This is a genomic window from Desulfovibrio legallii, assembly GCF_004309735.1.
Classification (GTDB): Bacteria; Desulfobacterota; Desulfovibrionia; order Desulfovibrionales; family Desulfovibrionaceae; genus Desulfovibrio; species Desulfovibrio legallii.
On record NZ_SIXC01000015.1, the window covers coordinates 1 to 54,329 of the forward strand.

General features: G+C 63.3%; 49 protein-coding genes. 26 read left to right on the forward strand and 23 right to left on the reverse strand.

Annotated elements, in window-relative coordinates; genetic code table 11:
• Positions 1-173 precede the first annotated feature (173 nt).
• From EB812_RS10475 to EB812_RS10495, 5 genes are all read right to left on the reverse strand, one after another.
• Entirely contained in the window at positions 174-1,367 is a 1,194-nt protein-coding gene (locus tag EB812_RS10475; protein ID WP_130958270.1) for a sulfatase-like hydrolase/transferase, read from the reverse strand.
• Positions 1,337-1,867, reverse strand: a complete 531-nt coding sequence (locus tag EB812_RS10480; protein ID WP_165450938.1) for a diacylglycerol kinase — start codon at positions 1,865-1,867, stop codon at positions 1,337-1,339. The genes EB812_RS10475 and EB812_RS10480 overlap by 31 nt, the downstream gene beginning before the upstream one ends.
• A gap of 67 nt (positions 1,868-1,934) precedes the next feature.
• Complete coding sequence (locus EB812_RS10485; protein WP_130958272.1) at positions 1,935-2,852, reverse strand: bifunctional riboflavin kinase/FAD synthetase; 918 nt, start codon at positions 2,850-2,852, stop codon at positions 1,935-1,937.
• A gap of 29 nt (positions 2,853-2,881) precedes the next feature.
• On the reverse strand, positions 2,882-3,382 hold the full coding sequence (locus EB812_RS10490; RefSeq protein ID WP_242621277.1) for a hypothetical protein: 501 nt from the start codon (positions 3,380-3,382) through the stop codon (positions 2,882-2,884).
• Positions 3,383-3,387: 5 nt separating this feature from the next.
• Complete coding sequence (locus EB812_RS10495) at positions 3,388-5,019, reverse strand: DEAD/DEAH box helicase (protein WP_380059479.1); 1,632 nt, start codon at positions 5,017-5,019, stop codon at positions 3,388-3,390.
• A gap of 169 nt (positions 5,020-5,188) precedes the next feature.
• Between EB812_RS10495 and hisI the strand changes: the two genes are divergently transcribed.
• The 5 genes from hisI (at position 5,189) to sppA (ending at position 10,266) form a co-directional block, all read left to right on the forward strand.
• The gene (gene hisI / locus EB812_RS10500; RefSeq protein WP_118229288.1) at positions 5,189-5,584 is read left to right on the forward strand and encodes a phosphoribosyl-AMP cyclohydrolase; all 396 of its coding nucleotides are present in this window, start codon (positions 5,189-5,191) and stop codon (positions 5,582-5,584) included.
• A gap of 12 nt (positions 5,585-5,596) precedes the next feature.
• Positions 5,597-6,490 carry an ATP phosphoribosyltransferase gene (gene hisG, locus EB812_RS10505; protein WP_118229287.1) on the forward strand — a complete coding sequence of 298 codons (894 nt, stop codon included), beginning with the start codon at positions 5,597-5,599 and terminating at the stop codon, positions 6,488-6,490.
• A 78-nt stretch (positions 6,491-6,568) separates the two neighbouring features.
• Positions 6,569-7,363, forward strand: a complete 795-nt coding sequence (locus EB812_RS10510) for a YkgJ family cysteine cluster protein (protein WP_118229286.1) — start codon at positions 6,569-6,571, stop codon at positions 7,361-7,363.
• Positions 7,364-7,746: 383 nt separating this feature from the next.
• Entirely contained in the window at positions 7,747-9,162 is a 1,416-nt protein-coding gene (locus EB812_RS10515; protein ID WP_118229434.1) for a phospholipase D-like domain-containing protein, read from the forward strand.
• A gap of 27 nt (positions 9,163-9,189) precedes the next feature.
• Positions 9,190-10,266 carry a signal peptide peptidase SppA gene (gene sppA / locus EB812_RS10520; protein WP_242621278.1) on the forward strand — a complete coding sequence of 359 codons (1,077 nt, stop codon included), beginning with the start codon at positions 9,190-9,192 and terminating at the stop codon, positions 10,264-10,266.
• Between the two features lie 766 nt (positions 10,267-11,032).
• On the opposite strand, the gene EB812_RS10525 is transcribed toward sppA, so the two are convergent.
• Positions 11,033-12,295: a histidine phosphatase family protein gene (locus EB812_RS10525; protein WP_118229285.1), complete on the reverse strand. Its 1,263-nt coding sequence runs from the start codon at positions 12,293-12,295 to the stop codon at positions 11,033-11,035.
• A 182-nt stretch (positions 12,296-12,477) separates the two neighbouring features.
• Positions 12,478-12,918, reverse strand: coding sequence for a YbhB/YbcL family Raf kinase inhibitor-like protein (locus EB812_RS10530; protein WP_118229284.1), 441 nt, complete (start codon positions 12,916-12,918; stop codon positions 12,478-12,480).
• 128 nt (positions 12,919-13,046) lie between these two features.
• Between EB812_RS10530 and EB812_RS10535 the strand changes: the two genes are divergently transcribed.
• The 3 genes from EB812_RS10535 to EB812_RS10545 all read left to right on the forward strand — a co-directional run bounded on the left by EB812_RS10535 (position 13,047) and on the right by EB812_RS10545 (position 16,265).
• A complete protein-coding gene (locus EB812_RS10535) occupies positions 13,047-14,237 on the forward strand; it encodes a pyridoxal phosphate-dependent aminotransferase (RefSeq protein ID WP_130958273.1) in 1,191 nt (396 codons plus the stop codon).
• Positions 14,238-14,260: 23 nt separating this feature from the next.
• A complete protein-coding gene (locus EB812_RS10540) occupies positions 14,261-14,683 on the forward strand; it encodes a rhodanese-like domain-containing protein (RefSeq protein WP_118229282.1) in 423 nt (140 codons plus the stop codon).
• 82 nt (positions 14,684-14,765) lie between these two features.
• A complete protein-coding gene (locus EB812_RS10545) occupies positions 14,766-16,265 on the forward strand; it encodes a flagellar hook protein FlgE (RefSeq protein ID WP_118229281.1) in 1,500 nt (499 codons plus the stop codon).
• Positions 16,266-16,450: 185 nt separating this feature from the next.
• Here the strand turns inward: EB812_RS10545 and EB812_RS10550 are convergent, their stop codons facing one another.
• Complete coding sequence (locus EB812_RS10550) at positions 16,451-17,989, reverse strand: methyl-accepting chemotaxis protein (RefSeq protein WP_242621279.1); 1,539 nt, start codon at positions 17,987-17,989, stop codon at positions 16,451-16,453.
• 323 nt (positions 17,990-18,312) lie between these two features.
• Here EB812_RS10550 and EB812_RS10555 point away from each other — a divergent pair, with 323 nt between their 5' ends.
• The 13 genes from EB812_RS10555 to EB812_RS10615 all read left to right on the forward strand — a co-directional run bounded on the left by EB812_RS10555 (position 18,313) and on the right by EB812_RS10615 (position 33,989).
• The gene (locus EB812_RS10555; protein WP_130958274.1) at positions 18,313-19,152 is read left to right on the forward strand and encodes a ribosome maturation factor RimP; all 840 of its coding nucleotides are present in this window, start codon (positions 18,313-18,315) and stop codon (positions 19,150-19,152) included.
• Between the two features lie 83 nt (positions 19,153-19,235).
• Positions 19,236-20,636, forward strand: coding sequence for a transcription termination factor NusA (gene nusA, locus EB812_RS10560; RefSeq protein ID WP_118229279.1), 1,401 nt, complete (start codon positions 19,236-19,238; stop codon positions 20,634-20,636).
• A gap of 62 nt (positions 20,637-20,698) precedes the next feature.
• Positions 20,699-20,896, forward strand: coding sequence for a YlxR family protein (locus EB812_RS10565; protein ID WP_341273229.1), 198 nt, complete (start codon positions 20,699-20,701; stop codon positions 20,894-20,896).
• Entirely contained in the window at positions 20,889-23,882 is a 2,994-nt protein-coding gene (gene infB / locus EB812_RS10570) for a translation initiation factor IF-2 (RefSeq protein WP_130958275.1), read from the forward strand. Before EB812_RS10565 ends, infB begins: the two co-directional genes overlap by 8 nt.
• A gap of 413 nt (positions 23,883-24,295) precedes the next feature.
• Positions 24,296-24,586: a DUF503 domain-containing protein gene (locus tag EB812_RS10575; protein ID WP_092153518.1), complete on the forward strand. Its 291-nt coding sequence runs from the start codon at positions 24,296-24,298 to the stop codon at positions 24,584-24,586.
• Positions 24,573-25,655 carry a DHH family phosphoesterase gene (locus EB812_RS10580; protein ID WP_130958276.1) on the forward strand — a complete coding sequence of 361 codons (1,083 nt, stop codon included), beginning with the start codon at positions 24,573-24,575 and terminating at the stop codon, positions 25,653-25,655. Before EB812_RS10575 ends, EB812_RS10580 begins: the two co-directional genes overlap by 14 nt.
• A 136-nt stretch (positions 25,656-25,791) precedes the next feature.
• A complete protein-coding gene (gene truB / locus EB812_RS10585; protein WP_242621282.1) occupies positions 25,792-26,679 on the forward strand; it encodes a tRNA pseudouridine(55) synthase TruB in 888 nt (295 codons plus the stop codon).
• 24 nt (positions 26,680-26,703) lie between these two features.
• A complete protein-coding gene (gene rpsO, locus EB812_RS10590; protein WP_092153515.1) occupies positions 26,704-26,973 on the forward strand; it encodes a 30S ribosomal protein S15 in 270 nt (89 codons plus the stop codon).
• A 163-nt stretch (positions 26,974-27,136) separates the two neighbouring features.
• Entirely contained in the window at positions 27,137-29,371 is a 2,235-nt protein-coding gene (gene pnp, locus EB812_RS10595) for a polyribonucleotide nucleotidyltransferase (RefSeq protein ID WP_130958277.1), read from the forward strand.
• A gap of 269 nt (positions 29,372-29,640) precedes the next feature.
• The gene (locus tag EB812_RS10600) at positions 29,641-30,639 is read left to right on the forward strand and encodes a hypothetical protein (RefSeq protein ID WP_242621280.1); all 999 of its coding nucleotides are present in this window, start codon (positions 29,641-29,643) and stop codon (positions 30,637-30,639) included.
• Between the two features lie 92 nt (positions 30,640-30,731).
• Positions 30,732-31,247 (forward strand): NfeD family protein, encoded by a 516-nt coding sequence (locus EB812_RS10605; protein WP_118230848.1) that lies wholly within the window; start codon positions 30,732-30,734, stop codon positions 31,245-31,247.
• A gap of 184 nt (positions 31,248-31,431) precedes the next feature.
• The gene (locus EB812_RS10610) at positions 31,432-32,397 is read left to right on the forward strand and encodes an SPFH domain-containing protein (RefSeq protein WP_118230849.1); all 966 of its coding nucleotides are present in this window, start codon (positions 31,432-31,434) and stop codon (positions 32,395-32,397) included.
• Positions 32,394-33,989 (forward strand): sigma 54-interacting transcriptional regulator, encoded by a 1,596-nt coding sequence (locus tag EB812_RS10615; protein WP_242621281.1) that lies wholly within the window; start codon positions 32,394-32,396, stop codon positions 33,987-33,989. The genes EB812_RS10610 and EB812_RS10615 overlap by 4 nt, the downstream gene beginning before the upstream one ends.
• Before the next feature lie 587 nt (positions 33,990-34,576).
• Here the strand turns inward: EB812_RS10615 and EB812_RS10620 are convergent.
• The 12 genes from EB812_RS10620 to EB812_RS10675 all read right to left on the reverse strand — a co-directional run bounded on the left by EB812_RS10620 (position 34,577) and on the right by EB812_RS10675 (position 46,734).
• Positions 34,577-35,155: a nitroreductase family protein gene (locus EB812_RS10620; RefSeq protein ID WP_118230850.1), complete on the reverse strand. Its 579-nt coding sequence runs from the start codon at positions 35,153-35,155 to the stop codon at positions 34,577-34,579.
• A 23-nt stretch (positions 35,156-35,178) separates the two neighbouring features.
• Complete coding sequence (locus EB812_RS10625; protein WP_118230851.1) at positions 35,179-35,952, reverse strand: adenosylcobinamide-GDP ribazoletransferase; 774 nt, start codon at positions 35,950-35,952, stop codon at positions 35,179-35,181.
• 29 nt (positions 35,953-35,981) lie between these two features.
• Entirely contained in the window at positions 35,982-36,623 is a 642-nt protein-coding gene (locus tag EB812_RS10630) for a redox-sensing transcriptional repressor Rex (RefSeq protein ID WP_118230852.1), read from the reverse strand.
• A 315-nt stretch (positions 36,624-36,938) separates the two neighbouring features.
• Entirely contained in the window at positions 36,939-37,490 is a 552-nt protein-coding gene (locus tag EB812_RS10635) for a hypothetical protein (protein WP_118230853.1), read from the reverse strand.
• An 800-nt stretch (positions 37,491-38,290) separates the two neighbouring features.
• Positions 38,291-39,121 carry an FAD/NAD(P)-binding protein gene (locus tag EB812_RS10640; RefSeq protein ID WP_118230809.1) on the reverse strand — a complete coding sequence of 277 codons (831 nt, stop codon included), beginning with the start codon at positions 39,119-39,121 and terminating at the stop codon, positions 38,291-38,293.
• A 210-nt stretch (positions 39,122-39,331) separates the two neighbouring features.
• Positions 39,332-40,405: a 4Fe-4S dicluster domain-containing protein gene (locus EB812_RS10645; protein WP_118230796.1), complete on the reverse strand. Its 1,074-nt coding sequence runs from the start codon at positions 40,403-40,405 to the stop codon at positions 39,332-39,334.
• Positions 40,402-41,850, reverse strand: coding sequence for a hydrogenase iron-sulfur subunit (locus EB812_RS10650; RefSeq protein ID WP_118230797.1), 1,449 nt, complete (start codon positions 41,848-41,850; stop codon positions 40,402-40,404). Before EB812_RS10650 ends, EB812_RS10645 begins: the two co-directional genes overlap by 4 nt.
• Complete coding sequence (locus EB812_RS10655) at positions 41,838-43,799, reverse strand: CoB--CoM heterodisulfide reductase iron-sulfur subunit A family protein (protein WP_118230798.1); 1,962 nt, start codon at positions 43,797-43,799, stop codon at positions 41,838-41,840. Before EB812_RS10655 ends, EB812_RS10650 begins: the two co-directional genes overlap by 13 nt.
• Positions 43,796-44,701 (reverse strand): CoB--CoM heterodisulfide reductase iron-sulfur subunit B family protein, encoded by a 906-nt coding sequence (locus EB812_RS10660; RefSeq protein ID WP_118230799.1) that lies wholly within the window; start codon positions 44,699-44,701, stop codon positions 43,796-43,798. The genes EB812_RS10655 and EB812_RS10660 overlap by 4 nt, the downstream gene beginning before the upstream one ends.
• Positions 44,698-45,279, reverse strand: coding sequence for a 4Fe-4S dicluster domain-containing protein (locus EB812_RS10665; protein ID WP_118230800.1), 582 nt, complete (start codon positions 45,277-45,279; stop codon positions 44,698-44,700). The genes EB812_RS10660 and EB812_RS10665 overlap by 4 nt, the downstream gene beginning before the upstream one ends.
• A 124-nt stretch (positions 45,280-45,403) precedes the next feature.
• The gene (gene aroQ, locus EB812_RS10670; RefSeq protein ID WP_118230801.1) at positions 45,404-45,853 is read right to left on the reverse strand and encodes a type II 3-dehydroquinate dehydratase; all 450 of its coding nucleotides are present in this window, start codon (positions 45,851-45,853) and stop codon (positions 45,404-45,406) included.
• Positions 45,844-46,734, reverse strand: coding sequence for a shikimate dehydrogenase family protein (locus EB812_RS10675; RefSeq protein WP_118230802.1), 891 nt, complete (start codon positions 46,732-46,734; stop codon positions 45,844-45,846). The genes aroQ and EB812_RS10675 overlap by 10 nt, the downstream gene beginning before the upstream one ends.
• A gap of 284 nt (positions 46,735-47,018) precedes the next feature.
• Between EB812_RS10675 and EB812_RS10680 the strand changes: the two genes are divergently transcribed.
• Positions 47,019-47,816 carry a DODA-type extradiol aromatic ring-opening family dioxygenase gene (locus EB812_RS10680; RefSeq protein ID WP_118230803.1) on the forward strand — a complete coding sequence of 266 codons (798 nt, stop codon included), beginning with the start codon at positions 47,019-47,021 and terminating at the stop codon, positions 47,814-47,816.
• Between the two features lie 77 nt (positions 47,817-47,893).
• On the opposite strand, the gene EB812_RS10685 is transcribed toward EB812_RS10680, so the two are convergent.
• Positions 47,894-48,793, reverse strand: coding sequence for a M23 family metallopeptidase (locus tag EB812_RS10685; protein WP_118230804.1), 900 nt, complete (start codon positions 48,791-48,793; stop codon positions 47,894-47,896).
• Positions 48,794-48,828: 35 nt separating this feature from the next.
• Positions 48,829-49,644 carry a tRNA lysidine(34) synthetase gene (locus EB812_RS10690; RefSeq protein WP_130958278.1) on the reverse strand — a complete coding sequence of 272 codons (816 nt, stop codon included), beginning with the start codon at positions 49,642-49,644 and terminating at the stop codon, positions 48,829-48,831.
• 291 nt (positions 49,645-49,935) lie between these two features.
• Here EB812_RS10690 and rpoZ point away from each other — a divergent pair, with 291 nt between their 5' ends.
• Both rpoZ and dnaJ read left to right on the forward strand, forming a co-directional pair.
• Positions 49,936-50,172, forward strand: a complete 237-nt coding sequence (gene rpoZ, locus EB812_RS10695) for a DNA-directed RNA polymerase subunit omega (protein ID WP_118230806.1) — start codon at positions 49,936-49,938, stop codon at positions 50,170-50,172.
• Between the two features lie 45 nt (positions 50,173-50,217).
• Positions 50,218-51,324, forward strand: coding sequence for a molecular chaperone DnaJ (dnaJ, locus tag EB812_RS10700; RefSeq protein WP_118230807.1), 1,107 nt, complete (start codon positions 50,218-50,220; stop codon positions 51,322-51,324).
• A gap of 159 nt (positions 51,325-51,483) precedes the next feature.
• Here the strand turns inward: dnaJ and EB812_RS10705 are convergent, their stop codons facing one another.
• Entirely contained in the window at positions 51,484-51,978 is a 495-nt protein-coding gene (locus EB812_RS10705; RefSeq protein WP_130958279.1) for a hypothetical protein, read from the reverse strand.
• A 204-nt stretch (positions 51,979-52,182) separates the two neighbouring features.
• On the opposite strand from EB812_RS10705, the gene EB812_RS10710 reads away from it, so the two are divergent.
• Both EB812_RS10710 and EB812_RS10715 read left to right on the forward strand, forming a co-directional pair.
• On the forward strand, positions 52,183-52,860 hold the full coding sequence (locus EB812_RS10710; RefSeq protein WP_118230810.1) for a CBS and ACT domain-containing protein: 678 nt from the start codon (positions 52,183-52,185) through the stop codon (positions 52,858-52,860).
• A gap of 233 nt (positions 52,861-53,093) precedes the next feature.
• Positions 53,094-53,411, forward strand: a complete 318-nt coding sequence (locus tag EB812_RS10715; protein ID WP_008682206.1) for a TusE/DsrC/DsvC family sulfur relay protein — start codon at positions 53,094-53,096, stop codon at positions 53,409-53,411.
• Positions 53,412-54,329 lie beyond the last annotated feature (918 nt).

Sequence of the window (54,329 nt, forward strand, 5' to 3'; positions counted from 1 at the left end):
GGCGCACCATTTCTTCTCGACTACGAACCGTCAGTTTGGCATTCTTAGGCGCACCATTTCTTCTCGACTACGAACCGTCAGTTTGGCATTCTTATGGCTGTTCACCCTTTCCCCCTCTCGGTTTGCTGTTGTCTGTTAACTCCAGCTTTACCGATTTGGGGAGGGTGAACAACCTATTGAAACACTACACCTAGATGCTTGTCTGTCTCAACAAAGGCGTCACGAATATCATGATATATTTTGTGTTCTTCAGGACAATAGCCGTCTGGCGAATGGGTGTCGATTGTTTCAACGATGAGTACGAAGGGCTTTCCGGCCGCTTTTAAGCGTGCATATTCTTCGCTGGCGCGGGCAAGGGTAAAGCTGTCCCTGAATCCCCACCCCGTGCCAGCATAGTCCGCTAGATTCCAGCCTGCAGCCTTAAAGTAAGCCTTGTCAAGGATCCGAAATTTGCCGTGGTCTGAAAACAGTTTATCCTGTCCAGAAAAGTGCTTGTCTGACCCCAAGATGAGCACAGTCTCATAACCGTTATCACGAAAAATATCGAAAACGCTACGCGCATTGGGCAGAAAGCCCTTGGTGCTGATATAGCCGTTGCCGTTGATCCCCGCCGGGGGCTTTAAGGGGAGGCCAAAGAACCAACCTGTAAGGGCTGCGATGGTCCATCCTGTCCCGTGGACGTTGCGCATGTTGTCATTATGGGTTGAAAGCGCGCGAAACGTGTCTAGCTGTTTTGTGTAGGAGTGCCCGTTTGCGTGGGAAAAGGTATTTTCAAAGGATTCGGCTAGCACAATTACAAGGTTGTTTTTTTTCTCAAAAATGATGTCGGTATTTGTAGGAATAGAATAATACTTGCTGATAGCATCAAAGTTGTTCTTGGCGATGTTGTTGCTTATGAACGTATATACGTGAAGTTGTTTTTCAACTTTATATAGTGAAAATATACAAATGCATAGACTTGATAAAAAGAGTACGAGTGTAATCGTTCGGTGTGGATAGCTTTGTGGAGGCGCATAAGGTTTGCGGCGTATTTTTGCAATAAGTTTAGTTGTGTAAAGAAATAATTTTTTATTTAAAAAAATAGCTAGAAATAAGATGAAGAATAGAAATATGAAGAATACTATGAATTTTATCAGGCGAGTTGTGAAGTCGGTCGCCACGCCCAGGGCAACAAGGTCGGCATTCCCAAGATGCCAAAGGGCCTGCTCAATATTTATATCGCCAAACGTTTTCTGTACCCAGAGTGATGCACTCAGGAATAAAATAGCAATGGTCCCCAAAAGGATGGTCAACGATTTGATATATATTTCTAAATTACGACAATTTTTATTAGATTTTATTTTAAAAGCATCCAAAACCACAGACATATGTTTGCTCCTATGGCTATAAATACAGAGCCTGACCCACAGTCTTTGATGATTTTAATTATAGGATGGTATTCTATAGAGATTAAATTACAAATATTTTCAACCGCAGTGTTCAGCAACTCAGCAGCAAGAACCAGAAGCCAGCAGCCCAGCAGTAAAAAAATTTCCGCAGCGGGAATGGAGCACAGCGCGGCAAGCAGCGGCAGAGCTACAAGAACAAACAGCTCTTGGCGAAATGCGGTCCCCGTGCGCGCTGCGCTTGCAATGCCTTGCAGAGAGAATTTTGTCGCATCAAAGATGTGGATGATGGATGCGAACCGTTTGTGAGGAGTTCTTTCGCGCAACGAGTTATCTTCCCAGGATATACGAGGACAGGGGGCCGGTTGTTGGCGTGCTGCTATCGTCCTCTTTGTTAAAAATAACGGCAAAAATGTTAGCATGCCTTGTCGGTCAACACAAGTGCAACCATCTGTCAGGAGTCCGCAAATGGCGTGGGTCATGCTAGCGGGTAGCATGTGGCAAAGCCGTTTGTGGCGGTGACGGGTCGTTGCTGAATATAGAGGAAAGTCAGGCCGCCAGCGTGCGGCGGGCGGCGGCCACATCCGCATTGATCTGGGCTTTAAGCTCCTCTGCGTCGGCAAAGCGGCGTTCGTCGCGCAGGCGGTCCACAAAATCCAGGCGCAGGGTCCGGCCGTAGAGGTCGGGGCAGTTTTCCAATAAAAAAGCCTCCACCGTGAGCTCGTTGCGGCCAAAGGTGGGCTTGTGTCCCACGTTGGTCACCGAGGGCCAGACGCGGCCTTCCAGGGTTACGCGGGTGGCGTAGACGCCCCTGGCGGGCAGGACTACCTGCGGGTACTGGAGGTTGGCGGTGGGAAAGCCGAGCCCTTTGCCGCGGCCGTCGCCGTGAACCACGGGCCCGCTGAAGCCGTGGCAGCGGCCCAGCAGTACGGCGGCCTCGCGCACGTCGCCCCGGCCGATGAGCCTGCGCAGGGCGGTGGAGCTCACCACCGTGCCGTCCACAACCACAGGGGCGAGCTGCTCCACGCTGAAGCCTGCTTCCGCGCCCAGGTTGCGCAGCACGTCCACATGGCCGCCGCGGTTGCGGCCCAGGGAGAAATCATAGCCCACCACCAGACGGCGCAGATTCATGGGCAGCAGATAGCGGCGCACAAAGGCGGCCGCGTCCAGGGCGGCCAGGTCGCGGTCGAAAGGCAGCTCCAGCACCTGCGGCACGCCCAGTTGGGTCAGCCGGTCCAGGCGGTCCTGCCTGGTGCACAGGGGCATGTGCCCCTGGTCGGGAAAGAGCACCAGCCGGGGGTGGGGCCAGAAGGTCAGCACCACAGGGGTAAGCCCGTCCTGCCTGCAAACTTCCAGCGTGCGGCGGATAAGGGCCTGATGCCCCAGGTGCAGTCCATCAAAATTGCCGATGGTGACGCCCGTACCGGCGGGCGCGCCGAGAGACGCCACAGTATGTGCGATGTTCATGGGTCCGCGGATTCCCGGTCTTGGCCGGCTCAGATCAGCCGGGCGAAGATGAAATTGTAATGCTGGCGGATGTGCAGCACCAGCTTGAGGGTCATGTTTCTGGCCTGTTTTTCGTCCTGTGGGCTGAAGGAGCAGATGTGCCGGGCCACAGGACTGAAGTCCGCGTCGCCGCGGGGCTCCAGCATGCCCCAGTACTCGCGGGCGCGGGTCAGCAGGCCGGCGCACTGACGGTCTTTGCGCTTCTGGCGGTATTCGCGCTGAAATTGGGCGAACATGGCGTCCGCGTCCTGTGGAAAAGAGCGCCCCAAAGCCAGCCGCCACAGGGCCATATACAGGGCGCGCAGTTCAAAAAGCATCTGCCTGCGCCGCAGCACCTGCAGCCTTTTCACCTGTAAGAGCTCCAGCTCCGCCGTGAAGTCGGCGTCCGCCAGCAGGGCCGCAAAATTGTCCAGAGCCGTGCGCACCGCCTCGGCGGGGGCGGCGGAAACAAAAGCGATGGCGGGGCTGGACGCGACTTCGGTGGCGGTCATGGATTTCAGGCGGTTTCAGTACCGGGGGCGTCGCCCGGTTTGCGGCGGCGAGAGGAGCGCCGCCGGCGGCGGCCCGTGCCCGGTGCGGCGGCCTCGCCGGACCCGGCGTCTTCCTGACGTTGCGAAGGTTTGGGCGCATGCGGGCGCTGGCGGGAGCGGGACGGCGCATTTTGATCGGGAAAGCGGCTGTTGAGCAGGCTTTCCTGATGGCAGGCGTCCAGCAGCATGGCCAGGAGCAGCGCATTGTCTTCTTCGTCGTTCTGGGTGGCCAGTTCGTGGGCCAGGGGGGCGTAGCGGGCCACGCGCATGCGTTCCAGCCCGGTGAGGGCGCGGAAGCGGGCCTCCAGAATGGCTGTGAGGCGCGCGCCGGCCACCCGTGCCACGTCTTCATCCGTGGGCAGGGGCAACTCCATGAAGCCGATTTTATAGTGCTTGGCGATGCGGTCCAGCTCCATGCGCTGCATAACGTCCACCAGAGAGATGACCGTGCCCGCCGCGCCCGCACGGCCGGTGCGCCCGGCGCGGTGGATGTAGCTTTCATGGTCTTCGGGCGGCTCAAAAAGAAAAACGTGCGAGAGCTGGGGAATGTCGATGCCGCGCGCGGCTACGTCTGTGGCCACCAGGTACTGCAGGCGACCCTGGCGGATTTTTTCCAGCACTTCTTCGCGCCGTGCCTGGGCAAGGTCGGCCGAAAGCTCGTCGGCATTGTAGCCAAAGCCCTGCAGCACGCCGGCCACATAGTGCACGTTGGCCTTGGTATTGCAAAAAATAAGAGCTGAAGCGGGGTTTTCCGTTTCCAGCAGGCGGACCAGGGCGCGGTCTTTATCCATGGGCTTGACCTGACAGAACAGGTGCTGCACCGCGGCCACGTGCACTTCTTTTTGCGAGAGGGAAAGCATGGACGGCGCGGCCATAAATTCTTCCGCCAGTTTGAGCACATGCGGCGGATAGGTGGCCGAAAACAGGCAGGTGTGGATGCGTCGGCGGGGCAGGTAACGCTGGATTTCCTTCATGTCCGGGTAAAAGCCGATGGAGAGCATGCGGTCGGCCTCGTCAAAGACCAGTTCCCGCAGGGATTCCAGATCCAGAGTGCGACGCAGCAGATGGTCCAGCACACGGCCCGGCGTGCCCACAATGAGCTGTGCGCCTTCGCGCAGGGCGTCCATCTGCTTTTTGTAGCCCACGCCGCCGTAGACGGCCGCAGTGCGGATGCCCGTGCCTTCAAAAATGGTGGCGGCTTCGCGTTCTACCTGAACGGCCAGTTCCCTGGTGGGGGTCAGCACCAGGGCCTGCGGGGCCTTGAGCTCCGGCGCGAGCCGGGGCAGCATGGGCAGCAGGTAGCAGCCGGTTTTGCCGCTGCCCGTGCGGGATTGCACCATGATATCCCGACCTTCCAGCAGATAGGGCAGGGCCAGGCACTGCACGGGCATGAGGCTTTGCCAGCCGGCGCGGGCGCAGGCCGCGCGCACGGCCTCAGGCAGGTCGTCCAGGGTGACGCCGGGCAGAGCGTCTTCAGGCTCGCTGACGGCGATTTCTTCCATATTCTCAAGATGTTCTGTTGTTTTATGCGCGGCTTTGGGCTGTTCCGCCGCCGTGGTTTGCTGTACTTCGCTTGTGATGTCGTGAGGTTCGGACATGTATGTTCCCGGCGGCGAGTCCGCCTTATTCTGGAGTTTCTGTTAACACAGCAATGTGCCACAGTCTGCCGCGGCGCGCAAGGGCCGCCACAACCCCTTGCGTCTTGCGGGTGCAACGACTATAATAAAGCGTTTTACATTGACGCAAGGTTATAAGGAGAACGCCCCCATGCCCCAGTTGCCGCCCGACGCAGACTTTATCCCTGATTTCAGCAAGGGGCTGGTGCCCGCCATTGCCCAGGACTGTGCGAGCGGCGAAGTGCTTATGCTGGCCTACATGAATGAGGACGCCTGGCGCAAAACCCTTGAAACGGGCGAGGCCCATTACTGGAGCCGCAGCCGCCGGGAACTCTGGCACAAGGGCGGCACCTCCGGCAATGTGCAGAAAGTGCGCGCCCTGCGGCTGGATTGTGACAATGATACGGTACTTCTGCTGGTGGAGCAGCAGGGCGGCGCGGCCTGCCACACGGGGCGGCGCTCCTGCTTCTACCGGGAATGGAAGGACGGCCGCCTGCGGGAATGCGCTCCGCAGGTCTTTGACCCCAAAAAAGTCTATGGCGGATAAGGAAACAAGCCCATGAGCGCGGAAACTACCCCCATCATCAAGCTCGGCGTGCCCAAGGGCTCGCTGGAAGAAGCCACCATCAATCTTTTTGAACGCGCGGGCTGGAAAATCCGCAAGCACACGCGCAACTATTTCCCTGACATTAATGATCCCGAAATCGCCGCCTCTCTCTGCCGCGTGCAGGAAATCGGCAGCTATGTGGCCGCCGGCGTGCTGGACGCGGGCATCACCGGCCTGGACTGGCTGGTGGAGCGCGAGCACGAGGATAAGGTGGTGCGCGTGGCCGACCTCGTCTACTCCAAAACCTCCAACCGCCCCTGCCGTTGGGTGCTGGCCGTGGCCGGCGATTCCCCCTACCAGAAGCCTCAGGATCTGGCGGGCAAACGCATCGCCACTGAAGTGGAAGGCCTCACCCGCCGCTACTTCACCAAGGCCGGGGTGGACGTGGAAGTCTTCTATTCTTGGGGCGCCACCGAGGCCAAGGTGGTGGAAGGCCTGGCTGACGGCATTGTGGAGGTCACCGAAACCGGCACCACCATCCGCGCCCACGGCCTGCGCATCATTGATGAAGTCATGCGCTCCTACCCCGTGCTCATCGTCAACAAGGACGCCTGGCAGGACCCGCGCAAGCGCGCCAAGGTGGAGCAGCTCAACCTGCTGCTGCAGGGCGCTTTGCGGGCCGAAAACCTTGTGGCCCTCAAAATGAACGCGCCGGCCGCCAACCTGGACGCCATCCTTGAAATGCTGCCTTCCCTCAACTCCCCCACCGTGGCCCCCTTGCGCGATACGCGCTGGCTTTCTGTGGAAACCGTGGTACAGATCGACGTGGTGCGTGACCTCATCCCCCGCCTGCGCCAGGCCGGAGCCGAAGGCATTATCGAATACGGCCTGAACAAGGTCATCTGATCCCCCCCGGCAGCCCCCTGTCCCGCACAAAGGCAGCCCCACCCCATCCGGCGGCGCAGCGCACCGCAAGGAGCCCCCATGACCATGTCTTCTGACGACGCCAGCCGCGAGTTTATGGAAAATCTGCCTGAACTGGCCCCCGGCACGACGTTCTGCTTTGACTGCAACCCGGAAGTGCCCTGCTTCAACCGCTGCTGTGCGGAACTGACCCTGCCCCTGACCCCTTACGACGTGCTGCGCCTGCGCCGCCACCTGGGCCTGGGCAGCGAGAACTTCCTCAATTCCTTCACCCGCATGCGCACCTTCCCCGACACGGGCTTTCCCCTGCCCCTGCTGCGCATGCTTGAAGGCCCCGGCGAGCCCTGTCCTTTTGTGAGCCCCGTGGGCTGTTCCGTCTACGACAATCGCCCCGGCGCTTGTCGCTTTTACCCCTTGGGCCGGGGCACCAAGATGGCCGAGAACGGCGTGGCCGAGCGCTTCTTTGTGGTGCGCGAACCCCACTGCCACGGCTTTGACCAGGGCACGGATCGCACCGCCGCCCAGTGGCTTGAGAACCAGGGCCTGGCCCCCTACAACGCCGCCAACGACCGCTACATGCGCCTTATGGCCATGGTGCGCGCCACGGGCAAACCCCTGGAGCAGCGCATGACCACCATGGCTGTGCTCTGCCTCTATCAGCTGGACAAATTCCGCGAACTCGTCGAGCGCATGCGTATCTTTTCCCGCGTGGAGGTGGACGCAGCCCGCCGCGAAGCCGTCATGCAGGACAGCGAAGAAGGCGATGTGGCCGCCCTGAACTTCGCCCTGGACTGGATGGAACTGATCATCTTCGGCCAGAGTGAGGGCCTCGCCAAAGCAGAAGAGCAAAAATAGAGAAGCAGCGGTAACGATGCCGGCGCAGTGTGCGGGGGAAGGGAACGCCCCTCGTTCTCCTTCGCAGAACCGCAGAGAGCGCCCCCCGGCCCCAAAGGCCGAGGCGTTTTTGCCGTTGCGGGCGACGGCAGGAAGCGGCGCTTCGGCGCGTCCGATGCTTTTTGCCGAGGGCCGCATGGGCGCAAGGTCGCGGTGGCGGACTCCTCCACAGAAGGCGGACTGGTCTTCAGGGGCCTTTTCTGGTTTACTGGGGGCGGATGTGTTTTGAGAAGGTGCATTCTCAAAACTACGGCGTCCGCTCCGGCGCGCAGCCGCGCCGGCAATCTGCCTTACACCGTTGCGGCGGGCGTTCTTTCCGCTGCTGGCGGCGGGCCGGGTTTCTCATGTGGGATATAGTGGAATATTTTGCCATCCTGGCCGTACACGCCCTTTCCTGGGTGGCCGTGGGGCACGCCTTACTTACCAAACACGACCCGCGCGCGGCCCTGGGCTGGACGGTCACGGCCCTCCTGCTGCCCCTGGTGGGGCCGCTGCTCTACGCCTCCTTTGGCATCAGCCGGGCCGAGAGCCGGGCCACGCGCATCATGCAGCGGCAGGCCCCTTTGGAACCGGACTACGCGCACCCGCCCCTGCCCCGCAAGCCGCCCGGCCCTGTGCCCGAAAATATCGTCAGTATGGAGCGCATCGGGCGCGTGCTCACCGCACAGCACCTCAGCGTGGGCGACGCCATCACCCCCCTGCATAACGGCGACGAAGCCTATCCCGCCATGCTGCAGGCCATCAACGCGGCGCAGGATCAGGTCTATCTTTCCACCTACATTTTCAACGCCGGCGCAAGCGCCACGGCCTTTTGCGAGGCCCTGGCCGCCGCTGCGGCCCGAGGCGTGGACGTCCGCTTGCTGGTGGATGGCGTGGGCCAGCTCTATTCCCTGCGCCGTCCGTGGAAAAAACTTGCTCGCCAGGGCGTGCGCGTGGCCGTCTTTCTGCCCCCGCGCCTGCTGCCGCCCAACCTGAGCATCAACCTGCGCAACCACCGCAAGCTGTTGGTCTGCGACCAGACAGGCTTTACCGGCGGCATGAATATTGCCGACGAAAACCTCACCAGCGGCAAGCGCGGCTATGTGCAGGACGTGCACTTTTGCTGCCAAGGCCCCATTGTGGACCAGCTGCGGCGGGCCTTTCTGCTGGACTGGGGTTTCTGCACCGGGCAGTATTCGCCCCTGCCGCCCCCCAGCACGGAGGCCAGGGGCAACAGCCGCTGCCGCATCATCATGGATGGCCCCGGCTCCGACGACGATCCTCTGAGCGACATCTTTTGCGGGGTCATCAATGCCGCCCGCCACAGCGTGCGCGTCATGACCCCCTATTTTCTGCCTTCCCACGGCCTGGTGGCCGCCCTGCGTTCCGCCGGGCAACGCGGCGTGGACGTGCGCATTGTGCTGCCCGCCAAAAACAATCTCTTCTACGTCCATTGGGCCACCTTTCGTTTGTTGCCCACCTTGCTGGAGGCCGGCGTGCGCGTCTGGTACCAGCCTCCCCCTTTCGCCCACACCAAATTGCTGGCCGTGGACGGCTATTACAGCCAGATCGGCTCCTCCAACTGGGACGCGCGCAGCCTGCGCCTCAATTTTGAACTCAATATGGAAATCTTCGACGCCAAGGCCCACGACGCCATTGCCGCGCATATCGATGCGGCCATCAATCGCGGCACAGAATGCACCACCCATGACCTGCGTCGTTTTTCCCTGCCCAAGCGGCTGCGCAACGCCGCCTGCTGGATTTTTTCCCCCTACCTGTAACCGCGCCGCACGCGCAAAGGCCCCTTCATGAGCGGCATACTTCCCCCCGACGCAGCTGCGTCCGCATCTCCCACCGACAACGCCCCGAATCCCCACGCGGGCGAAGCCCCCCTGACCATGACGCCTCCCCTCGCCGACCCGGCCGCGTCCTTGCAAAAGGCCCCCCAGGCCGATTGCGCCATGGGCTGTCCCCTGGCGCAGATTCCGGCCTCAATCTGGCGCAGCCTGCTGCGGCCGCCCTTCCGGCGGCGGCATCCTCTGCTGTTCTGGGGCGGGCTTGTCCTTTTGCTCCTGTCCCTGGGCTACGCCTTTTTTCCGGAAGACGGTCTGGGCAGTCATGACCGCCTGGCCCTGGTTACTGTGCGCGGCCCCATCCTCAGCGCCGAACCTACCCTGGACTGGGTGCGCAAGCTGGAGCGCAACGCCGGCGTCAAAGGCGTGCTGGTCCGCGTGGATTCGCCCGGCGGCGGCGCTGCGGCCTCGCAGGAAATTTACACAGCCCTGGCCCGACTGGCCGAAAAAAAGCCCGTGGTCGTGAGCATGGGCTCACTGGCGGCCTCAGGCGGGCTTATGGTCAGCATGGCGGGACGGCGCGTATTCGCCAATCCCTCCACCGTCACCGGTTCCATCGGCGTGCGTATGGATATCCCGCAGATTCAGGGCCTGCTGCAGAAGCTGGGCCTGGGGCAGGAAACCCTTACTACGGCTCCGTATAAGGATGCTGGTTCCTATCTGCGGCCCCTGACCCCGGAACAGCGGCGCTATCTTACTGATGTGCTGGAGGACATGCACCGCCAGTTTGTGAGCATTGTGGCGCAAGGGAGGCATATGCCCGTGGACAAGGCCGCAGCCCTGGCCAACGGCAAGATCTACACAGGCCGTGAAGCCCTGGACCTGGGCCTGGTGGACGCCCTGGGCGACCGCCACGACGCCCTGGAGTGGCTGGCCAAAGAATGTCAGGTGTCCGCGCAGCGGCCTTTGCTTGCACCGCCGGAACGCGGCTCCTGGCTTTCCCGCACGCTCAAGACCTGGCTCGGCCTGAATGTCGACGCCGTGGCCGGCCTGGCGGATGGCGGCGCGCCAGCGTTTTTGTACCAGTTTTGAGGTGACTTTCCGCTGCGGGGCTGGGGGTTCCGCCGGGGGCGGAGGGGGGCGCTGCGCGGCTGGGTGTTCCGCCGGAAGGCGGGGGAGATTCTGCCGGAGGCTGGTTGCCCTGCGGGCGCGGCGGTTTGGTTTCTTTATGGCATTTGGGCCGCCTCCGGCGAGGGGGCTGCGCGAAAGGATATGCAGTAAAGGGAGTACCCTGGCCGGGGAGGCTGGTTGCCCTGCGGGCATGGCGGCTTTTCTGCGTACAGCGTTTGGGCCGCCTCCGGCGAGGGCAGGGGGCCAAGGGCGGGGCTGCGCCCCCCCTTAGGCCCCCCACACCCCCCATAACCCCCCGCTTTTCAAGACAGCCCCGCCATGTTCGGCGCGGCTGGGACGCGCCGCTTGCGCGACCGCGTCCCTTATGCCGGGCGTAACAGCCGCAGGCCCCACAGCCCCAATATCCTGCCGTGTCCCGTGTTCGGCGTTCTTCATGCCCTCGCAGGTTCTCCGTGCGTTTGCCGTCAGTTTTTGCCCTATGTTGGTTGGGCGGCAGCGTACCTGTGTCCGGCGCGGCTGGGGTGTGCCGCTGCGCGACTACACCCCTTTATGCCGCGCTCAACTCCCGAAGAAGAGTTGGCGGGCTTTTATGGCAGTGTGGCACAGTAGGAGGGGCAGGCGGACTTTAATGGCAGTGTGGCACAGTAGGAGGGGCAGGCGGACTTTGATGGCAGTGTGGCACAGTAGGAGGGGCGGGCTTTGATGGCAGTGCGGCACAGTCCCCTCTTTATCCTTCGTCCTCACCTGCAAAATCTTCCTCCCCAGCACCTCTGTCCGGCGTATACGGCAGACGTTCAAAAACCTTGCGGCGGGGCGTGAGGGATATGTGGTAGTATTGGTCCTGCGGCACATAGATATAGGGAATGTCTTCTTTGCGCTGGCGCAGGAAAAGGGCCAGGAGCACGCGGTTGATGGCCTGGTGCCCCACAATGACCAAGGGCGTGTCTCCGGCGAGGAAAAGGGCGCGGCGCAAACCGCGTTGGACGCGGTCGCGGAGCATGGCGTAGCTTTCTCCATTGGGGTAGGCAAAGGCGTATTTGTCGGCATTGCGGGCGCTGGCCACCTGGGGCATGCGTTGACGTATTTCGGCGTAGCGCAGGCCCTCGCAGTCGCCGGCCCAGATCTCGTCAAATTCGCGAAAGGCCATGACGTGGGTCTGGGGGCGCTGCGCCAGCAGGGGCGCGGCGGTCTGGTGGGACCGTTGGCGGGTGGAAGTGAAGACCCAGTGGATGGGGCGGTCGCGTAAATGTTCTGCCAGAGCGGCGGCCTGGGCTTCGCCCTGCGTGGTGAGGGGCGGGTCGCCGCCGATGCGGCCCTGCAGGTTGAATTCCGTCTGGCCGTGGCGGACCAGGTAAAGGCAGTGCACCCAGACGCTGACGACGATCTCGCGTATGGCTGGGTAGTAGGCGCAGCCTTCGCGGGGGTGCTCGGCCAGGATGCGGTTGGCGGTGGAATCCACGCGCAGCCAGAACTTCTCGTGGCGCAGGGGTTCGTAGATATGCTCGTAGTAGCCAATGCGTTTGTTGAAGTTTTCCAGGGCGGCTTCCTCAGTATAGCCGGCATATTCGGGCAGGGCGGTTTTGCGGCGGATGCAGGCGCGCAGCAGTTCCTGGTCCTCGTTGCGGCATTCGATGAAGAGCAGAGGGTGGTCGGTGAGGGTGCCCTCCATAAGGCGGCGGCGGGCGCGGCTCACATTGGTGGCGTCCAGAATGGCCACATCGCCGTTGCCGCCTTCCGGGGCGAGCCACTGGCGGGCCAGCTCCATGTTGTGGCGGCAGATCTGTTCGCGGGCCAGACGACCGTACGTATTGTCGGGGTTGTAAAAATCCGGGTCGGTGGAGGCCGCGCCCAGACGGGCGCGGCGTACATCGCCGTTATTGAAGAGGCGGGCGCGGATGCCCTCGGCGGCGAGTCCGTCACGAATGCGCCGGGCCAAGGTGGATTTGCCGCGCGCAGGCAGCCCCACCATAGCCACATAGAGTTTTTGCATGGCTTCTCCGGGGGGCAGGCGCCCCGGTTGACGACAGACCCTGGCCGGGCACGCTGGTCGGCGGCACGGCAAAGCGCCGGAGCGGGTCTTGTGCCTGCCGTGGCAAAGGGCCTTTTTTAAGGCAACCCACCCAGGGTGGTGCACGGTCCGCGCGCCGGGCGCGCTGCCACGGGGATTGTTGGTTACTCCTGCGTGAAGCGGTAGATGCGCACGGACAAGGGCTGCATGTTGCCCCGGTGCATGGCCGAAACCACAAAAGCGTAGTCGCGCGGGCTGCCCGTGGGCGGGCAGGGGCCGCGGTAGTGGCGGGTAAGCCCGCCTTCGGGGATGACGCCGGAGCCGTCGTTGTCCCAACTGCCGCCGCCGAGAAATAGTTCCTGAGAGTCGCCGGTGTATTCCACCAGGCGCACGTCAAAATAATCGGCGTCGGCAGGGGCGTTGGCGAGCTGTATTTCGGGTGAAATGCGTGAGCAGCGGTGCACGTCACGCAGGCTGACGCTGATGGTCATATCATTGGGGGCGTCGCCGCCGTCTTCCTTGGCTGCGCAGGCGGGCAGCAGCAGGGCGGCGCACAGGGCCGGCAGCAGGGCGCACAGGCAGTTGCGGAACCGTTCAAAGCGCATGGGGCCTCCACCAGATGTTTGTGTTTGGCCGCACAGGGCCGGGCCGTCAAAAAGGGAATTGCTTTATGCGGCGTTTGGAAGCATAACGAATAGCCATGCTGAACACAACAACCACGGGGAGTCATGTTATGTCCATTCTTTCCCACAGCGTGGCGGGGTACCTGGACCACGCCTCCTGGATCCGGCGCATGTTTGAGGCCGGGGGACAGTTGAAGGCCCGCTACGGCGCGGACAACGTTTACGATTTCAGTCTGGGCAATCCTGATCTGCCCGCGCCGTCGGCCGTGGCCCACGGTTTGCGGGCTTTTGCCGCCCACGCGGGCGAGCCCTTCGCTTTCGGCTATATGCCCAACGGCGGCTTTGCCTGGGCGCGGGAAAAGCTCGCCGCGCACCTGAGCAAGGAACAGGGCGTGCCGCTCAAGGCTGATCAGGTCATCCTGGGCTGCGGCGCGGCTGGCGTGCTCAACGCTTTTTTGCGTGCCGTGATTGATCCTGGCGAAGAAATGCTGGCCTTTGCGCCGTATTTTGTGGAGTACGGCTTCTATGTGGCCAATCACGGCGGCAGCCTGCGGGCCGTCATGAGCCATAAGGACGATTTCCGGCCCGACCTTGCCGCCCTGGAGGCGGCCATCGGCCCCAAAACCCGCGTGGTGCTCATCAATTCGCCCAATAATCCCACGGGGGTGATCTACAGCCGCGAAGACCTCACGGCCTTGGCCGAGCTGCTGGAAAACAAGAGCCAGGAATACGGCCGCCCCATCTGGCTGGTGGCTGACGAGCCCTACCGTTTCCTGGCCTACGACGGGGTTGAGGTGCCTTCGGTGCTGCCCCTCTATCCCTATGCGGTGGTGGTCAGCTCTTTTTCCAAGTGTCTTTCCCTGCCGGGCGAGCGCGTGGGCTATGCCGCCGTGTCGCCCCGTCTGCCCGAAGCGGAAGAACTCATGGCCGGGCTTACCCTGACCAACCGCATTCTGGGCTTCGTCAACCCGCCGGTGGTGGGCCAGCACCTCATGGCCGCGGCCCTGGACAGTCAGGTGGATCTGGCCGTGTACGCCGCCCGCAGAAAGGCCATGGCCCAGGTGCTTACCGAAGCCGGTTATGACTTCCTTATGCCCGCCGGAGCCTTTTACTTCTTCCCCAAAGCGCCGGGCGGCGACGACGTGGCCTTTGTCAACGCCCTGGTGGAAGAACGAGTCCTGGCCGTGCCCGGTTCGGGCTTTGGCTGCCCCGGCTACTTCCGTCTGGCCTTCTGCGTGGACGAGGGCGTCATCCGCAACGCGGCCGAAGGCTTTGCCCGCGCGCTGGCCAGGATCGGCTAACCCTGGCTTTTAAGGTTATGGCTATGAATGCAAGCCACACCCGTCGCCTGTCCCGCCCTTGGACGGGCCTTGCCCTGGCCGTCGCCCTGGCCCTGCCCCTGCTGTTGGCGGCCGCCTCCGCTCTGGCCGAAGACATAAGCGTGTCCGCGGCCGCGGCCCTGCTGCGCCAGCCGCCCGAAGGCCTGGTGGTGCTGGACGTGCGCACCCCGGCGGAGTTCCGGGCCGGACATCTGCCCGGCGCCGTAAATATGGATTATTTCGGTGGTCCCTTTGAGGCGCAGATCCAGACGTTGCCCAAGAACGCGCCTGTGCTGCTCTATTGTCGCACGGGCAACCGCTCCGAGGCGGCGCAGGAAACCCTGCGCACGGTCGGGGTGCGGCACATTCTGCATATGAAGGACGGCATTGTCGGCTGGCAGGCCCAGGGCCTGCCCCTGCAAGAATAGCGGTCGCCCTGGCACGTTTCCTGCTAAAACAGGGACGGGGAGGAAGTTTTTTCCTCCGCCGTCCTTTTTTTGGGAGGCAACCGTGAACTCCGCACTCTACATCGGCGCCACGGGCATGAAGGGCCTGAGTGAGGGCATGAATGTCATCACCAACAATCTGGCCAATATCAGCACCATTGGCTACAAGCAGCAGAGCATCCTGTTCTCGGACCTTATCTCCACGGGGCAGGGGGGCATAGGCGACTGGTGGGGCGCGCAGACCGATTCCTATGTGGCTGTGGGGCAGACCGGCAAGGGCCTGCAGGTCGACACGGTGCGCACCCTCTTCAACCAGGGTTCTTTTGAAACCAGCAATACCGTGACGGATCTGGCCATCAACGGCAAAGGCTTTTTTCAGGTTACGGACGGCACAAACCTCTACTATACCCGCGCCGGAGACTTCCGTACCTATAACGATGCTGTTTTGCGCACGCCCACGGGCCTGGCCGTCAACGGTTACATGTATAATGCGGACGGCAGCAAAGGCGCGCTGCAGCAGGTGACTCTGGACAAATTCGGCACCATGGCGGCCAAGGCCACCACCAGCGTGGACCTGCGCTGCAACCTGGGGCTGACCAGCCAGAACAGCACCAGCGCCACCGACCCCTACTTCAGCCTGATTGGTCAGTACAACGCCAACAACTCCCCGCCCATATCCAATACCGCCTATGGTTACAGCACGGGCGTGACCCTCTACGGCGCGGACGGCTCCACCCAGACGGCCACCATCTACTATGACGCGGCCCCGGCCGACAGCCCCAATTCTGTGGTGCAATACCTTATTGCCAGCGATGACGTGACCACAGACGGCACCAGCGCCACGGCGGGTTCCGGTCTGCTCATGTCCGGCACGCTCACCTTCAGCAGCAGCGGCCAGCTCACGGACATGACGGCCTTTACGCCCAGCGTGGCCGACAGCACCAACCTGGCCGACTGGACGCCCGCGGCGCTCTCCTCCTCCGGCCTGCCGCAGATGAGCGTGGACGGGCAGACCGTTACCGTCAATCTGGGCATCAGCGCCGGGGGCGGCTGGACCAATGCGCCGGACAGCGCCGCTGCCGTAGGCGTCGACCCCACGGCTCTGGGCGGCATGGCCAAGGCCACGGTAACTGCCGATGCTACCACCAATTATACGGATACCTCACCCACCAGCCGCATAGCCAGTCAGAACGGCTATGGCGCAGGCACGCTCAACGGCATCTCCATTGGCAGCGACGGCACCATCACCGGCTCCTACTCCAACGGCAAAGATATGAATCTTTGGCAGATACCCGTCTGCCGCTTCACCAGTGAAGATGGCCTGCACCGCGAAGGCAACAACCTTTTTTCCGCTACTCCCGAAGCCGGACAAATGGACATGGGCGTGGCAGGCACGGAAAACTACGGCAGCATAGAAGCCTACGCCACTGAAACCTCCAACGTAGACATGGCTACGGAAATGGTCAATATGATCATTACCCAGCGCGGCTTTCAGTCCAACAGCAAGGTGGTCACCACTGCCGACCAGATGCTGCAGAAGGCCATGGAACTGAAGCGGTCGTAGCAAAGCGATTTTGTGGCGAGAAGGGAACTTTTGATCATCGCTGCCTTCATCCGTAACGTTCTTTGTCGCAACGGCTGCAGCTGACCAATAGTTCCCTTCCCCCCCTTTTCCTATCCTTCAAAAAGTTTCCTTTTCCCCCTGCACGGCACGGGGTGTGATAGGGGTAGGTCGCCCAAGGTGTGGTCTCATTCCTGCAATTGCGCCGTCAACTGTTCCAGAGAGCGGGTGATTTCCAGCAGCTTGTTGGTTTCATGGCGGGCGCTGGTCATGGAGTGGGCCGTATCCGCAACCACGGTGCTGACCTGGTCGATGGTGCGGTTGATACCCTCGCTGGTAGCGGACTGCTGATCGCTGGCCGCGGCAATGGCCTTGACCTGTTCTACGGTGTTTTCCACCGTCCCCACAATATCCTGAAGGGCTGATCCAGATTGCCCGGCAAAGTCTGTTGCACGCTCCACCTGGCCTACGGCATTTTCTGTGGAAACCATGCTTTTGGCCGTGCTGTCCTGAATAGCGGCAATGGCTTTGGCCACATCGTTGGTGGAAGCCATGGTTTTTTCTGCCAGTTTGCGCACCTCGTCGGCCACCACGGCAAAGCCGCGTCCGGCTTCGCCGGCGCGGGCCGCTTCAATGGCGGCGTTGAGGGCCAGCAGATTGGTCTGGTCCGCAATGTCCGAAATGACGTTCATGATTGCAGAAATGGCTCTGGCATGGCTGTCCAGCTGGGTCATGTCATCCCGCAGGGTCAGGGAAAGCTCGTGCACGGCCTCAATGCTTTCCAGGGCGTTGCGCACCACGTCCGCGCCGCCCTGAGCTTTGTCGCGGGTGTGGGAGGAGGCTTCAGCGGCCACATCGGCGTTGTGGGCCACTTCCTGTACGGCGGCGTTCATGCGGTCCATGGCTGTGGCGGCCTCGGCCAGACGGCGGGCGGCTTCTGCGGCGTTTTCGTCCGACTGGCGGATACCCTGCGAAAGGCTTTCGGCAATGACGCTGAGAGTATCCATCGTTTCCTGCAGGGCTGCGGCCACCTCGGCCATGCGTTGGTTTTTGTCCGAAATTTGCTGCTGGGCGTTTTTGAGGGCGGTCATATCCACATAGAGGCACATGCCGCCCATGCAGACGCCCTCCTGGCTGTAGATGGGAAAGACGTTGGCCAGCACGTTGACGCGCGAGCCCTTGTGCCCGCCAATGGTGACCTCCAGATTGCGGAAATACTGGCCGTTTTTGATGCTTTTGCCCACGGCGGTTTCCCGCGTGGGGTCATTGTAAAAAAGTTCGGCCAGAGTCTTGCCCAGGCAATCCTCCACGCTGTCATTGATTTCCAGCATGTTCAGGCAGTCCTGATTGGTGCTCAGGGCCCGTTCTTCTGTATCCACCAGCAGATACGGCATGGGGATGCCTGCCAGAATGCCGTGCAGACGCCCCCTGGTCTGGCTTAGCTCGTGACCCAGGTCCTGCAGGGCCATGAGAAGCGGTGGAGGTATGGCGGCGGAACCGTCCAGGGCCGCGCCCTGGGCGGCGGCCGCCACGACGCGCAGGTTCTCGCGCAGGGCCGTACCCGCCAGCAGGCGCAGACCAACCAGCGTGCAAATCACGGCCGCGGCTGCGGCTGCAAGGCCGGCCAACGCGGGCCCGGCCCCCAGCGCACCGGCCAGGGCGGCCAAAGCCGCGCCCAGCAGCAGGCCTGCGCCCCCGGGCAGCAACATCTTGGGTGACGAAACCATAGCGCTTCTCCCCCTAAAAAAGAAAATTGTTACGAATTTTTTACTTCTTAACGGCCGGTTTGCGCCCATGTTAAGGGCGCGAGAGGGGAAATTTGACATTTGGGCGGGTTCCTCGTGGATCCGGGCTGTAGAGGCCGGGGCCTGTCGCCAAGGGCGCAAAAGCAAAAAGACTTGACAGGAAAATTGCCAAAGGGTATTGACACCCATTCAAGGCGGCTGGCGTTCACGTCGGCCGTGCATCCTGAGACGGAACTTGTTCCAGCGGGGTGGCCTGAAGGGGCCCCCTTTTTTTTGTCCTTGCGCTTGCGCTGCCAAAGGAACGCATGACCGAAGAAGCCTGCAAAAACGCCATAATCCGCTTGGTTGAACCCCTGGCGCACGCCCTGGGCCTGGTGCTTTGGGGCGTTGAAGTGGTGCGCGCCGGGCGCGTTCTGGTCCGGGTGTATGTGGACGTGCCCGTTGCCGCATGCGGCGTTGCGGGCCATCCTGCGGATGGCCGATGCGGTCTTTCCGTCGAAAATCCAGCCGCAAATCCAGCCGCAAGTCCAGCCACGGATGCCGTGCCCCCGCCGCTGTCCGCGCTTTCCGCCACGGTGGACCAGTGCGAAAAAATTTCCCGTCAGCTGGGTCTGGCCCTGGACGTGGAAGACTGTTTTGCCGACCCCTATGTGCTGGAGGTTTCCACCCCCGGCCTGACCCGTGTCTTTTTTTGCCTGGAGCAGATGTCCCCCTATGTGGGGGATGTGGTGGAAGCCCGCCTGGAGCGGCCGTTGGCCCCGCAGTCTGCGGACGCGGCCCCGTCGGAGCTGCCTGCCCGGCGCGTCTGGCGCGGCATTTTGCGGGCAGTAGAAGACACGGGCTTTGTGCTTGCACCGGCCCAGGTGAGCCCCGAAGGAGATGTGCTGCCCGAGGATCTGCCCGCGGCGCGCATTCCCTGGGAGGCCGCCCGCAGGGTCAGCCGCATGTATGTGTTCCGTAAGCCTGTCAAGCCTGGCAAAGGGCCGGGGCAAGGGCGCGGCAAGGGCATCGGGAAGAAGCCCAGCAAAAAATCTGAAAAGGAAAAGGGCGACGAGGGCGGCCGCGGCAATGCGGAAGCCGGACGCGCGCCCGGCGCAACCCCGGAAGAGGCGGCCGCAACCACGGCGGGCCGCATTCCCGGATAGTCCCGGTCCCGCCCCGCCGACGCGGGCCGGATGCGCCGGAAGCAGAGAAGTTACGCCGCCCTTGGCGGCAGCCGGAGGCACAGATGAATCTTGAACTCAAAAAGGCCATTGACCAGATCAGCAAAGACAAGGGCCTGGACCGCAATATGCTCATCGAAACGCTGGAGGACGCCGTGCGCACTTCGGTGTTACGTCGCTTCAGTGAAGATACGGACGTGGAGGTGAGCTACAACGACGACACCGGCGATATTGAGGTCTATCAGTTCAAAATCGTTGTGCCGGATGGCGACGTGGCCAACCCTGACACGCAGATTGAGCTGGTCGAGGCCCGTACCCACGACCCCTCCGTGCAGCTGGACGACGAGGTGGGCTTTCGCGTGCGGGTGGAGGATCTGGGCCGCATTGCCGCGCAGTCGGCCAAGCAGGTCATCATTCAGCGCATGCGCGACGCCGAGCAGGGCATTATTTACGAAGAATACAAAGACCGCGTGGGTGAGATTGTTTCGGGCATCATTCAGCGGCGCGACAAGGGCGGCTGGGTCATCAACCTGGGCCGTACCGAGGCCATTTTGCCGCGTGAGGAGCAGATCCCGCGTGAGCACTACAAGCGCGGCGACCGCGTACAGGCCTTGATTGTCGAAGTGCGTCAGGAAGGACGCGGGCCGCAGGTGGTGGTTTCGCGTTCGCACCGCGATTACATGGCGGCCTTGTTCCGGCGCGAGGTGCCTGAAGTGGACGATGGCGTGGTGCAGATTATGGGCGTGGCCCGCGACCCCGGTTCGCGCGCCAAGGTGGCCGTGCTCTCGCGTGAGCGGGACGTGGACCCCGTGGGCGCGTGCGTGGGCGTGCGCGGTTCGCGCATCCAGAATATCGTGCAGGAGTTGCACGGTGAGCGCATCGACATCGTGGTCTGGAGCGCCGATATCGCCACCTATGCCCGCAATGCCCTGGCCCCGGCCCTGGTTTCGCGCATCGTGGTGGACGAAGAGGAAAATTTGCTGGAAGTCATCGTGCCTGACGATCAGCTTACCAACGCCATTGGGCGTAAGGGGCAGAACGTTAAGCTGGCCGCGCGCCTGCTGGGCTGGAAGGTCGATATCTTTACCGAAACCCGCTACAACGAGGCCAACGCCATCGGCCACGGTCTGGAGCAGGTGGCCAGTGTGGCTGAAGTTTCCATTGAGGCCCTGCTGGCTGCGGGCTACAGCTCGCTGGACAAGCTGCGTGAAGCCTCGGATGAAGACCTGGCCGACAAGTTGATTATCAGCGCTTCGCGCATTGCCGACCTGCGTTCGGCCATCAATTTTCTGGCTCCTGTGGTGGAAACCACGCCCGAATCTTCGGCCGTGCATCTGGGCGGCCCCGCCGCTGAAACGGATGCTGCGGATGCGGCCCCGGCCGCTGAAGACGGCGTTTCTGAAGCCGGGGAAGGTGTGGAGGATGCGCCCGCCGCGACGCCCGACACGCGGGACGGAGATGCCTGAGCATGACGGGGAAGCCTGAGCACGACGCCGGCCTTGCGGCCGGGTCGGAAGGGCCGGTGCGGATGTGTGTTATCTGCCGCCGCCGGTTCGCCAAGGCGCAATTGACCCGCCATGTGCTCACGGCGGAAGGAATTTTGAGTATTGACGCTGCAAAAACCAGACCGGGCAGGGGCTGGTATGTGTGTTCCGATCCTGTCTGTACGGCCAGATTCGCCAAATTCAGGCCCGGCACACGGCGTAAGGGGGGTAACCATGGCTGATGCGAAAATAAAGATTAAACTTCTCGGCGAGGAACTGTCCACAAGTCCCAAGGACATGTTGCGCATTCTGCGTGATCTGGGCATTCCGGCGCGGACTTCTTCCGGCTCTGTAAGCCCGGAGGAGGCGGCCCGCGTGCGCGCACATGTGGCCGAGCAGAAACAGGCCGAAGCCGGGCGTGTGGATTCCCACCCCAATGTTATTGTGCGCCGTCGCCGTAAGGAATCGGTCGATGCGCCTGCGGAAGCGCCCGCTGCGGCTGTGGCGTCTTCTCCTGAAGCGCCCGAAACTGAAGCGGCCCTCAAGGCTGGGGCGTCGGAAGCCGCCGCGCCTGCGCCCGAAGCAGCAGCCCCCGCTGCGTCCGCATCGGACGTTGCAGCCAAAGCTGCCGCCCCTGTTGCGGAGGCCGGCGCTACGGCCTCTGTTGCCCGTGTGGTCAAGCCTGCCAGGGCAACCACCGGCGCGCGCGTGCTGCACCGCCCCGGCGATACGCCGCCGGCCCCCGCCGTCCCTGTGGCTGAACCTGCGGCCGTGGAACCCGAAGTCTCTCCGGCGGCTGCCCCCGCCGCCCCTGCCGCCCCTGCCGCAAAATCCGCAATCCTCGCTGAGGAAGAGGCGTCTCCCAAGGCTGTTGCTCCGGAAGCGGCCGCCCCCAAGGCTGCGGAAGAAAGTGCGGAAAAGGCCGCCCGCGCGGCGCGTCTGGCCCGGCCCGACGCCTCTGCCGTGCCTGAGGGGTCTTCGGCGCCCACCCTGCCGCCGCGCGCGCCCGAAGGCCGCTCTGAGCGGGTGGAGGGTAAGGATGGGGGCGAGGCTGCGCCGCACCGTTCTCGGGCGGAAGCGTCTGCCGCGCCGCAGGTGCGGATCATTTCTCGTCCGGATCCCGCCACGCAACGTCCTGCCGGCGCCAGACCGGCGGCGGGCGCGCGTGCCGGCGTCGGCCGCGACGGGGCTCCCCGCCCTGCGCGCCCTGGCGCTCCCCGTCCCGGCGCTCCCCGTCCTGGCGCTCCCCGTCCCGGCGGGTTTGGCCAGCAGCCTGGCGCGCCTGCGTCCGAGGGTCGGGAAGGGCAGAGCAAGAAGAAGCGCCTTAAGGGGCGGCGTACTGTGGACTTTCAGCAGGGCAATTTTGGCCGCCGCGATGATGACGACAGCGGTCGGCTGAACCGCGGCAAAGGCCGCCGCAAGCTGGGGCGTGGCGCGCCTGTGGCTCAGGCCACGCAGCCCCTCAAGGCGGCCAAGCGCAAGATCCGTATTACCGAGGCCATCCGCGTGGCGGACATGGCCCACCAGATGGGCCTCAAGGTCAATGAGATCATCAAGGTGCTTTTTGGTCTGGGCGTCATGGCCACCATTAACCAGTCGCTGGATATAGACACGGCCACTCTGGTGGCTTCTGAATTCGGCTATGAGGTGGAGAAGGTGGGCTTCTCCGAGGACGACTACCTGCTGCCCAAAGAAGTGGACACGCCGGAGAGCCTCAGGCCTCGCCCGCCTGTGGTCACCATTATGGGCCACGTGGACCACGGCAAGACCTCCCTGCTGGACGCCATCCGTAAAACCAATGTCACCGGCGGCGAAGCGGGCGGCATCACCCAGCACATCGGCGCGTACCACGTCAAGACCAAGCGCGGCGAGATTGTCTTTCTGGACACGCCCGGCCACGAGGCCTTTACGGCCATGCGCGCCCGCGGTGCGCAGGTGACGGACCTGGTCATTCTGGTGGTGGCCGCCGACGACGGCGTCATGGAACAGACCCGCGAGGCCATCAACCACGCCCGTGCGGCCAATGTGCCCATTATGGTGGCTGTGAACAAAATTGACAAACCCGGCGCCAATCCTGACCGCGTGTTGCGTGAGCTGGCCGAACTGGGTCTGCAGCCCGAAGACTGGGGCGGCGACACCATTGTGGCCAAGGTTTCGGCCAAGACCCGTGAAGGGCTGGACGCTTTGCTGGAAATGGTGGCCCTGCAGGCCGAGATTCTGGAGCTTAAAGCCAACCCGGACAAGCCCGCGCGCGGCCACATTGTGGAAGCTAAGCTGGATAAGGGCCGGGGGCCTGTGGCCACGGTGCTGGTGCAGGAAGGCACCGTGCATCAGGGCGACAACTTTGTCTGCGGTTCGTTCTCAGGCCGCGTGCGCGCCCTGAGCAACGACCAGGGCAAGAAGGTCAAGGAGGCCGGGCCCTCCCTGCCGGTGGAAGTGCAGGGCTTTGAGGGCGTGCCCGAAGCGGGCGAAGAATTCTTTGTGGTGGCCGACGAAAAAGTGGCCCGCCGCATTGCCGACGCGCGCATGGTCAAGCAGCGCGAACGCGAGCTGGCTTCGGAATCCCGCGTTACGCTGGAAACCTTCCTCTCGCAGCGCGCTTCCGACCAGGAAGCCCTTACTCTTAATCTGGTGGTCAAGGCCGATGTGCAGGGCAGTCTGGAGGCCATTACCGAGGCCCTCAACAAGCTGAGCACGGACAAGGTGCGCATCAGCGTGGTGCACGGCGGCACGGGCGCCATATCCGAATCGGATATCCTGCTGGCGTCGGCTTCCAAGGCCATTATCATCGGCTTCAATGTGCGGCCTACGGCCAAGATCAAGGATGTTGCCGAACACGAGAATGTGGATATCCGCTTCTATGACATCATCTACAAGCTGGTGGACGACATCAAGAGCGCCATGGCCGGCATGCTGGCCCCGGTGCAGCGTGAAGTTTATCTGGGCCAGGCTGAGGTGCGGGATACCTTCAACGTGCCCAAGGTGGGCGCCATTGCCGGTTCCTATGTGGCGGACGGCAAGATAGCCCGCAACGCCGGCGTGCGCCTGCTGCGCGACGGCGTGGTGGTCTACACCGGCAAGATAGCCTCGCTGAAGCGCTTTAAGGACGACGCCAAGGAAGTGGTTAAAGGCAACGAATGCGGCGTGGGCCTGGAGAACTTCAACGATGTCAAGATCGGCGACATTATCGAAGCCTTTGAAACTGTTGAAGAAGCCGCAACGCTGTAAAAAACGGTAGTTTGGGGATGTGTCGCACGGCCATGCTGTCGCCTTCCCTAACTTCCTTTGTCGTAAGGGCTGGCGCATCGAAGCCTTTGAAACTGTTGAAGAAGCCGCAACGCTGTAAAGAACGGTAGTTTGGGGATGTGTCGCACGGCCATGCTGTCGCCATCCCCGGAGTTATAAACGCAGAGGGCTGCCTCTCCGGCGGCTCAGGGGCTGTTATCCTCCAGTGCGCTCCTTTCATTCAGGGTATGCCCGGCATGTTTCCTGAGTGAAGAAAGTTTTTTGACGGGKGGGGGGTGTGGGGGGAGGGGAACTTTTGTTCACAAAAGTTCCCCTCCCCCCACCAGAAAACCTCTTCCCCACCAACCCACCATACCAACCTGGCGTTGTGCCCGGCGGACCGGGAGGGTGTACGGATGTTCATGGCGGTGCTTACCGTGGAGTTCAGCCTGCACGGCAACGACAACCTCAAGGCCAAGCGGCGGGTGGCCAACAGTCTGAAGCAGAAGACCCGCAACCGTTTCAATGTAGCCATCGCCGAGGCGGGTACGGAGGAGAGTTTGACCAGTTTGCGGCTGGCGGTAGTTTCCGTATCCAACAGCGAGCGGCATTTACGCAGCCGTATGGACAAATGCGCGTTGATGATGGAGGCTGTCTGCCCGGAAGAGATGGTGGACAGTCAGGTGGAGATCTATGCAGCAGATTGAGCTTGTGCCCGGTGGCTGCCGGGAGCACGCCGCGCGTATGGCTGCGGCATTGGCCCGGCTGGACGATGTGGTGGTGGCCGCGCATGCGAATCCGGATGGAGATGCCGTGGGTTCGCTGGCTGCGGCGGGGCATATTTTGCGGGCGCTGGGGCGGCGGTTTATGCTTTACGCCCGGCCTGGTCTGCCGCGGTATCTGGATTTTTTCACTCTTCCCGCACCGTTGTATACCAGTCTGGAGCGCCCGCCTTTTGCGCCGCGCGCGGCTTTGCTGCTGGACTGCGGCGAGCCGGAGCGCCTGGGGCCGGAGTTGGCGGCCCTGCTGCCGCGGCTGGAGAGCGTAAATATTGACCATCATCTGGGCGGCAAGGGCATGGGCAGTGTGGACAACTGGGTGGATCCCGATGCGGCGGCCACGGCGCAGCTGGTGGGGTATGTGGCCCTGGCGGCCGGTCTGCCTTTGACGGGGGGGCTGGCCCAGGGCGTGCTGCTGGGGCTGGTTACGGACACGGGCGGCTTTGCGCACGGCAACACCAGTGCGGCGGTGCTGGCGCTGACCGCGCATTTGGTGGCCGAGGGCTGCGATTTGGCGGACATGCGCGAGCGCATGGACAATACCTGGACGCTGGGGCATCTGCACCTCTGGGGCGAGCTCATGGGCCGGGCGCAGCTGCTGGAGGGCGGCAGCGTGGCTTTTTGTCCGGTGTATCTGGAAGATTTTCGGCGTCATCAGGCCTTTAAGGAAGATCTGGAAGGCTTTGTGGAGCATTTGCGGCGGCTGCGCGGCACGCGGGTAGCGGTGCTGCTGCGGGAGGACGCGCCGGAGCGCTGCAAGTTCAGCCTGCGTTCGTTCGGGCCGGTGGACGTGCGGGCCGTGGCGGTCCGGTTGGGCGGCGGCGGGCACCGCAATGCGGCGGGCGGCACGGTGCACCTTTCGTTGCCGGCGGCCCAGGCGGCCTTGCTGGAGGCGATTCGGCTGGAAGAACGGGAGCGATCGGCAGGGGCGGAAGAAGGGCCTGATGTTGCGAAAAATCCTGAATCCGGCCAAAAATCCTGTGGATCTGACTTTTGACTTGCCCCGGCGCTGCGGGTATGGTGTGTTGTTGCGTATGATGGAAGTAACGGCGGCTTCGGCTGCCCCCCGCGAGGGTTCTTTGGGGCAAACCGCCCCCCGCGCAGTCCGGGCCACGGGCCGCGGGCCTGCGCCATTGCCGCAGCTGCACGGCGTGCTGGTGCTGCGCAAACCGACTGGGCCCAGTTCGGCCCAGTGCCTTACGGCCATCAAGCGCCTGGGGCAGCGGAAGATCGGGCACGCCGGCACGCTGGACCCCATGGCGTCGGGTGTGCTGCTGGTGCTGTTGGGCCAGGCCACCAAACTTTCCGGGTATTTGCTGGAAGGGGGGGGCAAAGTTTATACGGGCACGCTGCGCTTGGGGCAGACCACGGACACCTGGGACGCCACGGGCACGCTTACGGCCGAAGCGCCATGGGAAGGGGTGAGCGCCGCGCGGGTGCGGGAAGAGATCGCCGCTTGGCGCGCCCTTGCGGAGCAGCCTGTGCCGTCCTATTCGGCCGCCAAACATGAGGGGCAGCCCCTGTACCGGCTGGCGCGCAAGGGGCTTGTCGCGCCGAGCAAGGTCAAACGCATAGAAATTTCACAGGCGGACACGCTCGACGTGAGCTTGCCGTTTGTGCGCTTTCGGGTCGCATGCAGTTCCGGCACCTATATACGCTCCCTGGCCCACAGCCTGGGGACGCGCTTGGGGTGCGGAGCCGTGCTCACGGAACTGACCCGGGAGTACAGTCACCCCTTCGGTTTGGACCTGGCCCGCGACCCCGCGGACTTCACGGCCGATCCCACCCTGTTGCCGGGCTGCGTGCAGCCCTTGAGCGCGGCATTGCCGTGCTGGCCGCAGGTGGAGCTTATGCCGGACGAAGCCGCGCGGGTGCGCAACGGCGTGGCCGTGCCCTGCCGCACGGAGGCCACGGGCGAGCGCGCCCTGCTTTTGGAGCAGGGGCGGGCTCTGGCCCTGGCGCAAAGGGCGGCAACGCCCGCCGGGCCCTGCTGGACCGTTTTGCGGGGACTTTGGAACTAACCCCGAGAATCAAGGAGAACTGCTGTGGCTATGGATGCTGAAGCGAAAAAAACGGTGATTGAAGCCCATGCCAAACATGAAGGCGATACGGGCTCCCCTGAAGTGCAGGTGGCCCTGCTTACCGCACGTATTGAGGGGCTTACCGGGCACTTCAAAGAACACAAAAAGGACTTCCATTCCCGTACGGGCCTGCTCAAGCTGGTGGGCCGCCGTCGCAACATTCTGAACTACTTGAAAAAGAAAGACGTGCAGCGGTATCGCGCGCTGATCGAAAAACTCGGTCTGCGCAAGTAACGCGGCGCGCGGGGGCGCTCCGGCCAGGCCGGAGCGCCCCCGCAATGGTACAATGCCCCGTAAGGGGCCAACATCGCCAAGGAAGGGGGGTCCGGGAAAATCAGGCAGGGCGCGGCTCTGCCCGCTTTTGCCGGAATCCCCTTCGCCAGTGCAAAGGAACAGTATGCAACAAGATATTTTTACTCCCACGCGGGTTACGGCCCAGGTAGGCGGCAAGGAAATCATTCTTGAAACGGGCCGTCTGGCCAATCAGGCTCACGGCGCTGTGTGGGTGCAGTGCGGCGGCACCGTGGTGCTGGTCACCGTGTGCTCCCAGCCCCTGGAATTTGACAAGGGCTTCTTCCCCCTCACGGTGGAGTATTCCGAAAAAATGTACGCCGCCGGGCGCATCCCCGGCAGCTTTTTCCGCCGGGAAATCGGGCGGCCCTCAGAGCGCGAGACGCTGGTTTCGCGGCTTATCGACCGGCCCATCCGGCCCCTGTTCCCCAAGGGGCTCAATGAGGACGTGCAGGTGCTGGCCAACGTCATTTCGGCGGACCAGGAAAACGAATCGGACGTGCTGGCTCTGACCGGCGCTTCGGCCGCGCTGATGCTTTCGCGGCTGCCCTTTGCCGGGCCGGTGGCCGGCGGGCGCGTGGGTCGCGTCAACGGCCAGTTTGTGCTCAATCCTTCCTTTGAGCAGCAGGCCCAGAGCGACATCAACCTGATTTTTGCCGCATCGGGCGATGCCCTGACCATGGTGGAGGGCGACGCCCGCTTTGTGGCCGAAGACGTGATTATCGACGCGCTGGAATGGGGTCGGCAGCAGATCCAGCCCCTGGTGGCCGCACAGCTCAAGCTGCGGGAACTGGCCGGCAAAGAGAAAATGGCCTTCACCCCCCACGACGAAGACCCCGTGCTGGTGGCCCGTGTGCGGGAGCTGGCCCTGGCCGCCGGCCTGGAAGACGCCCTGCGCGTGCCCGACAAGCTGCCCCGCAAAGAGGCCCGCAAGGCCGTCAAGGAAAAAGTGGCGGAAAATCTGCGCAACGATCCGGCCTGGGCTGACAACGACGCCGCGCTGAAGAACGTGGGCGATATTCTCACGGACCTGGAAAAGAAACTGGTGCGCGCCCGCATCGTTAACGAAGGTACTCGCATTGACGGCCGCGACACCAAAAGTGTGCGGCCCATCCAGATCCAGACCGGCCTGCTGCCCAGGGCGCACGGCTCGGCCCTGTTCCGCCGGGGCGAAACCAAATCCCTGGTGGTGACCACTCTGGGCTCCACCACGGACGAACAGCGCATGGATTCCCTCACCGGCGACGTGACCAAGCGCTTTATGCTGCACTACAACTTCCCGCCCTACTGCGTGGGCGAAGTGAAGCCCGTGCGCGTTTCGCGGCGTGAAATCGGCCACGGCGCCCTGGCGGAAAAATCCCTGCGGCCCGTGTTGCCCGCCCCAGAGGACTTCCCCTTCACCCTGCGCGTGGTGGCGGAGACCATGGAATCCAACGGTTCCTCCTCCATGGCGGCGGTATGCGGCGGCTCCCTTTCCCTTATGGACGCGGGCGTGCCTGTGAGCGCCCCGGTGGCCGGCGTGGCCATGGGCCTGATCAAGGAAGGGGAAAAGTACATTGTGCTCACCGACATTTTGGGTGACGAAGACGCTCTGGGCGATATGGACTTCAAGATCGCCGGCACGGCCGACGGCGTCACCGGCGTGCAGATGGACATCAAGGTCACGGGCCTGACCACTGAAATCATGCGCGCCGCCATGCGTCAGGCCCACGAGGCCCGACAGCACATTCTGGGCGAAATGGCCCGCGCCATCGCCGAGCCCCGCAAGGAGCTTTCGCGCTTTGCCCCGCAGCACGCCGAGGTTTTTGTCAATCCCGACATCATCCGGTTGATCATCGGCCCCGGCGGCAAGAACATCAAGGCCATCACCGCGGCCACGGGCGCTTCCGTGGATATTGAGGATTCGGGCCGGGTGTCGATCTTTGCGCCCACAGCCGAAGCCCTGGAAAAAGCCCGCGAGATGGTTTCCTACTACGACCAGCGCCCCGATCTGGGCAAAAACTACATGGCCAAGGTGCGCAAGATCATGGAGATCGGCGTCATCGTGGAAGTGCTGCCCAATGTGGAAGCCCTGGTCCATGTGTCTCAGTTGGACGTGAAGCGGGTGGAACAGCCCGGCGATGTGGCCCATCTGGGCGAAGACATGCTGGTCAAAGTCATTGAAATCAACGGCGACCGTATCCGCGCCAGCCGCAAGGCCGTGCTGCTGGAGGAACAGGGCCACCCCTGGAATCCGGAAGAAACGGCCCGTCCGCCCCGTTCCGACCGCGGCCCCCGCGACCGGCACGACCGCGGCGACCGCGGCGGGCGCGACCGTCGCCCCCCGCGCGGCGACCGTTAGCGTTTGATGGAGCCGGGGGCACGGCCTTCGGCGGCCAGGGGGGGGCTCGTCCCCCCCCGCCCCCGCTCTGTTATCGCTTGGGGCGCAGAGCGCGCCCAGGCTGTCCGCGTCTTGCCGCAGGCAGCCCCGCCCCCGGCCAGCGTCCGCCCGGCCCATTTCCTGAGGAAAAAGTTTTGCAAGGGGGCGCATGGGGGAAGACGGAGGCTTGTCCACAGCTGGTCTTTGCCCCACAGAATCCCTTTCGTCCAGCACTGATAAGGATGACGCATATGGTCAAAAAAGCAGAAAAAAACCCCGAAGCCCCCGAAGCCGAAGAGTGGGTGCGGGTGGACGCGCAGGGTGAGCCCCTGGCGGACCAGGGCCCCACAGCGGAAGAGGTGCAGGCCCGGCTTATGGCGGCCAACCGCGCGCATACGGAAACTTTGGGCGACGCCTGGGCCGTGCTTACGGGGCAGAATCCGGAAGCCATCATGGGGCAGATAGCGGCCACGGTCATGCACGAGGGCGGCACGCGCCCGGCCTGGCAGTGGAAGCGGGACGGCCGTGACCATGTGCTGCTGGCCTGGCCGCAGGACCAGCCCGTGCGCGCATCCGTGCTGGTGGCCGGCGAAGAGGGCGATAAGCTGCGTCCTGTTTCTGCCGCGCCCCTCCTTGACGGCCTGCCCAACGACCTTCTGGTGGAGGACACCCACCCCTGGAAGACGGGCGTGGACGCCAACGTGGCCGTGAGCATGCTGGAAGGGAAGAATCCCATGTGGTTCTACGATCCGCTCTATGGCCGGGACCAGATCGACCTTACGCCCGGCGTGACGCATACCTTTTTGCTGGCGGGGTTGGCCTACGGCTTGCGCCGGGCCCTGCTGGACGAGCTCACCATCACCAAGGGCCCGCAGTTCGAGGCCCACGCGGCAGCCTGGCTGGCGGCCAATCCCGACAAAGAACGACTGGACGTGCCGCCCCTGAAGATCAATATCGGCGGCAAGCACATGATCATGCCGGGCAGAAATTTTTGTGAGTACCAGATGCGCGGCACCGTGGAAGAAATGCAGGACTGCCATCTGGAAAAGATGCCGGTCAAACTGCTCTACATGAGTTTTCCGTTTGAAAACCGTCCGGCCCTGCGCCTGGCCGTGTACGCTTCAAAGATGGCCTGCGGCGACTACGAGCCGGAAGTTGGCCACGAAGTGGACGCCTATGTTTGGCTACAGGGGCGGATTATCGACTTTGACCGGGAGCCGCAACAGCCGGGCGCGGAGCGCGTGCAGTAGACGCGCGACTTTGGGGCGGCCCCGCAGAAGTCCCGGCCCGATGTGGTTTTCAGGGCGCGCCCGGCGTGTAGCCCGAGAGGATAAAGGCCCTTATGTCCGCGCCACCACTGCTCTGGTTTTTTCTCGGTACGGCCCTGCTGCTGGCCGAGCTTCTGACCCCCGCTCTGGTCCTGCTCTTTTTTGGGCTGGGGGCCTGGGCGGCGGCGCTGGCGGCTCTGGCGGGCCTGGATTTTTCCGGGCAGCTGGTGGTTTTTATGGCGGTCGCCCTGCTCAGCCTGGCGGTGCTTCGCAAGCGCCTGCGGCGGGTGTTCGGCGGGCGGGCCAAAGACGGCGATGCCCCCCACGACGATGAAGGGCCCGCGCCCCATCCCCTCACCGGCACGCGCGGCCTGGTCAGCAAGGCCCTGCAGTCGGGATTTGAGGGCGAAGTGAGCGCCGGCGGCAGCTTCTGGCGGGCGGTAAGCACGACGCCCCTGGAAAAAGGCGCGCCCGTGGTGGTGCTGGGGGCCCAGCCCGGCAACGGCCTGGTGCTTTGCGTGGCCCCGGCCCCTGACAACAGGGGCACAGGCAGCGCGGATGCGGGCACACGGCAGGGCCCTGGGGCATAAAACTTTTGCCTTTGGGAAGGCCCTTTCCCAAAGTTATCATGGAGTCTGTTCCGGCGTGCTGCAGCGTTCTTGATGCCCATTTGCGCCGTACCCGGCGTCTGGCTTTGCACGTTGTTGGGGCGCGTTGCGCCTCCCTCCCCCCCAAGATTGCGGCGGTCCTCCCCCCTGACCGTTCGAGGTGCCTATGGAAACATTTGTGACGGAATACGGCTGGCTGGTGCTGCTGGCCGTACTGGTGGTCATTGCTCTGATCAAAAGCGCGGTGGTGGCGCCCAACCAGTCGGCCTTCGTGGTGGAACGGCTGGGCAAGTTTCACAAGGTGCTCTTTGCCGGTTTTCACCTGCTGGTGCCCTTTGTGGACGTCATCGCCTACCGCCGCAGCCTCAAGGAGCAGGTGCTGGACGTGCCCAAGCAGACCTGCATTACCAGAGATAACGTAAGCGTGGATATCGACGGGGTGCTCTATCTGCAGATCATTACGCCGGAGAAATCCGCCTACGGCATTTCTGACTACGAGTGGGGGGCCATTCAACTGGCCCAGACCTCGCTGCGTTCGGTCATCGGCAAGCTGGAGCTGGACAAGACTTTTGAGGAGCGCACCCGCATCAATCAGGAAGTGGTGGAGGCCCTGGACGCCGCCACCGCGCCCTGGGGCGTGAAGGTGCTGCGCTATGAAATACGCGACATCACCCCGCCCGTGACGGTTATGGAAGCTATGGAAAAGCAGATGCGCGCCGAAAGGGAAAAGCGCGCGGCCATCGCCCAGTCCGAAGGCGAGATGCAGGCGCGCATCAATCTGGCCGAGGGGGCCAAGGCCGCAGCCATTGCCCAGTCCGAAGGCGAAAAGCAGTCGTTGATTAACCAGGCCGAAGGCGAGGCCGCCCAAATCCGCACCGTGGCCACGGCTACGGCGGAGGGACTGCGCATTGTGGCCGGACAACTGGGCGACGACCCCGTGGCCGCAGCCCAGCTGCGTCTGGCAGAGGCCTATATTGACCAGTTCGGACGGCTGGCCCGCGAGGGCAACAGCCTGATCATCCCCGCCGACATCGGCGATGTGGCGGGGATGGTGGCCGCCGTGAGCGGCATCATCAAACCGGGCCGGGGCCTGGCCGCCAAGGCGGGGCCCGGCGAACACACAACTTCATGAACCAACGCGAGCCATTTGCCAATACCTTTATGGGCACGGGCCAGTGCCTGGATACCCTGAACCGGGTGCTGGCCGCCCTGGCCCCCGGCCACCCTTTTCGCGACTCTCTGCAGGAGCTGCTCACGGCCCTGGCCGAGGATATGCACTTTGATCGACCGCATATTGTGGTGCAGGATCCGGAAAGCGGCGAGCTGCGCCTTTCGCTTTCCTACGGACAGGCCGACGCGCCCGAAGCCGCCTATGCGCCGGGGTCGGGCATTACCGGGCAGGTCTTTGCCGAGGGCAAGCCCATTGTGGTGCCCTGCATGCAGGGGCGGGCGGACTTTCAGAATCGCCTCTTCGGCCGCAGCGCGGAAGAAATGGCCCGCCTGGCCTTTATCAGCGTGCCCGTGCGCGTGGACAACGCCGACCAGCATGAAGTGATCGGCACCCTCAGCGCGGATACGCCCACGGCCCCACAGGCCGAACTGGACCTACGCTGTCGCTTTCTGGAAACTGTGGCTACCCTGGTGGGTCGACAGGTGGCCCGGCTGCAGGAAGAAATGGCCCGGCAGCACTTCTGCATGTTGCCGGATGAACCTCTGGTCAGCGGCACGCCTTCTTCGGTCATTGCCAATTCCAAAAGCCTGCGGCACGTACTGCGCCGCCTCACCCAGGCCGGCGCCAGCCGGGCTACAGTATTGCTGCGGGGCGAATCCGGCGTGGGCAAGGAGCTTATGGCCCAGGCTCTGCACTCGGCCAGCCCCCGTCGGGCGCAGCCTCTGGTCATGCTTAACTGCGCGGCTCTGCCCTCGGAGCTCATCGAAGGGGAGCTGTTCGGCTGGCGTAAGGGGGCCTTTACCGGGGCAGTGCAGAACCGCGCAGGCCTGTTCCGCCAGGCGGACAAAGGCACGCTGTTTCTGGACGAAATAGGCGATCTTTCCCTCACGGCGCAGGCCAAGGTGCTGCGCGCCCTGCAGGAAGGCGAAATCCAGCCCTTGGGCKATGAGCGTCGCTACAAGGTGGACGTGCGCCTGGTCTGCGCCACCAACCGGCCGCTGGAAGATCTGGTGGAGCAGGGGCAGTTTCGCGAAGACCTCTACTATCGTATCAACGTTTTTCCCGTATTTATTCCGCCGCTGCGCGAGCGACCGGAAGACATCCTGCCCCTGACCGAACACTTTCTGCAGATGTTCAGCAAGGAATACAGCCGGCCCGTGCGGCGTATTTCCACACCGGCCATTGACCTTTTGCTGCAGTATCACTGGCCCGGCAACGTGCGCGAACTGAAAAACGTGGTGGAACGCGCCGTACTCATCTGCGATGACGCCGTGCTGCGCGCCCACCATTTGCCCAGCACCCTGCAGAGCGCCGAAAGCAGCAGCACAGGGCGGATCGCCAATGCTCCGGGCTTTACGGAAACCATCGCCCGCATGGAGCAGGAATTTATTGTGGACGCCCTCAAAAATGCCCGCGGCAATATCCACCAGGCCGCCAGAGATCTGGGCATCACCTACCGCATCATCTACTACAAGATGAAGAAGTACGGCATTGACCACCGTCGTTATCTGGCGGCCGTGCCGTCGGCGAATGGGGACAAGGGGCAGGCGTAACCGTCGAAACGGGCAGGCGCGGCGGGCAAAGGGGCGGAGCAGGGGAACCCGGCCTGCATCGGCAGCTGCGGCCAAAATGCGCAAAGCAGGCAGCACAAGTCCTGCAGGGCTTGTTACGGTAAAAGAGTGTGCGTTCTGCTTGACGCTAGCATAATATTCTATATATGCTAATAGTTGTTTATAGAAATATTTCTCTCTGAGAAAGGACATTCTCAAAGACAGATACAACGGCCATATGCTCCAGTGTCTGGCCTGAGCTCCGCGTTTGCGGTACCTCCCCAGAAAGCGGGGCCGCCGGACAGGGCCGGACGTTGTGCCTCAAGCGGCGCGCGGAGACAGGGCGACGTCTTCCGTGCGCCGCGGCACATGTCCGGCCCTTTCTGCGCCGGGGCCTGCCGGCGGGGGCTCTTGGCGCAGGCAAGTCTTGCGGCTCTGGGCTATGATTTGTAACGGCAGCACGCGCTAGAGCCGTTTACGAATGAAATGAGTTAATTGCTCTGCAAGGATTTTCTTGAAAATCCTTGCCACGAAATGCGAGAAGGCAGGCTTTTGCCTGCCGTAAGCGAGCATTTCAAGTGTTAAATACTCTAATAGCGCGCCAGGACCAGATCTTTGAGCTCCCGCTTGGGCACATAGTGCACGCCCTGGGCGTCCCGCCAGTAGGGGGCGTTGCCCGTGGTAGGCATGGGCGCCAGCACTCGCTTTTCGTTGGCTGCACCAAAGGCCAGCACCAGAGTCATGGCGTATTCCGCGGGAACAGCCAGCAATTGCGGGGCGGCCTGGTGATCAAAGGCCTGCATGATGCAGCAGCCCCAGCCCCGGCTGGCGGCGGCCAGCTGCATGGTCTGGGCCGCAATGCCCGCGTCCACCAGGTGCAGGTCGTTGCCCTTGGCGGGCAGCAGTAAGGCGATAAAGCCCGTGGGCCGCTCGCCGGGCTGCGGGCCGCCCCAGTCCTTGAGCGCGCCGGCCCAGCGCGTGAGTGCAAAAAGCCGCGTGCACGTTTCGCCGGGCCCCACCAGAATAAAACGCAGGTCCTGCGCGTTGCGGGCCGAAGGCGCCAGGCGCGCGCAATCCGCAAGCCATTCCAGGTCCGCCATGCTCAGGGGCTTGTCCTCCGCAAAGCGGCGGCAGGTGCGCGCTTCCGAAACCAGTGCATGAAAATCCATAGCATCCTCCTTGGTGATTCAGCCTACACCGTAAGCAGCAGAAACCACAACTGGCTCCACAGGATGGCCGCCCCCAGAAAATCGCCGGAAAGGCCGCCTTCCCGGCGAGCTACGGCCGACAGGCGGGCCAGAAGCAGGGCTTGCCCCAAAACCGCGCAAGGCACGCGCCAAAACGGCAGGGCAAAGGTCGCGGCCAGCCCGCAGAGCAGGGCCAGGCCCGCGCAGGCAAAACTCCAGGCCAGGCGCAGGGTCACCCCGGCCCTGGCCAGCCCCCCCAAAGACTGTACCTCTCGCGCAGGCGTCATTGCGGCCAGCCAGAGGGCAGCGGCCCGGCCCCAGGCCGGGGCCAGCACTAAGGCCGCCCAGTGCCCTTGGCCCAGCTGCCAGGCCAACAGCACCCACATGCCGCTGTAGGCCAGCAGCAAGTGCAGGGCCCCAAAGGCTCCCAGGCGGCTGTCGCGCAGCACGTCCCAAAAGCGTTGGCCGTGCGCGCCGCTGCCCGTGGCGTCGCCCAAATCCGCCAGGCCGTCCCAGTGCAGGCCGCGTGTGGCCCAGATTTCCGCAGCCAGCCAACACCAGGCCGCCGTCAGCAGCGGCAGGGTCGTGGCGTCCGCAGCAGGTGCAAGGCTTGTGAGCAATAACCAGGGGGGCAGGGTAAAGACCAGGCCCAGCAGCAGCCCGGCCAAAGGAAAAAATGGCACGCAGGCGGTCAACGCCGCCGCTCCGGCCGCCCGGCGCGGTGGCGTCAGGCGGCTCAGAAAGGCCAGGGCGTCATAGGCTTGGATGACCCACTGCACTGGCCGACATGCTCCGCGGGATGTCAAGCTCAGCGGGTGTGCGGGTGGTTGAAGGCCAGGGAGTAGAGGTGGTGGAAAAAGTCCACATACTCCACATTGACCCGCTCCGGCACCTTGATGCGCGCCGGGGCAAAGTTGAGGATGGAGGAAATGCCCGCGTCCATGAGGTGCTGGGCCGCGCGCTGGGCGCGTTCCGGCGGGGTGGTGATAATGCCGATCTCAATATTGAGGTCGTCAACCATGTCTTTGAGGTCGCGGGTGCAGTGCACCTCCAGACCGTGGACTATTTCGCCGATCTTGAAAGGATCGCAGTCAAAAATGCCCACAATGTTGAACCCGCGGGCGCGAAACTCTCCGTGATTCAGAATGGCTTTGCCCAGGTTGCCCACGCCGATGAGGGCCATGCGCCATTCACGGTCCACACCGAGGGAGGACGTGATGGCCGCTATGAGGGATTTGACGTGGTAGCCTACGCCGCGGATGCCGAATTCGCCAAAGTAGGCAAGATCCTTGCGCACCTGAGATCCGTTGACGCCGCAGGCTTCGGCCAGGGGATTGGAAGAAATGACTTCCACATTATCGCGGGCGAAATTTTCAAGAACCTGAACGTAGGTGGCGAGGCGTTGGATGGTGGCTCGTGGAATGTGTTTGCTCTTGGGAGGGGTGGCCATAGATGTACCTTCTGACTGCCGCGGGGGTGTGGAGAGGAACCGACCTCATGTGAATAAAGTATCTACCAAAAAACGGCAAATGTGCAAGCCGGCCTCTTTTTACTTTTTATTCTGGCAACTGCGCAGAAAAACGGAAAAAACGGAAGTCAGTGAAACGCATCCGTCAATGACCGCTCTAAAAGTATACTCAAAAAGGTTGCAAAGGTTAAGCGCATTGTCGCACAAAGAACGACAATGCGCCGCAACATACTCAGAAGGCACAGCTTTCGCCGCGGCATTCCGTTGGGAAGGCATGCCCTGCAACAGGATTCTGCGCTAGCGCGTCTGCTCGTTCATAACGTCCAGCATGAGGGCCGTAGGCTTTTTGGTGCAGGCGTCCAGATAGTCCTTGAGCTTTTGGTCGCTGGAAAGCACTGACGCATCCTTACCTGTTTTGGCGCGGTGGTAGCCGTCCAGCCAGATAACAAAGCCGCTGCCGTTGTCTGTGTCGGCGGCATAGTCGCCGCAGGTGGTCTTGTCCGCGCGCCAGGCGCCGTCCGTGGCAGCGGGCTGCGATTTGCGCGCCTCTTGCCAGACTGCCAGAACCTTTTCCGTGGGTTTGGCCTGGCAGGCCGCATAGACTTGCCCCAGCATGGGGGCCAGGCTTTCCGGATCGGCTACGGTGTGATTGGCCAGGGCGCTGGCGTAGCCGTCGATCTGCAAGGCCTCGAAAACGGGCGGTTGTCCGCCGTCCGTAGTGGGCTGGACCACCAGCTCGGCGCAGATATAGGTTTTGGGGTCGATCTGATCATTGTCGGCACGAGCCGCCAAAGGCAGTCCCAGGCAGAACACGGCGGCCAAACTGCAGCACGCAAGCATTTTTTGCATATGGTTTTCCTTCGCGCAGTGCGCTTTCTTTTTTATTCTTTGCGCAGTGCGCGTCTCTCTTCCTTCGCCCAGTGCGGGGCGTCTGTCAACAGGAGAAGGGCCGCCTCCGGCGAGGGGGCCGCTGCGCGGCTGGGAGTTCCGCCGGAAGGCGAGGGGGCCGCTGCGCGAAAGGCATTGAGTAAAAGGCTGCCTTGACCGGGGGCTGGTTGCCCTGCGGGCGCGGCGGGTTTTTCCTTTGCACGCTATTTGGGCCGCCTCCGGCGAGGGCAGGGGGCCAAGGGCGGGGCTGCGCCCCCCCTTAGGCCCCCCACACCCCCCATAACCCCCCGCTTTTCAGGGCAGCCCCATCATGTTCGGCGCGGCTGGGGCGCGCCGCTTGCGCGACCGCGCCCCTTATGCCGGGCGCAACAACCGCAGGCCCTACAGCCAACATCCGTTACGTTGTCCCGTGCCTCGCAGCTTTTGTATCCTCCAGGTCTTCATCGCGTTTGCCGTCATTTTTTGCCCTCTGTTGGTTGGGCGTCCGCGTGACCATGTTCGGCGCGGCTGGGGTGTGCCGCTGCGCGACCACACCCCTTTATGCCGCGCTCAACGCCAGCGAAATCCCACATTCGTGCGCCGTCAGCATGCTGGATGGTTTCGGCAAGCCCTTGTGGCGCGAGAAACATTTTTTTTGCGGTCAGGGTACGCCCTGTACGGTTCTGTGGGGGAATGAAGTTTTTTGAAGGGGATGGGGGGCGCGGGGGGAAGGGGGGACTTTTGTCCACAAAAGTCCCCCCTTCCCCCCACAAAACCTTTTCTTACAATTCAGGCGGAAGTTCCTGAAGTTGTTTCCAGGTAAAGACGGGGCCGTCCACACAGACGTAGCGACCGCCGATATTGCAGCGTCCGCAGATGCCGATGCCGCATTTCATGCGTTTTTCCAGGGTGGTGACGATGTTTTCAGGCGCAAAGTTGAGTTTTTGCAGGGCCTGCACGGTGAATTTGATCATGATGGGCGGTCCGCAGAGCACGGCCACGCAATTGTCCGGCTTGGGGTTGATTTCCAGAAGCACGTTGGGGATGAGGCCCACCTTGTGTTCCCAGCCGTCAAAGGGGGCGTCGATGCACAGGGTGCAGTCCAGATCGGGGCGGCGCAGCCAGTCTTCGGTTTCGTAGCTGAAGGCCATGTCGCGGGGGCTGCGCGCGCCATAGAGCAGGTTGATTTTGCCGTAGTCCGCCCGGTGCTCCAGCAGGTGGAGCATGATGGTGCGGATGGGGGCCATGCCGATGCCGCCGCCCACGAAAAAGATATCTTTACCCTTCCAGTCGTTGTAGGGAAAGAAGTTGCCCAGGGGGGCGCGCACGCCCACCTTGTCGCCGGGGGAGAGGCGGTGGATGGCCGCAGTCACTTCGCCCGCCTGCATGACGGAAAACTGCAGGTAGTCCTTCTGGGACGGCGGGGAATTGATGACAAAGGTGGATTCGCCCGCGCCGAACACGGAAAGCTGCCCCACCTGGCCGGGCTCATAGGTAAAGTTGCGCATGGTTTCGGGGTCGTCCAACACCACGCGCAGGGTTTTGATATTGCCGGTTTCCTGGATAACTTCAGCCACGGTGGCGGGCATGGGCTTATAGGGGTTGCCCTGCATCATGGGCCGGGGGCTGATGGTGTGACGGTATTCGCCGGGCTTGGGCGCGGCGGCTTTGGGGGCCGTCGGGCTCACGGGCGCGGTTGCCTTTTCCGGAGCGGCCATGGGCTTCTCCTTCACGGGGGCCGTGGCGGCGGCCGCTTTGGCGGCGGGCTTGGGCGCGGCGGTGGGTTTGGTTTTGGCGGAAGTTTTTTTGGTTGCCATGGGCTCCTACTCCTTGGGGCTCTGCCCTTCATCCATGGCGGCCAGCACAATGGCGCGGATGTCCAGGCAGACGGGGCAGTTGCTGATGCAGCGGCCGCAGCCGTTGCAGGAGAAGACGCCCCAGTTTTCAGGATAGGTGGAGAATTTGTGCGACACGCGGTTGCGCATGCGCAGCGCCTTGAGCATGCGGGGGTTGTGGCCGCTGGCCTCCCGCGTGAACAGAGAGGACATGCAGTTGTCCCAGCTGCGCAGGCGGCGTCCGCCCTTCTCGCTCAGGCCTTCGCCCTCGTCGGTGATGGTGAAGCAGTAGCAAGTGGGGCAGAAGTAGGTGCACGCGCCGCAGGAGAGGCAGCGGTCTGTCCAGCGCTGCCAGAAGTCCACATCCGTAAAGCGGGCGGCCACTTTTTGCGGGGCTTCTTTAAGATTTGGCGCGGGCTCCAGGCTGGCCCAGGCCGCTTTGCGGGCGGCTTCGGCTTTGGGGAAGAGCTCCGCTCCGTCTTTGAGGTCAGAGGCCTCCAGCAGTTCCGCGCCCTTGGGCGTGATGGCCTGGAGCACATAGCCGCCCTCGATTTCGGTCATGAGCACGTCCGAACCTTCGGGAGAGGTGGGGCCGCCGCCCACCCAGTGGCAGAAACAGGTGTTGCAGCCGCAGGGACAGGTGAGGGTGATCACCGCCAGCTGTTCGCGCCGGGCCTTGTAGTAGGGGTCGGCGTAGGGGCCTTTAAGGTAGGGGCGGTCCAGGGTGGCATAGCCGCGCGCGTCGCAGGGGCGACAGGCGAAGACTACGGTGGGCTGGGCTTCGGGCGTGTCGTCCAGGCTCATGGAGACACGTTCGGGGTTTTCGGGGTCTTTGGTTTTTTTGTAGCGCACCAGGGTTTCGCACTGGGGCAGCACGGCTTCCTTGGCGGGCACAGTGGCTTTGGTCAGGGTAAAGGGCTTGCCTTCCTGCCAGGGCTCGAAGACCACCGAGAGCTTGTCCGCCGGTTTTTCCACCGGCGCCAGCACCCGGCGGCCGTTTTGCGAGAGGTAGGCCAGAAAAGCGGGCAGACCGTCAGGGGTAACAAAGCGGAAGGTGCTCATTTCCAGTCCCTCTCATGAATATTCTTTTCAACCACTTCATAGCCCAGCAGGGGCGGCGTGTCGTCCGGGTTGAGGCCGGGCTTGTAGCCGTCAAAGAGCTGGCCCACGGCGCGGGCTATCTGCTGGCGCAAGGCCAGAATGGGGATGCCCACGGGGCAGGCCCGCTGGCATTCGCCGCAGCCCGTGCAGCGCCCGGCCAGGTGCAGGGCGTGGATGGTCTGGAAAAAGAGTTTTTCTTTGGCCGAATCTTCCTGTGACATCCAGTGGGGGTCGCGGCTGTCTGAAACGCAGAAGTCGCGGCACACGCACATGGGGCAGGCGTTGCGGCAGGCGTAGCAGCGCAGGCAGCGGTCCATCTGCGCCTTCCAGAAGCCCAGGCGCTGGTCCAGGCTCATGGAATCCAGCAGGGCCAGTTCCGGCGGGGTACAGGGGCCGGGTTCCACCTTGACGGGTTCGCCCAGGCGCGTGTCGGCCAGCACGGCCGACGGCGTGGTACAGCCGTAGCACTTGCCCTGGGCGTAGTCCGTGATGCAGAAGCGGTGTTCCTTGCCGTCGGCGGTGATGGTCACGCCGGCCTCGTCGTAGCTGACGCTGTCGATCTTGGTGTAGCGGCCCAAATCCTGATTGACGCGGGCCATATCCAGGGTACCCTCGCAGGGCAGGGCAAAGATGGTCACGTCCTCGCGGCGGATGAGATTTTCCTGCAGCAGTTCCACCACAGAGCGGGAATCGCAGCCCTTGACCACCACGCCCACCTTCTTGCCTTTGAAGGACGGCAGGTACACGGCGGGGTTGTTGACGTTAAAGGGCCCCCAGACCAGCTTGTCCACGTCTTCGGGCGTGCGCATGAACAGGGGCACGGTGTGGGCCGCGTCGTAGCCCTGCTGCCAGCCGATGACGCAGTCCAGTTCTGGCAGCTTGGCCTTGATGGCCTCTTTGAGGTCGTCCAGGGCGGCCTTCTGCCCTGTGCCCAAAGGCCGCAGGGACTTGAGGGCCATGTCGGCCACTTCCAGCAGGGGGTCGGCGTTTTCCAGCCTGGGGGCGGGCCCCAGTTTGTGGATGCGGTCAGTGAAGACCGTCACCACCTGCTGCCAGCGCTGGCCTTCGGAGGCGGAAACCCAGGTGTATTCAAAGCGACGTTCATCAATGCCCAGCACGGGCAGGAACTGCTTGAGCACTTCCAGGCGGCGGCGGGCGTAGAAGTTGCCCGCGGCGTAGTGGCAGTCGCGCGGGTGGCAGCCGGAAACCAGTACGCCGTCCGCGCCGTTGAGCAGGGCCTTGACGATGAACAGGGGGTCGATGCGGCCCGAGCAGGGCACGCGGATAATGCGTAAATCCGTGGGTTGGGTGGCGCGGGCCACGCCGGCCGTATCCGCGCCGCCGTAGGAGCACCAGTTGCAGAGAAAGCCCACGATCCGCAGTTCTTTGCCGGTCAGCACTGGCATAAGGCGTTCACCTCCGCAAGGATCTGGTTGTCGGTGGCGTGTGAAAGCTGGATGGCCCCCTGCGGGCAGGTGGACGTGCACAGACCGCAGCCCTGGCAGACGGTCTCAATGACCTGGGCCTTGCCCTCGCCGCGGATTTCCACTTCCTTGATGGCCCCGAAGGGGCAGCAGCGGATGCACTTGCCGCAGTTGACGCAGCGGCGGATGTCCACCTGGGCGATCTGCGGGTCGCTTTCCAGTTTGTCTTTGGCGAACAGGGCCAGCACCTTGGCCGCCGCCGCCGAACCCTGGGCCACGGAGGCCGGAATGTCCTTGGCCCCCTGGCACACGCCGGCCAGGAATACGCCGGCGGTGTTGGTCTCCACCGGTTTGAGCTTCACATGGCTTTCCATGAAGAAGCCGTAGCTGTCGTAAGAGATGCGCAGCTTTTCGGCCAGTTGGGGCGCGCCCTTGCTGGCTTCAATGCCCACGGCCAGCACCACCAGGTCGGCGTGCACCTCCACGGGGCGGCCCAGCAGGGTATCCACGCCCAGCACTGCAAGCTGGCCCTGGCCGTCCGGGTAGATCTGGGAAACGCGGCCGCGGATGTATTCCGTGCCGTATTCCTCCATGGCGCGGCGGGTGAACTCGTCGTACATCTTGCCCGGCGCGCGGATATCCATATAGAAGACGAAGGACTTGGAATCGGGGATGTGGTCCTTGGTGAGGATGGCCTGCTTGGCCGTGTACATGCAGCAAAAGCCGGAACAGTAGGGGCGGCCGATGGATTTGTCGCGCGAACCCACGCACTGGATGAAGACGATGTTTTGGGGCTCCTTGCCGTCCGAGGGGCGCTTGATGTGCCCGCCCGTGGGGCCGGAGGCCGAAAGCAGGCGCTCGTACTGCAGAGAGGTGATCACGTCCGGGTAGGCCCCGCCGCCGTATTCCTGATAGACGGTCCAGTCCATGAGGTCGTAGCCCGTGGCGGCCACAATGCTGCCCACCTCTTCGGTGACGATCTCGTCCTCCATGTCGTACTTGATGGCCCCGGTGGGGCAGACCTTGGCGCACACGCCGCATTTGCCCTTGGTGAGCTGACGGCAGAACTGCGGGTTGATGACGGCCTTCTTGGGGATGGCCTGGGGAAATGCTATGGTGATGGCCGTGGTGTTGCCCGTAAGCTCGTTAAAGGCGTCGGGCGTTTTTTTGGCCGGACACTTTTCGGTGCAGGCCCCGCAGCCCGTGCACAGGCTCCAGTCCACATAGGTGGAACGCTTGCGGATTTTGACAGTAAAGTTGCCAACATAGCCGGAAACGTCTTCTACCTCAGAGTAGGCGTAGAGGGTGATGTTGGGGTGCTGGGCCACGTCCACCATCTTGGGGCCCAGAATACAGGCCGAGCAGTCCACGGTGGGGAAGGTCTTGTCCAGTTTGGCCATTTTGCCGCCGATGGTGGCCTCGCGCTCCACCAGCACCACGGGCACGCCACCTTCGGCGCAGTCCAGGGCGGCCTGGATGCCCGCCACGCCGCCGCCGATGATCAGCACGCGCTTGGTGACGTCAAACTTCTTGGCCAGCAGGGGTTTGTTGTTGCGCAGCTTTTCCACGGCCAGGCGCACCAGCTCGGCGGCCTTGTTGGTATTGGCTTCCTTGTCGCGGCCGATCCAGGAAACGTGCTCGCGGATGTTGGCCATTTCGAGCATGTAACGGTTGAGGCCCGCGCGTTCTACCGTGCGGCGGAAGGTGGGCTCGTGCATGCGCGGCGAACAGGAAGCCACCACCACGCCGTCCAGCTTGTTTTCGTGGATGGCGGCCTCAATGGCGGCCTGGCCCGGTTCGGCGCAGGTGTACATGGGGTCGGTGGCGTAGACCACATCGGGGTAGCTGCGGGCGATTTCGGCCACCTTGGCGCAGTCCACGGTGCCGGCAATGTTGCTGCCGCAGTGGCAGATGAAGACGCCTATTCTCATGACCGGCCTCCTTCAGCGGCGTCGGCGCGGCGCAGTTCTTCCAGTTTGGCGATAAGACCGTCGGCGCTGACGCGCAGTTTTTCCAGGCCCAGGTCGGTCTTGGGCAGGTCAAAGGCCAGGCCCAGCATTTGCGTATAATAGAGGATGGGCAGATTGAAGCGCGTCTGCACGGCGTCGCCGGCCTGCACCTGCCGAAGGTCCAGGTTCATCTGGCAGAGGGGACAGGCCACAATGACCGCGTCCACGCCCAGGCGTGTGGCCAGGTCGAGGATGCGCCCGGTGTTGCGGGCCGTCATGCTCCGTTCGGGAATGCCGAACGAAGCGCCGCAACAGGAGGTCTTGAGCGGAAAGTCCACCATCTCCGCTCCGCAGGCGGCCAGCATGCTCTCCATGAGGGTGGGGTTTTCCGGATCGCCGAAGTCCATGATTTCCGCCGGGCGGCTCATGAGACAGCCGTAATAGGCGGCCAGCTTGAGGCCCTTGAGGCTCTTGCGCACGCGGGAGGCGATGGCGTCCATGTCCAGCTGACCGGCAATGCCCTGCATGACCGAAGTCACGGGCGGGAATTTTTCTGCCGCAGGGCCGTCCAGCAGTTCGTCCACTCTGGCGCGGAACTGGGGGTCTTCCATACGCTTGGAGGCCATGCGCAGGTTGGAAAGGCAACTGGGGCAGGGGGTAAGCAGCAGGTCGGCCTGCTGCTGGGCGGCGATGTCCAGGTTGCGCACGCAGAGCGCGGCGGAAAGCTCGCTGCTTACGGCGTGGGCCGGGGTAGAGCCGCAGCAGCTCCAGTCCGGAATATCCACAAGGTTCATGTTCAGGGCCTTGCACACGGCCTGGGTGGATTTTTCGTAATCCGCCGAAGAGCCGCGGGCCGAACAGCCGGGATAGTAGGCAAAATTCACGGCCGCACCCCCTCGCGTTTGGCGCGCTCTTTGTAGCGCTTGAAGATACGGGCCACCGGAGCCGCGCCGTGGGGCAGCACATGGGGCTTGAAGCCCAGTTTGCCTTTCTTGAGGGCCTCCGGCGCCAGGTCCAGATCCGTGAACACGCGCATGGAGCGCATCATGTACAAGGCCATGGTGCCGATTTCGTAAGTGCGGCCAAAGGCGCGCACAGTATCAAGGAAGGACCACCAGAATTTTTCCACCTTGGGCACGGTGACGCGCCCTTCCTGGCGGGCCATGTGCCGCAGGGTTTCCATGACGCCGCCCACATCAATATTGTTGGGGCAGCGCTGGCTACAGGTAGAACAGGACAGACACATCCAGATGGACTTGGAATCCAGCACCATGTCCTTCAGGCCCAGTTGTACGGCGCGCATAATCTGGCTGGCCTGCAGGTCATAGACAAAACCTGCCGGACAGCCGGCCGTACAGTTGCCGCACTGGTAGCAGGTAGACACGTTTTGGCCGCTGTGCGCCTCCACTTCCGCCGTAAAGGCGGCGTCGCGCATCCGGCTCAGGTTGATGGCGTCGCTCATGGGAACTCTCTGGTTAGAGGCTGACTAAAGAAGCCTGGACTATACAAAATCAGACGAAAAATACCCCAAACAGGCAGGAAAAGCTAGGGTCGGGGCAGTGAAAAACTGTACAAAATTTTGTTTCTTACACTCCCCCCGCGCGCAGGGCCAGGCTGTGGGCCGCGCGCAGCCCCAGCAGGTAGCTTTCCACGCCGAAGCCGCAGACGCTGCCCGCGCAGACCGGCGCCAGTACTGAATGGTGTCGGAAGGTCTCCCGCGCGTGCACGTTGGACATGTGCACCTCCACCACGGGCACGCGCAAAATGGCCAGGGCGTCGGCCAGGGCGTAGCTGTAGTGGGTCCAGGCTCCGGCATTGATGACCACGGCCCGCGCGTCCGAGTCCGCCAGGTTGTGGATGCGCTCCACCAGCAGGCCTTCGTGGTTGGTCTGAAAGCAGTCCACAGTCACGTCCAGCTCCCGGCCCAGGGACGCCAGGGCAGCGTCGATGTCCGCCAGGGTCGCTGTGCCGTACTGGGTCGGGTCGCGTTGCCCGAACATGTTCAGGTTCACGCCGTGCAGTACCGCTATACGCATGGGATCTCCTTTACTTTCAGGGCTGCGTCCAGCGCCTGCCGCGCCTGCGGCGGTAGGGCCCGGCCCGTCCAGAGGCGGAATTGGGCGTCGCCCTGGCCGTAAAACATCTCCAGCCCGGAAATGCCGCGTCGCCCCGCCAGCCGCGCTTCGCGCAGGAAGCGCGTTTCCAGTGGGTTGTACACCAGGTCGTAGGCCAAAGGCGTTGCCTGCGCAGCCGTTCCGTCAAAAAAATCGTCCTGTTGGCAGTGCGGCAAGGGGGCTTGGGCAAAATCGTAGGGCGTTGCTGTTCCGGCCTTGCCGCACATGCCCAGAGGCGTGGTGTTGACCACCAGCAGGGCAGGCACGCTGTGGCGTTCTTCCCACGGCAGGGGGGTCAGGCCGAAGGTCTGCGCCAGGGGCAGGTGGGAGCGGTTAGACGGCGTGGCCACATAGATGCGCCGGGGGCGTTTGTCCTGGGGCAGGCCGGTGAGCCCGGCGGCCACGGCTCGCGCGGCGCCGCCCGCGCCCAGCAACAGGGCGTCGCCCCGGTCCAGGGGCAGGCCGGCCAAGGGGGCCAGAAAGCCCGCCACGTCGGTATTGTGCCCGCAGAGGGCGTCGTCCTGCCAGTACAGGGTGTTGACCGCGCCTACCTGCCGGGCCAGCGGGCTTACCGCGTCCAGCAGCGGGGTCAGGGCCACCTTGTGGGGGATGGTTACCGAACAGCCGCGGATGTGCAACAGGCGCACGCTTTCCACAAAAGCGGGCAGCTTTTCGGGCGGCACTTCCCAGCGGGCATAGGCCGCGGGCAGGCGCAGGGCCTGAAAGCCCGTATTGTGCAGCAGCGGCGAAAGGCTCTGGCCCAGCGGCCAGCCCGTAACGCCGTACAGGGCCAGATCTTCCATGACAACCTCGAAAAGCCTGGGGAGCCGGCGCGTGCGCTCCCCGCAAAGTTAAGTTTTAATTGTGCCGCAATGCGCCGTAAAAGAAAAGCCCTGAAGGGCGGCGGGCAGGGCTTGGCGCGGGTGCGGATGGCGTGTAGCATGCCTCTAGAGCATTTAACACTTGAAATGCTCGCTTACGGCAGGCAAAAGCCTGCCTTCTCGCATTTCGTGGCAAGGATTTTCAAGAAAATCCTTGCAGAGCAGATAGCTCATTTCATTCGCTAACTGCTCTAAAGGAGGCCTTCATGCCTGCCATGCCTGCCTACTACGTCCCCCACGGGGGCGGCCCCTGCTTTTTTATGGACTGGAACCCGCCGGACACCTGGAAAAAACTGGGCGCGTGGCTGCGCGCCATTCCCGCCGCGCTGCCGCGTCGGCCCAAAGCGCAGGTGGTGATTTCCGCCCACTGGGAGGCCCCGCGTTTTACCCTGCTCACCACGCCCGATCCGGACCTGCTGTACGATTATTATGACTTTCCGCCGCACACCTATGACCTGCACTGGCCCGCCCCGGCGGCTCCGGAGCTGTTCGAGCGTGTGCGCGGCCTGCTGCGCGGGGCCGGCCTGGCGCTGGATGAGGACGATCGGCGGGGCTTTGACCACGGGGTCTTTATCCCCGGCCTGCTGTCCTTTCCTCAGGCGGACATGCCCACGGTGCAGATTTCGCTGCGGCAGGGACTGGACCCCGAAGAACATCTGGCCCTGGGGCGCGCCCTGGCCCCTTTGCGTGACGCGGACGTGCTGCTGGTGGGCAGCGGCATGAGCTTTCATAACATGCGGGCCTTTCGCTACGGGGACAATATGCCCATTCCCGGGGCGGAGGCCTTTGACCGTTGGTTGGTTGAGAGCGTGTGCGACCTGCCGCCGACGGCGCGCAACCAGCGCCTGGCGCGCTGGACGGAAGCGCCGGGCGCGCGCTTTGCCCACCCGCGCGAAGAACATCTGCTGCCGCTCATGGTGCTGGCGGGCGCGGCGGGACAGGGTCGCCTGGCCTTTCATGGCCGCGCCATGGGCGCGCCGCTGGCAGGTTTTGCTTTGGCGTAATCGGGGCGGAAGCCGGCCTGAGCCGGAAAGGGGTGGGCAACCTTCCCCGGCCTGCCGCAGGGCGGAGATCCGCCGGTTTATTCCAGGATGTAGCGCATGGGGTTGACGGGCACCCCGTTGAGGCGCACCTCGTAGTGCAGGTGGGGGCCGGTGGTGCGGCCTGTGTTGCCCACATAGCCGAGGACCGAGCCGCGTTTGATCCATTGGCCGGGCTGTACGGCGCTGCGCTGCAAATGGCCGTACTTGGTGGTGATGCCGCCGCCGTGGTTGATCTCCACGCTGATGCCGTAGGCGCCGTCGTGCCCGCTGAAGGTTACCGCGCCCTGGGCCGGGGCTACCACGGGCGTGCCCACGCGGTTGGTGATGTCCAGCCCTTTGTGGAACTGCCCCCGGCCGCCGAAAGGCGAGGAGCGCCAGCCGAAACTGGAGGATACAAAGCCCACCACGGGCCAGATGGTGGGCATGGAGGAAAGGGCCTCGCGGTTTTCGCGCAAGGCCAGGAGCAAGTCCTGCTGGCGCACTTCTTCCAGGCGGGTGGATTCGGAAAGGCGGTCAAGAAAATCCTGCATTTTGCGGGCCGCCAGCTCCTGCCGGTGCAGGGGCAGATACAGGCGGGAAAAATCCCCTGGCCGGTCCATGCCGCCGCCGGCGTCTTGCGGGTCTTTTTCCATATTCATCATGATGCGCAGCTTGCTGTCAAAGCGCTGCACCCGCTCCAGGTCGCGGCTTACGCCCGTGATGCGCCCGGCCAGGTGGACCATCTGGCGGCGTTGGCCTTCCAGAAGGCTCTGAGCGTTCTGCAGGTCGTCGGCCAGGTGGCGCGACTCAAGCCAGGCCCGCAGCAGCCAGACGTTGGCGGCTACAAGGCTCAGCGCCAGAGCGGCGGCGGCAAAGCCAAGCCAGCCGCGTAAACGCAGGTTGCGGCTGCCGCTGCGGCCTTCCTTAAAAATGACAATGTGGTATTTGCCAAAAAGCATGGGTGGGCCACTTTAGGTCCGCTTTCCCGGCCCTGTCAATGGCGTATGGGGGCGTGGGCTGTCGGGGCCGCGCCTTGCGTCGGGTTTGCGTCCTCCTGCGGGGCGGCGCTGTTCTGTTCCATCTGCCAGCGCGCCAGGCCGTTGTAGATGCAGCGGCGGGCGTCGCGGGCCACGCCGTAGAGCTGCTCCAGGGTGGCGCTCATGGCGCTGCGGGCCGTGTGCCCGGCCGAGGGGCAGGCGTTGGCCCAGACGGGCAAAGCCCATTGGCGGGCGGCCTTGAGGATATATTTTTTTTCCACCAGCAGGAGCGGACGGATAAGATGCAGGCCGCCGCCGAAGAAGGATTCGTTCATGTGCATGCCGTCAACCCGGCCGTTGCGGCAAAGGTTCAGGAAGAAGGTCTGCACCAGGTCGTCGGCGTTGTGCCCCAGGGCCAGGTGCGTCAGCTTGTAGCGCGCGCAGAGTTCAAACAGCCGCTTGCGCCGGAGCCAGGCGCAGCGGAAGCAGGCCGAACGACGCAGATTTTTTTCCGAATGGGCTTCGGGGCCGTAGTCTGTCACCTCCACATGGCTGGCGATGCCGTGCCGGGCCAGCCAGCCCGGCAGGGCCGCGTGGCTTTGCGGATCAAAACCTGGATTAAGGTGCAGGGCCATGATTTCAAAGGGAAAGGGCACAATGCCCTGGCGGATTTGCAGGGTCTTGAGCAGCACAAAGCTGTCTACCCCGCCGGATACGGCCACGCCCACCCGGCAGCCGGGCCAGAGCATGCCGGCCCTTTGCATGGCCCTGCCGGCGCTTTTGACGCAGAGCTCCTGCGCGAAAGAACGTTTTTTACCTTTATTGCCCGACATGTGGTATGCTCCTTGTGCTGCAGACTGTGCCCTTGACAAGGGCGATGAGAGCCTCTAGCATATCTCATTTCGGCAGGTCAAAACCTGTACGCTGGTCTGCCCGGCCCTTTACATGGGGGCGGGCGGCATTATGTTTATGCCGGAAACCCGCCCGTGGTCATGCAGACCGCGCCCGGCGGGATGCAGCGGAAAAAGCCGCCCAGGCGGCCCGGATATGTTACGCAGGGCAGGGGTTCCGCAAGCGCGGCGCGTCGACAGACGACGGCCGCAGGAACCGCCCATGGAGGCAGCATGGCCCGTATTACTGTAGAAGATTGTCAGGAACGTGTGGACAACCGCTTTTTGCTGGTGCAGATGGCCATCAAGCGGGTGCACCAGTACCGCGAGGGCTATGAGGCCCTGGTGGAATCGCGCAACAAGGAAGTGGTGACGGCCCTGCGCGAAATTGCGGCGGGCAAGGTGTTGCCCGACGATCTCAGCCTGTACAATCCGCTGCCGGAAGGGCAGACTGTCGGCGGCGAAGACTAGGCATCCCACCCATTTGCAAACCGCAACGCGCTGATCGGAACCACGATGGAGCTTGACTACTACGAGGTGCTGGGCGTCGCCCGCGACGCTGAAACCGACGCCATTAAACGCGCCTACCGCAAACTGGCCCTCAAGTATCACCCGGACCATAATCCTGGGGATGCCGAGGCCGAGCGGAAGTTTAAAGAGGCCGCCGAGGCCTACGATGTGCTGCGCGACCCGGAAAAACGCGCCCGCTATGACCGCTTTGGCCGGGCGGGCGTGCAGGGCGGCGCAGGCGGTTTTGGCAGCACTGAGGATATTTTTGCCCATTTCAGCGACATTTTTGGCGATTTGTTCGGCTTTTCCGCAACTGCGCGTGGTCCGCGCCCCACGGTGGGGGCCGACCTGCGCTACAATCTGAACATCTCATTTGCCCAGGCGGCCAAAGGGGACGAGATTACCCTTTCGCTGCCCAAGCATGTGGTCTGTGCCGAATGCCGCGGCAGCGGGGCTGCCCCCGGCAGCAAGGCCGAGACCTGTCGCCACTGCGGCGGTTCGGGGCAGGTGCGGCGGACTCAGGGCTTTTTCCAGATCGCCATGCCCTGCCCGGTGTGCCACGGTTCCGGCCGGGTCATTGTTAAACCTTGCCCGCGGTGCAAGGGCGAGGGCGTAGTGACTGACACCCGTGAGCTGGTGGTGCGCGTGCCCGCCGGCGTGGACACGGGCACGCGCCTGCGCGTGCGCGGCGAGGGTGAGCCCGGCGAACACGGCGGCCCCCCAGGCGACCTCTATGTAGTCCTGACGGTAGAGGCCGACAAGCGCTGGCGGCGGGAAGGGCAAGACCTGCTCTATACGCAGGAAATCGGCTTTGTGGAGGCGGCCTTGGGGCATCGGGTGGACGTGCCCGGCCTGGACGGGCCGCTGCCCCTTGAAATTCCGCGCGGCGTGCAGAGCGGCACGCTGCTGCGTCTGGCCGGCGAGGGCATGCCCTATCCCGGCAGGCAGGCGCGCGGCGATCTGCTGGTGGAAGTGCGCGTGCTGACCCCCACCCGCCTTTCCAAAGAACAGGAAGATTTGCTGCGTCAGTTCGCTGCCGCAGGCGAAAAAACGCCCCTGGCCAAGGTCAAAAAGGCCGCCAAGAAGATCGGCAAGGCCATGGGCCTGGACTAGGCCTGCACCTTTGCAATGCCCTGACGGTTGTGTACGCAGACGCCCGCCACGCCGCCTGAACGTCTCTGGTTCGGCAGGCTGCGGCAGGGCGGCCCGATACAGAAAAAGCCCCACGAAACGTTGCGTTTCGTGGGGCTTTTGGAGCTTACGTCGCGTTGGTCAGTTCAGACCTTCGCGCGGGCCGTCGTCATTGCCGCGAGGCGGGCGCTGGCCGTTGGGGTTATGCATCTGGCCGTCACGGGGCGGGCGCTGGCCGTTGGGATTGTGCATCTGGCCGTCGCGGGGCGGGCGCTGACCGTTGGGTTTGTGCATCTGGCCGTTCTGGGGGCCGCGTTGGTCGTGGCGGCGGTCCATATGACCATTTGGGCGGTCGCGGCGCTGGTCGTGGCGCATGTCCTGACGGTGCTGCCCGCTGTTGCCGCGCATGTCCTGACGGTGCTGTCCGTTGTTGCCGTGCATGTCCTGGCGGTGTTGCCCGCTGTTGCCGCGCATGTCCTGACGCTGGGGTTGGCGGCGTTGGTCCTGCCGCTGTTGCTGCTGATTCGGGGCTTCGTTGGCTGCGTCAGCAGGCAGCGCGGGGGCCAGGCCGTAGAACAGGACGGCCGCCGCAGCAGTCAGGGCCATATGCTTCCAGGTGAGATTGCTTGCGTTCATGGTTTCTCCTTGGGGAAAGCTGTTTCCCAGCTCCGCATATGCCTTTCGCTCAAGGGGCGCAAGAGGGGGGCGTAAAGTGGCTGCCGGAGCCGATCCGCGGTGGGCTTGTACTGCCTCCCGGAAGTGGTGTATAAAGAAAGAGGCGCTGCGAGAGGCGTGGCCCTGTTTGTTGCCTACAACATTCCTGTCCCTCTGGAGGGAAGCATGCTCGTACAGAACTGGATGACCACCGACGTTGTGAGCGTTACGCCGGAGACTTCTCTGCTCAAGGTGGGCAAGCTGCTGAAAGACCACAATATCCGTCGGCTGCCCGTGCTGGACGACAAAGGCCATGTGGTCGGCATTATTTCCGACCGCGACGTGCGCGACGCCTCGCCTTCCAAGGCCACCACGCTGGATATGTATGAGATGCACTACCTGCTGGCCGAACTCAAGGCCAAGAACATCATGACCGCCAACCCCATCACCATTTCCCCAGCGGAAACGGTGGAAAAGGCGGCCATGCTCATGCTGGACCACAAAATCGGCGGTCTGCCCGTGGTGGAAGAAAGCGGCCGGATGGTGGGGATACTTTCCGACCAGGATGTGTTCAAGGCTTTGGTGGACATTACCGGCGCGCGGCAGGGCGGCATCCAGGTGGGGGTAGAACTGCCGGATGCGCCCGGCACCATGCGGCCTATTTTTGACACGTTGCGCGCCCACAGCGCCCGTCTGCTTTCTGTGCTGACGGCCAACAGCGACGACGGCGCGCGGCAGGTTTTTTTGCGCATCCGCCAGATGGACAGCCCCGATGCCGAAAAGGCCTTGCTGGAAGCTATCGGCAAACAGGCCCATGTGCTGTATTGCGCTGGGCGAGTATGCAATCAATGCAATCATGATTAATATATCTTTCTGAAATGAAAACGCAAAAATTTTCGTCAAGGCTGGGCCCGGAGGCCAAAAAAACGGCCGGGGCTTGCCAAGGAGTTTTGTTTGTGGCATAAACGCATTCGTTGTGATTGCGTTACGCTTTCGCGCCTACGAAGGAATTCGGCCGGGTTTGCCCGGTTGGCGTAGCGTTGGGGTAGGCTTGCCCTGGCGGAGTTGAGCAATATCTGTCCAAGGAGGACACACGCATGGCTGAGATCACCTATAAAGGTAAAAGCTTTGAAGTTGACGAAGACGGTTTCCTGCTGCGTTTTGACGACTGGTGCCCTGAATGGATGGAGTATGTGAAGGAATCGGAAGGCATCTCCGAGATTACGCCCGACCATCAGAAGATTCTGGACTTCCTGCAGGATTACTACAAGAAGAACGGCATCGCCCCCATGGTCCGCATCCTTTCCAAAAACACCGGTTACAAGCTGAAGGAAGTGTACGAGCTCTTCCCCTCCGGCCCCGGCAAGGGCGCCTGCAAGATGGCCGGTCTGCCCAAGCCCACGGGCTGCGTGTAGTTTCCGGCCGTTACAGCATTTTTTCCGCGAAGCGGGAGGGCTTGCCCTCCCGCTTTTTGCGTTTTTGCGCCAAAGCGCAGGAGGGATTTGTTCTCTGCGGCGTTTTTATGGGGGCTGCGACAGGAGTCGCAAAAGAAAGGGAGTACCCTGGCGAGGAGGGCCGCTGCGCGGCTGGGAATTCCGCCGGAAGGCGAGGGAGCCGCTGTGCGGTTGGGAGTTCCGCCGGAAGGCGGGGGATCCTGCCGGAGGCTGGTTGCCCTGCGGGCACGGCGGTTTGGTTTTTGTCTGGCGTTTGGGCCGCCTCCGGCGAGGGGGCCGCTGTGCGGTTGGGAGTTCCGCCGGAAGGCGGGGGATCCTGCCGGAGGCTGGTTGCCCTGCGGGCGCGGCGGTTCTTTCTTTGTCGTTATTTGGGCCGCCTCCGGCGAGGGCAGGGGGCCAAGGGCGGGGCTGCGCCCCCCCTTAGGCCCCCCACACCCCCCATAACCCCCCGCTTTCCCAGGGCAGCCCCACCATGTTCGGCGCGGCTGGGGCGCGCCGCTTGCGCGACCGCGCCCCTTATGCCGGGCGCAACAACCGCAGGCCCCACAGCCCCCATATTTTGCCGGGTCCCGTGTCCGGCGTCTTTCGTGCCCTCGCAGGTTCTCCGCGCATTTGCCGTCAGTGTTTGCTTTATGTTGGTTGGGCGGCAGTGTAACTGTGTCCGGCGCGGCTGGGGTGTGCCGCTGCGCGACCACACCCCTTTATGCCGCGCTCAACGCCAGTGAAATCCCACATCCGTGCGCCGTCAGCATGCTGGATGGTTTTGGCAAGCCCTTGTGGCGCGGGAAACTTTTTTTTGCGGTCAGGGTATGCCCTATGCGGTTCTGTGGGGGAATGAAGTTTTTTGAAGGGGATGGGGGGCGTGGGGGGAAGGGGGGA

What these genes read in the sequence shown, in the direction of transcription:
- EB812_RS10475 (WP_130958270.1), bottom strand. Translation starts at nt 1,367, where the DNA reads ATGTCTGTGGTTTTGGATGCTTTTAAAATAAAATCTAATAAAAATTGT.
- EB812_RS10480 (WP_165450938.1), bottom strand. Translation starts at nt 1,867, where the DNA reads ATGACCCACGCCATTTGCGGACTCCTGACAGATGGTTGCACTTGTGTT.
- EB812_RS10485 (WP_130958272.1), bottom strand. Translation starts at nt 2,852, where the DNA reads ATGAACATCGCACATACTGTGGCGTCTCTCGGCGCGCCCGCCGGTACG.
- EB812_RS10490 (WP_242621277.1), bottom strand. Translation starts at nt 3,382, where the DNA reads ATGACCGCCACCGAAGTCGCGTCCAGCCCCGCCATCGCTTTTGTTTCC.
- EB812_RS10495 (WP_380059479.1), bottom strand. Translation starts at nt 5,019, where the DNA reads ATGTCCGAACCTCACGACATCACAAGCGAAGTACAGCAAACCACGGCG.
- hisI (WP_118229288.1), top strand. Translation starts at nt 5,189, where the DNA reads ATGCCCCAGTTGCCGCCCGACGCAGACTTTATCCCTGATTTCAGCAAG.
- hisG (WP_118229287.1), top strand. Translation starts at nt 5,597, where the DNA reads ATGAGCGCGGAAACTACCCCCATCATCAAGCTCGGCGTGCCCAAGGGC.
- EB812_RS10510 (WP_118229286.1), top strand. Translation starts at nt 6,569, where the DNA reads ATGACCATGTCTTCTGACGACGCCAGCCGCGAGTTTATGGAAAATCTG.
- EB812_RS10515 (WP_118229434.1), top strand. Translation starts at nt 7,747, where the DNA reads ATGTGGGATATAGTGGAATATTTTGCCATCCTGGCCGTACACGCCCTT.
- sppA (WP_242621278.1), top strand. Translation starts at nt 9,190, where the DNA reads ATGAGCGGCATACTTCCCCCCGACGCAGCTGCGTCCGCATCTCCCACC.
- EB812_RS10525 (WP_118229285.1), bottom strand. Translation starts at nt 12,295, where the DNA reads ATGCAAAAACTCTATGTGGCTATGGTGGGGCTGCCTGCGCGCGGCAAA.
- EB812_RS10530 (WP_118229284.1), bottom strand. Translation starts at nt 12,918, where the DNA reads ATGCGCTTTGAACGGTTCCGCAACTGCCTGTGCGCCCTGCTGCCGGCC.
- EB812_RS10535 (WP_130958273.1), top strand. Translation starts at nt 13,047, where the DNA reads ATGTCCATTCTTTCCCACAGCGTGGCGGGGTACCTGGACCACGCCTCC.
- EB812_RS10540 (WP_118229282.1), top strand. Translation starts at nt 14,261, where the DNA reads ATGAATGCAAGCCACACCCGTCGCCTGTCCCGCCCTTGGACGGGCCTT.
- EB812_RS10550 (WP_242621279.1), bottom strand. Translation starts at nt 17,989, where the DNA reads ATGGTTTCGTCACCCAAGATGTTGCTGCCCGGGGGCGCAGGCCTGCTG.
- EB812_RS10555 (WP_130958274.1), top strand. Translation starts at nt 18,313, where the DNA reads ATGACCGAAGAAGCCTGCAAAAACGCCATAATCCGCTTGGTTGAACCC.
- nusA (WP_118229279.1), top strand. Translation starts at nt 19,236, where the DNA reads ATGAATCTTGAACTCAAAAAGGCCATTGACCAGATCAGCAAAGACAAG.
- EB812_RS10565 (WP_341273229.1), top strand. Translation starts at nt 20,699, where the DNA reads ATGTGTGTTATCTGCCGCCGCCGGTTCGCCAAGGCGCAATTGACCCGC.
- infB (WP_130958275.1), top strand. Translation starts at nt 20,889, where the DNA reads ATGGCTGATGCGAAAATAAAGATTAAACTTCTCGGCGAGGAACTGTCC.
- EB812_RS10575 (WP_092153518.1), top strand. Translation starts at nt 24,296, where the DNA reads ATGTTCATGGCGGTGCTTACCGTGGAGTTCAGCCTGCACGGCAACGAC.
- EB812_RS10580 (WP_130958276.1), top strand. Translation starts at nt 24,573, where the DNA reads ATGCAGCAGATTGAGCTTGTGCCCGGTGGCTGCCGGGAGCACGCCGCG.
- pnp (WP_130958277.1), top strand. Translation starts at nt 27,137, where the DNA reads ATGCAACAAGATATTTTTACTCCCACGCGGGTTACGGCCCAGGTAGGC.
- EB812_RS10600 (WP_242621280.1), top strand. Translation starts at nt 29,641, where the DNA reads ATGGTCAAAAAAGCAGAAAAAAACCCCGAAGCCCCCGAAGCCGAAGAG.
- EB812_RS10605 (WP_118230848.1), top strand. Translation starts at nt 30,732, where the DNA reads ATGTCCGCGCCACCACTGCTCTGGTTTTTTCTCGGTACGGCCCTGCTG.
- EB812_RS10610 (WP_118230849.1), top strand. Translation starts at nt 31,432, where the DNA reads ATGGAAACATTTGTGACGGAATACGGCTGGCTGGTGCTGCTGGCCGTA.
- EB812_RS10620 (WP_118230850.1), bottom strand. Translation starts at nt 35,155, where the DNA reads ATGGATTTTCATGCACTGGTTTCGGAAGCGCGCACCTGCCGCCGCTTT.
- EB812_RS10630 (WP_118230852.1), bottom strand. Translation starts at nt 36,623, where the DNA reads ATGGCCACCCCTCCCAAGAGCAAACACATTCCACGAGCCACCATCCAA.
- EB812_RS10635 (WP_118230853.1), bottom strand. Translation starts at nt 37,490, where the DNA reads ATGCAAAAAATGCTTGCGTGCTGCAGTTTGGCCGCCGTGTTCTGCCTG.
- EB812_RS10640 (WP_118230809.1), bottom strand. Translation starts at nt 39,121, where the DNA reads ATGCAGGGCAACCCCTATAAGCCCATGCCCGCCACCGTGGCTGAAGTT.
- EB812_RS10645 (WP_118230796.1), bottom strand. Translation starts at nt 40,405, where the DNA reads ATGAGCACCTTCCGCTTTGTTACCCCTGACGGTCTGCCCGCTTTTCTG.
- EB812_RS10650 (WP_118230797.1), bottom strand. Translation starts at nt 41,850, where the DNA reads ATGCCAGTGCTGACCGGCAAAGAACTGCGGATCGTGGGCTTTCTCTGC.
- EB812_RS10655 (WP_118230798.1), bottom strand. Translation starts at nt 43,799, where the DNA reads ATGAGAATAGGCGTCTTCATCTGCCACTGCGGCAGCAACATTGCCGGC.
- EB812_RS10665 (WP_118230800.1), bottom strand. Translation starts at nt 45,279, where the DNA reads ATGAGCGACGCCATCAACCTGAGCCGGATGCGCGACGCCGCCTTTACG.
- aroQ (WP_118230801.1), bottom strand. Translation starts at nt 45,853, where the DNA reads ATGCGTATAGCGGTACTGCACGGCGTGAACCTGAACATGTTCGGGCAA.
- EB812_RS10675 (WP_118230802.1), bottom strand. Translation starts at nt 46,734, where the DNA reads ATGGAAGATCTGGCCCTGTACGGCGTTACGGGCTGGCCGCTGGGCCAG.
- EB812_RS10680 (WP_118230803.1), top strand. Translation starts at nt 47,019, where the DNA reads ATGCCTGCCATGCCTGCCTACTACGTCCCCCACGGGGGCGGCCCCTGC.
- EB812_RS10685 (WP_118230804.1), bottom strand. Translation starts at nt 48,793, where the DNA reads ATGCTTTTTGGCAAATACCACATTGTCATTTTTAAGGAAGGCCGCAGC.
- EB812_RS10690 (WP_130958278.1), bottom strand. Translation starts at nt 49,644, where the DNA reads ATGTCGGGCAATAAAGGTAAAAAACGTTCTTTCGCGCAGGAGCTCTGC.
- rpoZ (WP_118230806.1), top strand. Translation starts at nt 49,936, where the DNA reads ATGGCCCGTATTACTGTAGAAGATTGTCAGGAACGTGTGGACAACCGC.
- dnaJ (WP_118230807.1), top strand. Translation starts at nt 50,218, where the DNA reads ATGGAGCTTGACTACTACGAGGTGCTGGGCGTCGCCCGCGACGCTGAA.
- EB812_RS10705 (WP_130958279.1), bottom strand. Translation starts at nt 51,978, where the DNA reads ATGAACGCAAGCAATCTCACCTGGAAGCATATGGCCCTGACTGCTGCG.
- EB812_RS10710 (WP_118230810.1), top strand. Translation starts at nt 52,183, where the DNA reads ATGCTCGTACAGAACTGGATGACCACCGACGTTGTGAGCGTTACGCCG.
- EB812_RS10715 (WP_008682206.1), top strand. Translation starts at nt 53,094, where the DNA reads ATGGCTGAGATCACCTATAAAGGTAAAAGCTTTGAAGTTGACGAAGAC.